The sequence below is a fragment of the Mycolicibacterium vinylchloridicum genome, assembly GCF_013404075.1.
GTDB classification, from domain to species: Bacteria; Actinomycetota; Actinomycetes; order Mycobacteriales; family Mycobacteriaceae; genus Mycobacterium; species Mycobacterium vinylchloridicum.
On sequence record NZ_JACBJQ010000023.1, the window covers coordinates 1 to 57671 of the forward strand.

Annotated in this window: 58 protein-coding genes (1 of these 58 running past the window's edge); 20 read left to right on the forward strand and 38 right to left on the reverse strand. The window is 66.3% G+C overall.

All coding sequences use genetic code 11. The features are described from left to right. Positions 1-399 precede the first annotated feature (399 nt). A complete protein-coding gene (locus HPC46_RS35770) occupies positions 400-1488 on the forward strand; it encodes a DUF2510 domain-containing protein (RefSeq protein ID WP_218894400.1) in 1089 nt (362 codons plus the stop codon). A 101-nt stretch (positions 1489-1589) separates the two neighbouring features. Next, positions 1590-2174 (forward strand): hypothetical protein, encoded by a 585-nt coding sequence (locus tag HPC46_RS19440; protein WP_179472858.1) that lies wholly within the window; start codon positions 1590-1592, stop codon positions 2172-2174. Between the two features lie 257 nt (positions 2175-2431). Here HPC46_RS19440 and HPC46_RS19445 read toward each other — a convergent pair whose 3' ends face one another. Both HPC46_RS19445 and HPC46_RS19450 read right to left on the reverse strand, forming a co-directional pair. After that, positions 2432-2647, reverse strand: a complete 216-nt coding sequence (locus HPC46_RS19445) for a DUF4926 domain-containing protein (protein WP_179472860.1) — start codon at positions 2645-2647, stop codon at positions 2432-2434. A 241-nt stretch (positions 2648-2888) separates the two neighbouring features. Further along, positions 2889-3086 (reverse strand): WXG100 family type VII secretion target, encoded by a 198-nt coding sequence (locus HPC46_RS19450; protein ID WP_179472862.1) that lies wholly within the window; start codon positions 3084-3086, stop codon positions 2889-2891. 53 nt (positions 3087-3139) lie between these two features. Here HPC46_RS19450 and HPC46_RS35565 point away from each other — a divergent pair, with 53 nt between their 5' ends. Together HPC46_RS35565 and HPC46_RS19455 are read left to right on the forward strand one after the other, a co-directional pair. Continuing rightward, entirely contained in the window at positions 3140-3274 is a 135-nt protein-coding gene (locus HPC46_RS35565) for a hypothetical protein (protein WP_267909918.1), read from the forward strand. Between the two features lie 55 nt (positions 3275-3329). Then, positions 3330-4247, forward strand: coding sequence for a hypothetical protein (locus tag HPC46_RS19455; protein WP_179472864.1), 918 nt, complete (start codon positions 3330-3332; stop codon positions 4245-4247). Between the two features lie 54 nt (positions 4248-4301). On the opposite strand, the gene HPC46_RS19460 is transcribed toward HPC46_RS19455, so the two are convergent. Both HPC46_RS19460 and HPC46_RS19465 read right to left on the reverse strand, forming a co-directional pair. Continuing rightward, positions 4302-5174, reverse strand: coding sequence for a beta-ketoacyl-[acyl-carrier-protein] synthase family protein (locus HPC46_RS19460; protein ID WP_179472866.1), 873 nt, complete (start codon positions 5172-5174; stop codon positions 4302-4304). After that, the gene (locus HPC46_RS19465; RefSeq protein WP_233716511.1) at positions 5158-6300 is read right to left on the reverse strand and encodes a 3-oxoacyl-ACP synthase III family protein; all 1143 of its coding nucleotides are present in this window, start codon (positions 6298-6300) and stop codon (positions 5158-5160) included. Before HPC46_RS19465 ends, HPC46_RS19460 begins: the two co-directional genes overlap by 17 nt. Positions 6301-6488: 188 nt before the next feature. On the opposite strand from HPC46_RS19465, the gene HPC46_RS19470 reads away from it, so the two are divergent. The 4 genes from HPC46_RS19470 to HPC46_RS19485 all read left to right on the forward strand — a co-directional run bounded on the left by HPC46_RS19470 (position 6489) and on the right by HPC46_RS19485 (position 7848). Continuing rightward, positions 6489-6686, forward strand: a complete 198-nt coding sequence (locus HPC46_RS19470; protein WP_179472868.1) for an antitoxin Phd — start codon at positions 6489-6491, stop codon at positions 6684-6686. Then, positions 6683-7066 (forward strand): type II toxin-antitoxin system death-on-curing family toxin, encoded by a 384-nt coding sequence (locus tag HPC46_RS19475; RefSeq protein WP_179472870.1) that lies wholly within the window; start codon positions 6683-6685, stop codon positions 7064-7066. Before HPC46_RS19470 ends, HPC46_RS19475 begins: the two co-directional genes overlap by 4 nt. A gap of 123 nt (positions 7067-7189) precedes the next feature. Beyond that, complete coding sequence (locus tag HPC46_RS19480; RefSeq protein ID WP_179472873.1) at positions 7190-7453, forward strand: type II toxin-antitoxin system VapB family antitoxin; 264 nt, start codon at positions 7190-7192, stop codon at positions 7451-7453. A 20-nt stretch (positions 7454-7473) separates the two neighbouring features. Then, positions 7474-7848 (forward strand): type II toxin-antitoxin system VapC family toxin, encoded by a 375-nt coding sequence (locus HPC46_RS19485; protein ID WP_325096713.1) that lies wholly within the window; start codon positions 7474-7476, stop codon positions 7846-7848. A 25-nt stretch (positions 7849-7873) separates the two neighbouring features. Here HPC46_RS19485 and HPC46_RS19490 read toward each other — a convergent pair whose 3' ends face one another. Further along, positions 7874-8362, reverse strand: coding sequence for a hypothetical protein (locus HPC46_RS19490; RefSeq protein WP_179472878.1), 489 nt, complete (start codon positions 8360-8362; stop codon positions 7874-7876). 100 nt (positions 8363-8462) lie between these two features. On the opposite strand from HPC46_RS19490, the gene HPC46_RS19495 reads away from it, so the two are divergent. Then, positions 8463-9272 (forward strand): glycoside hydrolase family 16 protein, encoded by an 810-nt coding sequence (locus HPC46_RS19495; protein WP_233716512.1) that lies wholly within the window; start codon positions 8463-8465, stop codon positions 9270-9272. Positions 9273-9516: 244 nt separating this feature from the next. Here HPC46_RS19495 and HPC46_RS19500 read toward each other — a convergent pair whose 3' ends face one another. Together HPC46_RS19500 and HPC46_RS19505 are read right to left on the reverse strand one after the other, a co-directional pair. Further along, positions 9517-11061: a hypothetical protein gene (locus HPC46_RS19500; RefSeq protein ID WP_179472880.1), complete on the reverse strand. Its 1545-nt coding sequence runs from the start codon at positions 11059-11061 to the stop codon at positions 9517-9519. A 144-nt stretch (positions 11062-11205) separates the two neighbouring features. Further along, positions 11206-12417 (reverse strand): TetR/AcrR family transcriptional regulator, encoded by a 1212-nt coding sequence (locus tag HPC46_RS19505; RefSeq protein WP_325096705.1) that lies wholly within the window; start codon positions 12415-12417, stop codon positions 11206-11208. A 162-nt stretch (positions 12418-12579) separates the two neighbouring features. Between HPC46_RS19505 and HPC46_RS19510 the strand changes: the two genes are divergently transcribed. After that, positions 12580-13458, forward strand: a complete 879-nt coding sequence (locus HPC46_RS19510; protein ID WP_179472884.1) for an oxygenase MpaB family protein — start codon at positions 12580-12582, stop codon at positions 13456-13458. 2 nt (positions 13459-13460) lie between these two features. On the opposite strand, the gene HPC46_RS19515 is transcribed toward HPC46_RS19510, so the two are convergent. From HPC46_RS19515 to HPC46_RS19565, 11 genes are all read right to left on the reverse strand, one after another. Then, the gene (locus tag HPC46_RS19515; protein WP_233716513.1) at positions 13461-14240 is read right to left on the reverse strand and encodes a mannan-binding protein; all 780 of its coding nucleotides are present in this window, start codon (positions 14238-14240) and stop codon (positions 13461-13463) included. Positions 14241-14245: 5 nt separating this feature from the next. Then, complete coding sequence (locus tag HPC46_RS19520) at positions 14246-14860, reverse strand: Rv1363c family protein (protein ID WP_179472888.1); 615 nt, start codon at positions 14858-14860, stop codon at positions 14246-14248. Next, entirely contained in the window at positions 14823-16073 is a 1251-nt protein-coding gene (locus HPC46_RS19525; RefSeq protein WP_179472891.1) for an MlaD family protein, read from the reverse strand. The genes HPC46_RS19520 and HPC46_RS19525 overlap by 38 nt, the downstream gene beginning before the upstream one ends. Beyond that, positions 16070-17275, reverse strand: coding sequence for an MlaD family protein (locus HPC46_RS19530; protein ID WP_179472893.1), 1206 nt, complete (start codon positions 17273-17275; stop codon positions 16070-16072). The genes HPC46_RS19525 and HPC46_RS19530 overlap by 4 nt, the downstream gene beginning before the upstream one ends. Further along, positions 17272-18387 (reverse strand): MCE family protein, encoded by a 1116-nt coding sequence (locus tag HPC46_RS19535; RefSeq protein ID WP_407665529.1) that lies wholly within the window; start codon positions 18385-18387, stop codon positions 17272-17274. Before HPC46_RS19535 ends, HPC46_RS19530 begins: the two co-directional genes overlap by 4 nt. Then, on the reverse strand, positions 18384-19403 hold the full coding sequence (locus tag HPC46_RS19540) for an MCE family protein (protein WP_179472895.1): 1020 nt from the start codon (positions 19401-19403) through the stop codon (positions 18384-18386). The genes HPC46_RS19535 and HPC46_RS19540 overlap by 4 nt, the downstream gene beginning before the upstream one ends. Beyond that, positions 19396-20451: an MCE family protein gene (locus tag HPC46_RS19545; RefSeq protein ID WP_179472897.1), complete on the reverse strand. Its 1056-nt coding sequence runs from the start codon at positions 20449-20451 to the stop codon at positions 19396-19398. The genes HPC46_RS19540 and HPC46_RS19545 overlap by 8 nt, the downstream gene beginning before the upstream one ends. Next, positions 20451-21830, reverse strand: a complete 1380-nt coding sequence (locus HPC46_RS19550; RefSeq protein WP_179472899.1) for an MlaD family protein — start codon at positions 21828-21830, stop codon at positions 20451-20453. Before HPC46_RS19550 ends, HPC46_RS19545 begins: the two co-directional genes overlap by 1 nt. Next, complete coding sequence (locus HPC46_RS19555) at positions 21831-22685, reverse strand: MlaE family ABC transporter permease (RefSeq protein WP_179472901.1); 855 nt, start codon at positions 22683-22685, stop codon at positions 21831-21833. It lies immediately after the preceding gene. A gap of 1 nt (position 22686) precedes the next feature. Then, positions 22687-23529 (reverse strand): MlaE family ABC transporter permease, encoded by an 843-nt coding sequence (locus HPC46_RS19560; protein ID WP_179473036.1) that lies wholly within the window; start codon positions 23527-23529, stop codon positions 22687-22689. Positions 23530-23805: 276 nt separating this feature from the next. Beyond that, the gene (locus HPC46_RS19565) at positions 23806-24939 is read right to left on the reverse strand and encodes a fatty acid desaturase family protein (protein WP_325096714.1); all 1134 of its coding nucleotides are present in this window, start codon (positions 24937-24939) and stop codon (positions 23806-23808) included. 280 nt (positions 24940-25219) lie between these two features. On the opposite strand from HPC46_RS19565, the gene HPC46_RS19570 reads away from it, so the two are divergent. Then, positions 25220-25930 (forward strand): GAF and ANTAR domain-containing protein, encoded by a 711-nt coding sequence (locus tag HPC46_RS19570; RefSeq protein WP_179472905.1) that lies wholly within the window; start codon positions 25220-25222, stop codon positions 25928-25930. 46 nt (positions 25931-25976) lie between these two features. Further along, positions 25977-26738, forward strand: coding sequence for a GAF and ANTAR domain-containing protein (locus HPC46_RS19575; protein WP_179473038.1), 762 nt, complete (start codon positions 25977-25979; stop codon positions 26736-26738). Positions 26739-26748: 10 nt separating this feature from the next. On the opposite strand, the gene HPC46_RS19580 is transcribed toward HPC46_RS19575, so the two are convergent. Continuing rightward, entirely contained in the window at positions 26749-27561 is an 813-nt protein-coding gene (locus HPC46_RS19580; protein WP_179472907.1) for a GAF and ANTAR domain-containing protein, read from the reverse strand. A gap of 38 nt (positions 27562-27599) precedes the next feature. After that, positions 27600-29234, reverse strand: coding sequence for a fatty acyl-AMP ligase (locus HPC46_RS19585; RefSeq protein WP_179472909.1), 1635 nt, complete (start codon positions 29232-29234; stop codon positions 27600-27602). A 361-nt stretch (positions 29235-29595) separates the two neighbouring features. Here HPC46_RS19585 and stpK7 point away from each other — a divergent pair, with 361 nt between their 5' ends. Further along, positions 29596-31398, forward strand: coding sequence for a serine/threonine protein kinase StpK7 (gene stpK7 / locus HPC46_RS19590; protein WP_179472911.1), 1803 nt, complete (start codon positions 29596-29598; stop codon positions 31396-31398). Positions 31399-31403: 5 nt separating this feature from the next. On the opposite strand, the gene HPC46_RS19595 is transcribed toward stpK7, so the two are convergent. Together HPC46_RS19595 and HPC46_RS34720 are read right to left on the reverse strand one after the other, a co-directional pair. Further along, positions 31404-32603, reverse strand: coding sequence for an ROK family transcriptional regulator (locus HPC46_RS19595; RefSeq protein WP_325096707.1), 1200 nt, complete (start codon positions 32601-32603; stop codon positions 31404-31406). Positions 32604-32820: 217 nt separating this feature from the next. Then, positions 32821-33126, reverse strand: a complete 306-nt coding sequence (locus HPC46_RS34720; protein ID WP_218894403.1) for a hypothetical protein — start codon at positions 33124-33126, stop codon at positions 32821-32823. Between the two features lie 22 nt (positions 33127-33148). Between HPC46_RS34720 and HPC46_RS19600 the strand changes: the two genes are divergently transcribed. After that, positions 33149-35155 (forward strand): cadherin-like domain-containing protein, encoded by a 2007-nt coding sequence (locus HPC46_RS19600; RefSeq protein WP_325096708.1) that lies wholly within the window; start codon positions 33149-33151, stop codon positions 35153-35155. Between the two features lie 17 nt (positions 35156-35172). Here the strand turns inward: HPC46_RS19600 and HPC46_RS19605 are convergent, their stop codons facing one another. The 10 genes from HPC46_RS19605 to HPC46_RS19650 are packed head-to-tail and all read right to left on the reverse strand — an operon-like array spanning position 35173 to position 45049. Next, positions 35173-35619, reverse strand: a complete 447-nt coding sequence (locus HPC46_RS19605; protein WP_179472916.1) for a DUF5709 domain-containing protein — start codon at positions 35617-35619, stop codon at positions 35173-35175. A 39-nt stretch (positions 35620-35658) separates the two neighbouring features. Beyond that, positions 35659-36621, reverse strand: coding sequence for a 2-hydroxyacid dehydrogenase (locus tag HPC46_RS19610; RefSeq protein ID WP_179472918.1), 963 nt, complete (start codon positions 36619-36621; stop codon positions 35659-35661). Between the two features lies 1 nt (position 36622). Further along, positions 36623-37966: an enolase C-terminal domain-like protein gene (locus HPC46_RS19615; RefSeq protein ID WP_179472921.1), complete on the reverse strand. Its 1344-nt coding sequence runs from the start codon at positions 37964-37966 to the stop codon at positions 36623-36625. Between the two features lie 12 nt (positions 37967-37978). Then, positions 37979-38788, reverse strand: coding sequence for an IclR family transcriptional regulator (locus HPC46_RS19620; protein ID WP_179472924.1), 810 nt, complete (start codon positions 38786-38788; stop codon positions 37979-37981). Between the two features lies 1 nt (position 38789). Further along, positions 38790-39518 carry a sulfite exporter TauE/SafE family protein gene (locus tag HPC46_RS19625; RefSeq protein WP_179472926.1) on the reverse strand — a complete coding sequence of 243 codons (729 nt, stop codon included), beginning with the start codon at positions 39516-39518 and terminating at the stop codon, positions 38790-38792. Then, complete coding sequence (locus HPC46_RS19630) at positions 39515-40519, reverse strand: ABC transporter ATP-binding protein (protein ID WP_179472928.1); 1005 nt, start codon at positions 40517-40519, stop codon at positions 39515-39517. The genes HPC46_RS19625 and HPC46_RS19630 overlap by 4 nt, the downstream gene beginning before the upstream one ends. Further along, positions 40512-41534 carry an ABC transporter ATP-binding protein gene (locus HPC46_RS19635; protein WP_179472930.1) on the reverse strand — a complete coding sequence of 341 codons (1023 nt, stop codon included), beginning with the start codon at positions 41532-41534 and terminating at the stop codon, positions 40512-40514. The genes HPC46_RS19630 and HPC46_RS19635 overlap by 8 nt, the downstream gene beginning before the upstream one ends. Then, complete coding sequence (locus HPC46_RS19640; RefSeq protein WP_179472932.1) at positions 41531-42514, reverse strand: ABC transporter permease; 984 nt, start codon at positions 42512-42514, stop codon at positions 41531-41533. The genes HPC46_RS19635 and HPC46_RS19640 overlap by 4 nt, the downstream gene beginning before the upstream one ends. Positions 42515-42526: 12 nt before the next feature. Continuing rightward, a complete protein-coding gene (locus tag HPC46_RS19645) occupies positions 42527-43456 on the reverse strand; it encodes an ABC transporter permease (protein ID WP_179472934.1) in 930 nt (309 codons plus the stop codon). Between the two features lie 18 nt (positions 43457-43474). Then, a complete protein-coding gene (locus tag HPC46_RS19650) occupies positions 43475-45049 on the reverse strand; it encodes an ABC transporter substrate-binding protein (protein WP_179472936.1) in 1575 nt (524 codons plus the stop codon). A gap of 303 nt (positions 45050-45352) precedes the next feature. Here HPC46_RS19650 and HPC46_RS19655 point away from each other — a divergent pair, with 303 nt between their 5' ends. After that, positions 45353-46339 (forward strand): 2-hydroxyacid dehydrogenase, encoded by a 987-nt coding sequence (locus HPC46_RS19655; RefSeq protein ID WP_179472938.1) that lies wholly within the window; start codon positions 45353-45355, stop codon positions 46337-46339. Here HPC46_RS19655 and HPC46_RS19660 read toward each other — a convergent pair whose 3' ends face one another. The 6 genes from HPC46_RS19660 to HPC46_RS35575 all read right to left on the reverse strand — a co-directional run bounded on the left by HPC46_RS19660 (position 46340) and on the right by HPC46_RS35575 (position 52877). Then, a complete protein-coding gene (locus HPC46_RS19660; RefSeq protein ID WP_179472940.1) occupies positions 46340-47275 on the reverse strand; it encodes a LysR family transcriptional regulator in 936 nt (311 codons plus the stop codon). Between the two features lie 60 nt (positions 47276-47335). Continuing rightward, positions 47336-48601 (reverse strand): glucarate dehydratase family protein, encoded by a 1266-nt coding sequence (locus HPC46_RS19665; RefSeq protein WP_179472942.1) that lies wholly within the window; start codon positions 48599-48601, stop codon positions 47336-47338. Between the two features lie 3 nt (positions 48602-48604). After that, positions 48605-49543: a 5-dehydro-4-deoxyglucarate dehydratase gene (locus tag HPC46_RS19670; protein ID WP_179472944.1), complete on the reverse strand. Its 939-nt coding sequence runs from the start codon at positions 49541-49543 to the stop codon at positions 48605-48607. Positions 49544-49573: 30 nt separating this feature from the next. Next, positions 49574-51172, reverse strand: coding sequence for an aldehyde dehydrogenase (NADP(+)) (locus HPC46_RS19675; protein ID WP_179472946.1), 1599 nt, complete (start codon positions 51170-51172; stop codon positions 49574-49576). Between the two features lie 71 nt (positions 51173-51243). Continuing rightward, entirely contained in the window at positions 51244-52575 is a 1332-nt protein-coding gene (locus HPC46_RS19680; protein WP_179472948.1) for an MFS transporter, read from the reverse strand. A gap of 170 nt (positions 52576-52745) precedes the next feature. Then, positions 52746-52877: a hypothetical protein gene (locus HPC46_RS35575; RefSeq protein WP_267909921.1), complete on the reverse strand. Its 132-nt coding sequence runs from the start codon at positions 52875-52877 to the stop codon at positions 52746-52748. 114 nt (positions 52878-52991) lie between these two features. On the opposite strand from HPC46_RS35575, the gene HPC46_RS19685 reads away from it, so the two are divergent. The 5 genes from HPC46_RS19685 to HPC46_RS19705 form a co-directional block, all read left to right on the forward strand. Then, positions 52992-53759, forward strand: coding sequence for a GAF and ANTAR domain-containing protein (locus HPC46_RS19685; protein ID WP_179472950.1), 768 nt, complete (start codon positions 52992-52994; stop codon positions 53757-53759). Positions 53760-53869: 110 nt separating this feature from the next. Then, complete coding sequence (locus HPC46_RS19690; RefSeq protein WP_407665530.1) at positions 53870-55051, forward strand: glycosyltransferase; 1182 nt, start codon at positions 53870-53872, stop codon at positions 55049-55051. Then, positions 55048-56070 carry a glycosyltransferase gene (locus tag HPC46_RS19695; RefSeq protein WP_179472952.1) on the forward strand — a complete coding sequence of 341 codons (1023 nt, stop codon included), beginning with the start codon at positions 55048-55050 and terminating at the stop codon, positions 56068-56070. The genes HPC46_RS19690 and HPC46_RS19695 overlap by 4 nt, the downstream gene beginning before the upstream one ends. Continuing rightward, positions 56067-57545, forward strand: a complete 1479-nt coding sequence (locus HPC46_RS19700) for a glycoside hydrolase family 130 protein (protein ID WP_179472954.1) — start codon at positions 56067-56069, stop codon at positions 57543-57545. Before HPC46_RS19695 ends, HPC46_RS19700 begins: the two co-directional genes overlap by 4 nt. After that, positions 57542-57671 carry the beginning of a transglutaminase-like domain-containing protein gene (locus tag HPC46_RS19705; protein ID WP_325096709.1) on the forward strand. Its footprint extends 674 nt past the window's final position, so only the first 130 of its 804 coding nucleotides appear in the window; it begins with the start codon at positions 57542-57544; its stop codon lies beyond the right edge, outside the window. Before HPC46_RS19700 ends, HPC46_RS19705 begins: the two co-directional genes overlap by 4 nt.

Here is a 57671-nt window from a genome sequence, read left to right on the forward strand (position 1 = left end):
CCTTCCCAACCAGCGCGTCAACGCCGGTCTTGATCAGAGAACCTTGGACTTCAGATCATCCCCGGGAAGGTGCGCCCACTTTCATGCCGCCCCACCGAGGGTCATCCACAGGTTCTGATCATTGCTCCCCCGCAGTTTTTCCGCCGCCAAGATTCCTTGCGGATAGCCGGATCCGTGGTTACATAATGAGGCCTTTTCAACCCGTGGAGCCGTTCCATCGACGGGGTCAGCGGCTTAGTGATTGGAACGCGATGATGGTCGCGGCTGAGCAGTCAGGAGGTGCCGTGAGGGCCGACCTCGAGCGCCAAGCGATGGCATTGTTTGGAGCTGATTCGATGGGGTCGGCGTGACAGCGCGCGTCGATGCGGCATCGGAACATACTGTGGCGGTGGGGAAGCTGTGGGTATTGCCGTCGGTGGCTTGGGCATGATGGTTACAACGCGAGAGCACTACATGCTGTGGAATGAGCAGCGGGGCGACTGGTGCAACTATGACATCGTCGGCGAGAAGTCGTATGGCACGACAATTCGGGCTCTGCTTCCTATGGGCTGGTCACGCGATGGATTCGAGCTCCGACGAACTTTCGAGTTAATTCCCGAGCCAGACAATTCACACGACCCATGGGCGATCTCAGTGCGGGCCGATGGCCGCACGGTGGGCTACCTACCGCGCGAGGACTGTAAGTCATGGGCGAATGCGGTTCGTCGGGTCGTTGCTTCTGGTTGCGTTCCCGTCGTGCCTGGACGCATTTATGCCTACGACGCTGTCCACTGGGAAGACTGGGATGGTAGGAACGATCCGCCAAGAGAGTTCGCAGCGACTGTGCAATTGAAGCTCGGCGATCCCCAGTCGGCGCTACCAATCAATAACCAGCCAGCGGTGCCGTACACGATCATCCCGCGGTCGGCTATCGTGCAGGTCACCAAGGAGGATGAGCACTCAGAATCCCTCCTGAAGTTCGTCCCGGAGACCGGATACGGGATGCTGTTCGTGTCGCTTCACGAATGCGCTCCGGCTCGTTCTGCCTCCGCGAAATCTGTCGTGGAGGTCCGCATAAGTGGTGAGCGGATCGGCCAGCTAACTCCCCAGATGAGCCAGCGCTTTCTGCCGATGATTCGCCACCTAGAATCACGCGGCCTGGTGACGGTTTGTTGGGGTGACGTCAAAGGTTCAGCAGTCGCTGCAGAAGTACGGATCGACGGAATCAAGGCGAACGAGGCAGACGACGCCGTCCTCAATGGCGAACCGGTCACGCTCCCCGTATTGGTTGCGAACGAGGTTGATCCGTTGCTCTACCAATTGCCCGGTCAAGTCGACGGTAGCGTGCATCAGCCGGAGCGCCGCACCTACCAGACTGGAGGCCAAAGTGGAGGTGTGGGGCCACCTCTGCCGCCGGCGTCGTGGTACGACGACCCGGGAAATCCTCGGATGCTTCGCTACTGGGACGGAACCCAGTGGACTGAGCATGTCGCTCCGAAAGCCGAATGACGTACGCTCCGCCGTCCTGATCGGCACCCCACCGCCGGCATGACCGACGTTAGGTCGCATGAACCTCTAGACGACGTCAGTGTCACACGGGAAACTTGGCCATGCCCAAGGGAGTCCGACTTATAGCCGCGCTCTTTCCGGCGGCCGCATTGTCAGCAGCGCCAACCGCCCACGCCGACCTCCCGACACCATCCCTCCCCCAGTTCGTCCCGCACGACTCCGACTGGCAGCCCAACACCGTCGTCTATCCCTACAACCTCTGGCAGAACCGCGTCACCCCCGAGCAAGTCACCGCCATGCCCGAATCCTGCCAATGGTTCAACGCCCAATACGACTCACTCATGAGCCAGGTCTTCGGCTTCCAGCACTTCCTCGACGCCCACCACGACGTCTGGACCGCCCCCGGCGTCCACCAAGCCGCGATCACCATCGAGGCCAACCTCGACCAGTCCGCGGCCTTCCTCGACCCCCGCGCCCACACCCTGTTCGTCGTGAACTACCCCGACCAGAGCGAGTATTCGCCTGTCTACGAAGGGGACTCGATATTTTTCCTCTGGTATCAGCTCACCCAGATCAGCGACAACATGAAGCATCAGCTGCCCTCCGATCAACTCAACGCCCACGTCGCCACCGCCAACGTCTACGGCGCCACCATCCGCGACTCCGGAGTCTGCGCGGGAGACTAAGCGCTAGTGGACCGAATCGCCGCCAGCTTGTTCACCGCGCGATCGCCACGGAGAGCTCCTCCAGCGCCGAGCCAATCGCAACTACCTGCACTCTTTGAGTTGATCGATATGCAAGAGTTAGCCCACAGGAGACATCGTGATCGTCGCCCCAGGCAAACGCAGTTGATCAGTGGGTATCAAATCTCACCGACATCGCCCAATGTCGCTTCCCGTTACGCGAATTGGTTGATGGCCAAAGGCTCTGAACTCAGGGCTCCTCAAGTGTCGGCGCGCCACGTGATCTCGACGTCGTCATCTTTGAGGGTGACCAACGCCAGCGTGACGCCGTCGTCGTCGGCGAACTCCACCTCATACGTCGGCGGGAGACTCGGATCGCGGTAGACCATCACGACCGTGCCCTGAGCGCCGACAGGAAGGTCGTATTGCGGCAGCGGCCGCAGCAGTCGCACGCCGTCGTATTCCTGTGGTCTCATGTCCCGCACCCTCTCATCGCTTCGTCGATCGACAGGCCTGGCGATCTCCTCGGCACGCCGATTGAAATCGGCAAGACGGTCGGCGAATGCCGAAAGTCCATCGAGGTTCACCGGATAGCGACTCATGTCGGTCCACCGCCGCCACGTACGCCGCCAAGAGCGCTAGAGGCGTTATTCTCGTGCTCGTCGAGGAGCGCCGCTGGCTGAACCAACAGGCTCGAATGTTCTTGCAGGACAGCCACTACCCCTGTAGCGTCTCGTGCCACTCATCCCAGGGCACCTGATAGGCCGAACCCGTTTTGCCGGTCCACGTTGCAGTCAGGTCACTCCAATTGCGGGCGATGTCCGCGAGCTCTTTGCCCAGATCATCGGCCCGGTTCGCGAGCGTTTGAGCAGCTATGACGGTCTCCTGGATTTGCATCCGCAATACGCCAGCCATAGCTCACCCCCAGTGATCGAATAGGCGCGTCCATTTTCTAGTCAAAGTCATGGATGGTGGTTGTACAACTCACCCCAACCAGGAAACCGCAGTCCGCATCACCGTCGGGTCAGCTCAACGCCTACATCGCTACCGCCAACGTCTACGGCACCACCATCCGCGACTCCGGAGTCTGCGCAGGCGCCTAACGCCAGTCCGTCAGCGTCGGCACCAGCCAAGCCGCAATCCCCGTAACCTCGACCAATGATGATCGGTGTCGTGGCGGCGCTCTTGGCGTGCGTCGGCTACGGGGTCTCGTCGGTCCTGCAGGCCTACGGGGCACGCCGATCAGCAGCCGCGGCCCGCTACCGCGGCGCCACCGGACACGTCACCGCCACCGGCGGCCCGACCCTGCGCTCGACCATGCACGCCGCGATCACCGTCGCCTTCATCATCGGGATCGTCCTGGACGTCGTCGGCTTCGTCGGCAGTGCAGTGTCAGCCCGGCTGATTCCACTGTTCCTGTCCCAGACGATCATCAGCGCCAACCTGATCGTCACCGCAGTGCTCGGTATCGCCGTCCTCGGGATCGGTCTGCGCACCCGCGATTGGATCGCCATCGCCACGGTCATCGTCTCGCTGTTCGTGCTCGGCCTCGGCTCCGGTACGCGCGGCCCGGTGAACCACGACCGGCCCATTCACTGGATCGTGCTGGCGGTCTCGGTGCTGATCCTGGTGGGCGGGATCGTCCTGACCCGCATCCTCGGGTCGCGCGGTGCGGTCGTGGGCGGACTGATCGCCGGCGTCCTGTTCGGCATGCTTGCCATCGGCGTCCGGGTGCTCGACGGTCTCGAGCCCTTCGTGCCGTCCGTTCTGCTGATCGACCCGGCGGCCTGGACCGTCGCCATCGCCGGCGTCGGCGGCTTCTATCTCCATACCGTGGCGCTGCAACTCGGCTCGGTCAACGGCGCCACCGCGGCCCTCGTCGTCGGCGAGACCGTCGTCCCCGGCATCATCGGCGTCGTCTTCCTCGGCGACAGCTCCCGGCCCGGGCTTGGCTGGGTGGTGGCCCTCGGCTTCGTCGGCGCGGTCGCCGGCGCCGTGGCCGTCGCCGTCTTGGGTGCGATCGGCCATACGACGCAGGACACCGAGCCCACCAGCGAAGTCCCAGACACGGTGTGACACCACGGCCGAAAGGCCAAACCTCTTGCGGCTGTTCATCACCGGAGTCGGCGCCTACCCGGCGGGCGGTTCCCGATAAATCACCGCACCGGCGGTGACCCCGGCACCCGCGGCGACGATCAGCGCCCGGGTGCCCGGAGGAAGCCCATCCCCAAACGCAGCCACCAGCGCCGCGGTGTGTAGCCGGTCGTCGCCGGCCACGATGACCCGCTCCACCGGAACCCCCAGCAACCCCGCCAGTGCCGCACGGAAACCCGGCCGCGCGGGCGCTGCGACGATCACGTCGACGTCGGCGAGCGACAGGCCAGCGTCGTGCAGGCACCCCTCCGCAGCTTCGGCGGCGGCCTGGGCGAACTGCTGGTCCATCGACTCCGACTGCTGGAATCGCAGAACATTGTGGGCGTCTCGCAATCCCACTGTGGCGCTAAATGATTCACCACCGTCGCGGTGACTGGTCCAGTGAAACCGGCCGAGCCCGCAGTCGTCGTCGCTCCACCGGCACAACATCGCGCCCCCGGCTGCGGTGAACGGGAAATGCTCACTCATCCCGTGCCCGGGATCGGCGTCGCTGGCCACCACCAGCGCGCGCTCGATGGTGCGTGACCGCAGGAACCCATCCACGATCTGCAGCCCGGTCAGTACCCCGCATGTTCCGTTGGCGACATCGAAGGAGAAGGTGCCGTGCGCGCCGGCGTGCGGGTCCTCGCTGTTGGCGCCGATGTCCTCCTGAATCAACGCCGCCAGCGCCGGTTCGCCCAGATTCCGGTCCCGGTAGATGCCCGCGTTAACCAGCAGGTCCAGCTCGTCGGGATCGCAGTCCGCCTCGTGCAGGCACTTCTTGGCCGCCGATACTGCAAGGCGCAGCCCGCTGTGCCGGGCACGCCAGCCGCCGTGCACCACCTCGAGCCGATCAATGATCGTGCCCATAGGTCCCCACCAGTTCCTCGTCCAGCGTCAGCAGCACGACGCCGATCTCCAGACCCGACGCCAGCGCGATCAGCGCGACCGTTTCCCCCGGACGAATCCGGCCGGCCTCCAGCTCCTCGATGAGCGCCACCGTGTGGGTGGTCGACGCGGTGTTGCCGTACCGGTCGACGGTGATGACGGCGTCGTGGCGCGGTCCCTCGCCGAACTCGGCGACCATCTTCTTCATGCCCTTGCGGATCGCGCGGGCCGACGTCTGATGGGTGATCACGTGATCGATGTCGTGCAGCGCGATGCCCGCCGCGTCCAGCACTTCGTGCAGCAGCAGGGGAGTGTCGGCCATCGCCACCTGGTGAATGGCCCTGGCGTCGGTGAACATTCGCGCCGCGGGCGCATCCCCCTTCGGATAGGCCAGACACAGCCGGCTGTGGTCGGCGACGGTGGTGAACCCGGCCAAGGTGATGCCTGCCGACCCGACCGGCGCCCGCTCCAGCAGCAGCGCCGCCCCGGCGTCACCGAGGGTCAGCGACGCCAGCTCGTTGCTCATGATGGTCCGGATGTGTTGTGCCGCATTGCGGCTGAGCTGCGAGATGTACTCGCCGCTGACGACCAGGGCCCGCTCGATGCTGCCGTGGCGGATCCAGTTGTTGGCGATCGTGACACCGGTCAGCATCCCCGCACAGGCGTTGGAGACATCGAATGTCATTGCCTTCTCGGCCCCAATTGCCTCGGCGACCGCACCGCTCATGGTCGGTTCGAGCCACTGGGTCAGTCCGTTGTGAAACTTGGTGATGCTGCAGCTGATCACGGCGTCGACCGACTGCGCCGACCGATTCGCATGGGCCAGACAGTCCCGCGCGGCTGAGATCGCCAGCGTGTAGGAGTCTTCGTCGCCAACCGACACCCGCCGTTCGTAAATCCCCGTCAACTTCTCCAGATCGATGTGGGTGCGGTGCCGGGTGGTCGCCATGAGCTCGTCGGTGCTCAGGTGCGTCGGCGGCAGGTGCCGGCCCGCACCGGCGATCCGCGTGGTGAACGGCGCCCGGGTGGTGTCACCGTCCATCACCAACCAGTGCTTGACCGTCCCCGTCGACGCCATCACCCACGATGGATCGTCTGCGACGGACATCGCTAGAGCCCTTGTGCCCTTGGCGAGGGGACGTGTCGCTGCGGGGCTGGTCTGTGGGCCCGTTCTTCGATTCGCGAGCTGCTGTGGGTGACCGGATTGTTCGTGGTCAAGGCGGGCCAAGGCTGGGTGAGCAGGCGACAGAACAGCGTGGTACCCGATTAAGTACCGAATACGGTACTTTCGGCTGCATGCCGGCCTTGAACGTGAACTTCAGTGACGCAGAGATGGAACAGTTGCGCACTGCGGCAGCCGCGGACGAGCTGTCGCTGCGCGCATTTGTGCACCGCGCTGCCCTCGATGCCGCGAGCGACCACAAGCGTCGTGTTCGAGAAGGTGCGTGGCTCGTCGCCGAGCGCAGCGCAGAGCTCAACCGCCGGCTGGCGTGACCGAGTACCTGGACCGCGACGATCTCCTGGTCGCCGGTGCTGCGGCCGTGGGGGTCGAGCTCAGGGTCGCCGACTACGGCCTGCTCGACGCGGCGGTGGCGCGGCCGCAGGCTACCGCCTTCGGCGTGGACGCCTATCCCGATCTCTTCACCAAAGCGGCGGCGCTGCTGCATTTGTTGGTGCGCAACCACGCGCTGGTCGACGGCAACGAGCGCACTGCATGGGCCGCCGCGTGGACGTTCCTGTACATCAACGGAGTCGAGTTGAACCCCGAATTCGATGTCGACGACGCAGAGGACTTCATGAATACTGTTGCCGTCCAAGGTGATCTGGAGCTGGCCGAACTCGCGGAGAAGCTACAAGCATTTGCAGACGGCTGACTAGGCCCTTGTCCCGAGCCTGTGTTTGTCGGGGCTATTTGATCGATAGCTACAGCCTCGGCGAAGTCGCGGGCGAGTCGGCGGTGACTGTAGGAATCTACCATTAGCAGGTAGACTTCTACCATGAGTCTGAACATCAAGAACGAGCAGACCGTTGCGCTCGTGCGGGAACTCGCCCAACGCACGGGGCTCAGTCAGACCAGTGCTGTCGAAGAGGCGGTACGCGCCAAGCTCGCGGAACTCTCTGGTCGCGAAGGCCCAGATGCCCGGCGCGCCAAGGTGATTGAATTGCTCTCCCAACTGGATCAGTCGATCACCGCGCGTCAGCGCAAACGGATCCGCGCAGATGAAGCCGAGTTGTACGACGAGAGCGGGTTGCCCGCGTGATAGTGGATACTTCGGCGATCGTGGCGATAGCGCTCAATGAGTCGGGTCGCGATCGATTGGTCGACGCACTGCTGGGGGCGCCCGCGCCAAAGATTTCCGCGGCCACGCTAGTCGAGGTGGCGGCAGTGCTTACGAGGCGACTGGCTCCCGAAGACCTGCGACGCGTCGAGCGCCTCATCGATCAGCTGGGCATCATGACTGTGTCGTTCGATGCTGAGCAGGCTGCGAATGCCACCCGCGCCTACCGCGAGTTCGGACGTGGTAGCGGCCATCGCGCCGGTCTGAATCTCGGTGACTGTTACTCCTATGCCCTTGCCGCCGTCACCGGTGAACCATTGCTGTACGTCGGCGACGACTTCAGCCATACCGACATCACGTCTGCCGCGCTCGATTGATCGGGCGGCCGCGACTCGTAACTGGCTAGCCCTGGACCGGCGTGAACCGAATCGCCGCCAGCTTGTTCACCTCGATCGCCTCGCGAAACTCGTCCAGCGTCGGGACCCGATCATCGCGGAACTGCAGCCCCATCATCCGCTGCGCGCGCTTCACCCCATAGGACATTGCGCACCGATGAAACAGATCCGCCGTCAGCGCCCGGTCCTCGACCAACTCGCCGCGCATCGCCGTCTCGCGCCCCTCGTACAACACCGACGCCGGCCCACCACCGCGGAAGTTCACCTTCCACACACTGCCGATCAACGCATACAGATCGCCGTCGATGTGATGCGCACTCACCGGAATGTTGAAGTCCCGTCCGGTCTTGCGACCCTTGAAACTCAACACCATGAATTGCTTACGCAGGCCGCCCGCGAGCGGGGTGCGCAACAGATACCGCATGAGCGGGTTGACGGCCCGCATGATCGCATCCGGCGGAGGCGCCGGCGTGATCGCCGCTGTCTGATCTGCCACGGCACCACGGTACGACCGCAACCCGCATAACCGCAGCTCAATACGCACACAGCCGACCACAAGGTTGCGCCCCGCCGAAAGCACCGGCTTGTATGGGTCCATGGATCGACGCCAGATGCTCATGACCACCGGCCTCGGCCTGCTGGTCGCCGCCACCAGGATCCCGCAGGCCAACGCCGCACCGACCACACCCGTCCCCGAGGCGCCGGCCCCGCAGACCTACCTCTTCCACGACGAGTTCGACGGCCCCGCCGGCTCGGCCCCCGACCCTTCGAAGTGGACCACCGCCCTGGCCCGCGAATCGATGGAAGACCCCACCTTCTGGGAGCTGCCCGAGAACGTCGGCCAATACCGCGACGACCGCCGCAATGTCTACCTCGACGGCAACTCCAACCTCGTCTTCCACGCCGCCAAGGACGGCCCCACCTACTACAGCGGCAAGATCTTCGGGAAGTGGCAGGGCGGCATCGGCCACACCTGGGAGTCCCGGATGAAGATGGACTGCCTCACCCCGGGCTGCTGGCCCGCCTGGTACCTGTCCAACGAAAGCCCGGTCAACGGCGGCGAAGTCGACGTCATGGAGTGGTACGGCAACGGCAAATGGGCACCCGGCACCGCCGTGCACGCCAAACTCAACGGCGGCGAACACGTCAGTCAGACCATCTCCGTCGACAGCGCCTGGCACACCTGGCGTGTCGTATGGGACGACGCGGGCATGAGCTTCTCCAAGGACGGCGCGGCGCCCTACTTCACCGTCCCGGCCCGCTCACTGCCGGACTGGCAGTTCAATGATCCTGGCTACCAGATGTTTCCGGTGTTCGACCTCGCGGTCGCAGGCTCCGGCGGCGGCGATCCCACCGGCGGCAAGTATCCGGCCAACATGCTGATCGACTACATCCGCGTCTGGTAGCGCCGAACGCACCGACACCGCTGACCAAGCACGCAACGAAGTTGACGCCCGTCAATCGTTTGCCGCAAGCCTGGCGCAGTGTTGTCCACCACTCAAGTCTCGATGTGCCCGCCGCAGACTCGAGTCCCCAAAGCGGCACTGGGACATTGCTTTCTCGGGATCGCGATATCGCCCGTGATATCGCGTTTCAGAAAATCGTCATGTGTAGCGGAAGGCTCGGCCCTAACCGCGTCCGTCGTCGGAGTTACGGCGCAATCAGCTGCCCGGCGTCCGAAGCCGCCTGCAGCAGTTGGGGAATGGTCAGCTCGCCGTAACCCGTCTCCACGGGACCCATCGGCAACCCCAGCCACGGCACCACCGTCGGGTCCGGGTCGACGTCGAGGTTGTAGGCCTGCATGCCCGGCAGATGATGCTCGAAGAAATTACCCAGCGTGTCGATCATGAAGATCAGATCGCCGATCGGGCCGTAGCCATACAGCGCCGACGCATTGAACAGCGGCGCAACCGCATTCGGGTCGCCGATCATCACGATCGCGCCGTAGTGCGGCTTGCTTCCGCCGGCAGGCACATAGGTCGGCATGAACGGCTGCAGACCCGGGAGATCGGTGGCGAAGTACGCCGCCGGGTCACCGTAGGTCTCGATGTTGACGAACCCGGAGTCTGCACCGTTGCCCGCGACGATGGTGTTGAGACCGGGACTCTCGAAGCCGATGCCGTCCAAACCCATCTGCTGCGCAACGTATTCGGCCTCCCAGCCGCCCAGCGAGTGGCCGGTGACGAAGATGTCCGACGTGCTGTAACCCTGCAGGGCGGCGTCGGCCTGTACCCGTTGCGCGAAGGCCAGCGCGTCGTCGAATGCCTGCGGAGTGCTGTGGGTGTAGAGGACCTGCAGGTCGGTGATGATCTGCGAGATCGCGATCAGCGGGTTGAACAACAGGTTCGTCCCGCCGGTGGTGCCCTGATAGGCGATGATGATCTGATTCTGCGGGGTCACCCACACCTGCGCTCGCTCGCCCGACAGGATGTTGGTGGACGTGACCGGTACCCCGTTGACGGTGAACGGCCGTAACCCGCCCGGGACACCGCCCAGCACGTATTCCGCGGCAGCGGCGTTCAGGAATTGGGCGACGGTCGGCGTCAGTCCGGTCGTCGGGCCGGTGTAGGTCATGGTGGGCGGAATCGGTTGCGTGGTCGGGGTCGCGTCCAGCCCCACCGCATGCTCGATTCTCCGGAACACCGCGAAAATCAGGTTGTCGAACGGCGCGAAGTCCAGCGGGCTTTGCGGCCCGCTGACGGCGGCGGTCATGTCGAGCGCCTGCAGCACGGTGTTGACGATGTGGCCGGGCAGTGCGATCAGCTTGGCGATCGGGGACAGCGGTGCCGGGGGAGTTGGGGTCGTCGGCGAGGTGACCGGCACCGCGAGCGCAGTGCTCGTCGTGGTCTTCCTCGCCGTGGTCGCCACGACACGGGTGGGTGCGATTGGAATCGTGACCGCCGACGCACTCGCTGACCTCGTCGAGTTGTGCTGCGATGCAACCGAATCCGGCCGGATCGTCGAGCGGCGGGTCACCGCCAGGCCGCGGCCGTGGGCCGCCTTCTTGGGATTGCTCGCCTGCGACTGACTTGACGACGTTGACGACGACCCAGCGTGGCCGGTATCGGCCCAGGCCGCAGCCTGTCCGCCGAGGGTTCCGATGCCCAACCCGATGCCCACCGCGAGCGTGGCCAGGCCGCAACGCGACGCGGTCCGCTTCCGTTGGCCGGCGCGGCGCTGCGTTTGTACCGTCATTTATCCCCGTATTCCGTCACGGTGTCTCTGCGTTTGCTGACGACCCTATGACAACACGCGATGTCGGTCTCGATTTTCGCTGCAGAACGTGGGGGCTGTCGTCGACGGATCGGCCGTCGACCACACGCTCGGCGCGGAACCCTGCTAGCCGACCGTCGGCCGGCCCAGCAGCGTGACCTCCATCAGCCGCCGGATCGTCGCCACCGACTCCGGGCCGGACTCCCGCGCGAACAGCCGCCGGAAGTCCACTGTCAACGCCAACGCCGCGCCCACCGCGTACCGCGCGGCACCGATCTTCATCTCCGGTCGCGCCGCCGTCACCAGCCGCGCCCACGCATCCGTCGTCGACGACTCGATGGTCTCCAGGACCCGCAGGTCTGCGGGCGGAACATTGTGCCGCTCGGTGAAATACACGTACGGCAGGTCCGGCCACTCCATCACCCGGCCCAGGTATTCGTCGATCACCTCGTCCAGTGCCGCTTCCGGATCGGCGGTGCGCGACAGCGCAGCGGCGGTGTCACTGGAATGTTGGTCGGCCGCACGCCGATACGCCAGCGCCAGGATGTCCGCCTTACCCGGGAACGACCGATACAGCCCCGACGCCTGGATGCCGACCGCCGAGGCGATGTCCTCCATGCCCGTGTTGCGATACCCGTTCTCGTAGAACAACCGCACCGATTCGAACAGCACATGCTCGTACATGCCGGCCTCGGCGCCGACGACGATCGGCTCGGGCCGAGGCGCGGCCCGGCGCCGTCCCGCTGGCAACTCGGCAGCCATCACGTCAGCCGCCATCGCGCACAGAGCCGTCCGGATATCGCCTGCGGCAAGCTGATTGGAGTGATCGGTGATGCTGCCGATGACGGTCAACGCCGCTGACGACAACGTCCACGCCTGGCTCGAACTCAACTTCGGCCGCAGCGTCAGCAGCGGACGCTGCATGCGCTGGTTCACCACCTTGAGCTGATGGACCAGGGTGACGCGATCGTCGTCCTTGAGATAGCGTGCTTCCCACCGGTACAGCCCACCCGCGGCCCGGTTGGCGATCGTGGCGTCCACCAATGCAGTAGTCAACGCCCGCAACGTCATTGCGGGGTCGGCGTCGTCGCTGTTATCGGCGAACGCGGTGACGTCGACCAGCATCTGACCCAGCCCGAGCACCGCGTCGCGGAACAAGTCGTACTTGCTGGGGGAGTGCCGATACAGCGCAGCCGGCGTGATCCCGACCCGTGCGGCGATGTCCTCCATGCTGACCGCGTGATAGCCCTGCGACCCGAACGCATCGGCCGACGCGCGCGCAATCTGCGCCTTGCGGTCCTTCGGCCGGCGCCGAACGGCCGGTTCGCCATCTGACACGGACTCCACGCTAATCGCCCCTCATTGAGAATAAACTTTCACTTAACCGCCATCGATCTGGACTGATCGCCCGATTAGTCCAGAATAGCGACTTACTTAACCTTGCCGAGCCCCCCAGTCCGGGACTACCCTCGAGGGAGTTCGACAAGGGGAGATGAGCGCATGCCGTCGTCATCGCTGACCACCGACGCGACTCGCATCACGATTGACAAACGCACCGCCCGCTGGGACGACGAACCCGTCACCGCCGCCGACGCCCTGGACTTCTGGTCCTTCGCCGGCGGTGCCGCCAACGTCGTCATGCAGCTGGCCCGGCCCGGTGTCGGCTACGGCGTCGTCGAGTCCAAGGTCGACTCCGGCAACCTGCTCAAGCACCCGTGGAAGCGGGCCCGCACCACGTTCACCTACATCGCCGTCGCGGTGGTGGGCACCGAGCAGGACAAGCTGCTCTACCGCGAGGCCGTCAACACCTCGCATCGCCACGTCAAATCGACCGCCGAAAGTCCGGTGCGCTACAACGCCTTCGACCGCGACCTGCAGATGTGGGTAGCCGCCTGCCTGTTCGTCGGGCTGGAGGACACCTACCAACTGCTGCGCGGCCAGATGACCCCGGAGCAGGCCGAGGGTTTCTACCGCTCGGCCTGGCCACTGGGCACCACCCTGCAGGTCACCGAGGACCAATGGCCGCCCACCCGCGCCGCGTTCGACGACTACTGGAACACTGCCTGCCAGAACATCCACATCGACGACACCGTGCGTGCCTACCTGCTCGACCTGATCAACCTGAAGATGATCAACCCGTTGCTGCGCTTGCCCTTTCGCCGGCTGCTGACGTTCCTCACCGCAGGCTTCCTCGCGCCGGTCTTCCGTGACGCACTCGGCCTGTCGTGGAGCGACAGAAAGCAGCGCCGCTTCGAGTGGCTGTTCCGCTTCGTCGCCCTGGTGAACCGCTTTCTGCCGGCGTTCATCCGCAAGCCCAGCCCCTACCTGCTGCTGGCCGACCTGCGCTGGCGCGCTCGCCGCGGCAAGGCACTGGTCTGACATCACGATCCGCCGAACTGCGGGCGCAGCACCGAACTCAACGCGGCCAACGGAATATGCGCCTGCACGGCGCCGCCGTCCATCGACCACTGCATGAGGCCGGGCGTGTAATCCAGCGGAGTGTCATGCGCCACCGGGTAATCCGGCATGTACAGGATCAGCTCGTCACCGTTGATCGCCCAGGCCTTGTACCCACCGGAGTACACCTTGTCCGGTCCCCACCGATCCACCACGAACGGATAGGTCCCCGGCTGGTGCGGCGGCGGAGCCTGATCCAGCGCATCGGCGATGAACGGCTGACCCAGCGCGGCGATGGCGCCGAAGTCCACGCCGGGCTTGAGCACATCGGCCAGGCCGAGCCGGACCCCGCGCCCCATGTCCCAGGTGAACGTGCGAAAAGCGTTGTTGGGCTTGGGGCCATCGGCGTGATAGTCCTCGTGGAACACCACACTCAGCAGTTCGCCGCGGGTGAAGACTTCGAAGTTCTCCTCGCCGAAGCTGTCGGCCACCATGTGCACGCCGGCGTTGCGCCAGTTGTTCACCAACGTCGTCAGGTAGTCCCGGATGGTCGGGCCGGTCACCGGATTGTCGACCAGATCGCCCGGTATGGCCACCTTGATGTCGCGGACCGCCTTGCGTTCCGAGAGCATCGAGGTGTGGCAGTACGCACCGTCCCACTGCGCGCCGAGGCCCGAGCAGAAGTCCGGCGCTGACGCGTCAGCCATCGGTGCTGCGGCTAGCGACGCCACTGCCAACACCCCGACCACTCCACGGATTCGCATGCGCGTCAGGGAATCTGGACTTTGCTGGCCCGCCATGCCCCGTCGACCTTCTCCAGGGTCATCTTGATCCGGCTGCGGTCGATGCGAGGATCCGGGGTGGCCGTGTTGGACACCGTCTGGTCGACGAACAGCAGCACCACGACTTTGTCCGTGGATGCCGACTGCACCGCGGAGTCGATCACCACACCGTGTGCGGTCGCCTTGTTGTCCACCAGCAGCTGGCGCAGCTGCGCACTGGACTGCGAGTACATGTCCTTGAATTCGCCTGTCGCACCGTTGAGCACCTCGGCGAAATTCTGGTCGACGTTGTTGGAGTCGATGCTGGTCAGCACCTGCGCATACCGCACGGCGGCCTGCTGGGCATCGCGGGAAGCCGCGTCGAGCTGGCGCTGCTCCCACACCTGCCAGCCCAGAAAGCCGCACACCCCGACGAGCCCGACGATCAACGCCCACAACAGGGCACGGCGCACCAGCCGCGGCCACCGCCGCGGCGACGGCTCGTCGACGACCGCCTCTTCGACAGCTTCAACCTCGGCCTCGACATCAGGTTCATCGACATCGGTAACAGTCACCGCAATCTCCTTAACTCGGCGGTTCGATCGGCAGCACCGGGCCGCCATAGGGGGTCGGAATGGTGTAGCGGCCCTTGGGTGTTGGGTCCGTGGTGGCACCCAAGTCGGCGCCCGGCGGGGGACCGGCGGTGTCGTCGCCGGCCGGCCGCGGCGCGTTCTTGGCCCCGCGGATCAGCACCGCGGGATCGTCGTCGCGGCAGTACGTGTACAAGTACGGCTCGGGGTAGTCGGCCGACGACGCCGGGCGCCGTGGCGTGCCGTAGTCACACGCATAGCGCGGGTAGATGTCGGCGGTCGCCCACAGGCCGTGGTCGTGCATCACGGTGCCCCAGGCGTCGAGCAGTGACCCACGGTAGTCCGGGAACAGCGCGTTGAGCGCGGGCACCCGCACGTACAGCAGCTGCGATGCGGTGGCCATACTGGTCAACAGGCCCACCATCGTGTCGGAGTTGTCGGTGAACAGATTGTCGGTGGCCGACAGCGTCTGAGGCGTCTGGTCGACCAGCCGGCGATACCCGTCGAGCATCTTGTTCACCCCGGTGAACGTGCGGTCGAGGTTGCCGGTGGCCACCGTGATGCCTGCACTCTTGTCGGCTGCGGTCGTCAATACGATTCGGCTGGTCCGCAGGATGCTGGTGGTCTGCGGCAGAACCGAATCCAGCGTCGACAGCAGGAACGTGCCGCCGTCGATGATGTCGGCCAGTTTCTGCGGACCCTGATTGGTGAGGCTGAGCTCCTTCTTGATCAGCTCGAGCTTGGCCGGATCGACCTGTTTCAGCATCCCGTCGGCATTGGCGAGCAGCTCAGCCAAGCTGACCGGCACCGACGTCTTGTCCTGCGCGATCACACTGCCGTCGTGCAGGTACGGGCCGGCATCGGAATCCGGTGCGAATTCGATGTACTGCTCACCGGCCGGTGACAGTCCCGACACCCGCACCGGACTCGACGACGGGATCCGCGCATCGGAGCGCACAGTGGCCACCGCATTGACCCCGTCGGGTGTCACCGCCAGCGACTGCACCCGACCGATCGCCACCCCGCGCAGCGTGACGTCCTGATTGGGCAGCAGGCCACCGGATTCCGGCAACTGAATGGTCACCCGGTACGCCGAGTCGAACGGTGACACCCGCAGCGCCCCGACCATCACGTAGGCCGCGCCGACTACGAGCGTCATCACCAAACCCGCTGTCGACAGCCACAATCGGTGCCGATGCCCGAAGCCGACCACCCGCACCAGCAGACCGGCCGCCTTGTCGATCATGGCGGTGGCTCCGAGGATCCGGGCCCCGGCGGCGGGCCCGGCGGCGGAGCGACGACGACCTGGCCGGGATCGGTGGGGCTGGGCAGCACCGGCACCTGCGGAACGCCGGGACCGGATCCGACCACCCGCTGCTGCAACCGCCACAGCGTGTACTTGAATGTGCCGACCATCTGGGCCCAGTCGTAACGCTTGGGGCCGTGCAATCCAGGGTCGCCGAGGAAGCCGGCATCGGGCATCGACCCGAGTACCAGCCGGTCGATGCTGGCCCGCACCGAAAACGAGTTGCTGGCGGTCGCTTTGATGAGCGGCGGCATCAGCCGGTTCAGTGACCGCAGGTCGGCGTCGGGGGCCAGCACCAGATCGTTCCACGAGCGGGCGATGGTGTTGGCGTCGGCGATCACGCTGCGACCGCTGGTGTCGGTGCCCGCGATCGACGGGAACTTCTCCAGCTGCGTGCTGGTGTCACCGGCCTGTTGGACGACGTCGGCGACCGCGTCGGCGTTGGCGGCCAGCGTGTCGGTGGCCGGGCCCGCCGCGACCATCACCTCCGAGAGCGCCTGGTTCTTGGCGTCGAGTTCCTCGGCCAATCGCGAGGTTTCGGTCAACGCGTCGGAGATCTGGCCGGAGCGCGCCGTCAGCTTCGACAGGGTGCTGTTGGTCTTGGCGATGATGTCTCCGAAGGCCTGGCCCTGGTCTCCGGTCGCCTTGCCCATACCGTTGATGATGTTGGTGAAGTTGCGTACCGCGCCGCCGTTGACCATCACCGCCGCCGAGCTGAGCACCGACTCCACGGTGGCCGCCGCCGTGGTGTTGTCCAGGCCGATGGTGTCGCCGTCCTTCAACAACGGTGTCGCCGGCGATGCGTCCGGCGGCGGCTTGAGCGCGATGAACACATCGCCCAAGGGTGTGGCGGAACGCAATTCGGCTGTGCTGCCCTGCGGCAGCCGCACCCCGTCCATCACCCGGATCGTCGTGACCGCGGTGTAGTTGCGCGCCACCATGGTTTCCATCTGGCCTACATCGGCGCCGGCGAGCTTCACCTTCGCGTGGGCGGGCAGGTTCAACGCGTTGGAGAACACCGCGGTGAGCCGGTACCCGCCGCTGCCGACGGTCGGCGCGGGCAATGGCAGGCTGGACAACCCGTTGGACGAGCACGCCGTGGCCCCGACCGCGACGCACAGAACAGCCACCAAGCGTTTCATTTCTGCCCCATCGCAGCCATACCGTCGAGCACGTAGGTCAGCCCGAAGTCCGGTCCAAAGTCCTGCAATGTGCCTGTGCTACATCCGAGTTGGCGCAAGCCCATCAGGTTGCAGATCTCCTTGGTGTACTGACTGTCGAACAACACCCGGTCGGTGAGCACCCGGGCCCGGGCCGCGCCGTTGTTCTGGTCGACGACGTTGTACATGTTGTCCAGCGTCAGCGGCGCGACGTCGATGAACTCCTTGAGATCACGCTGACGTTCGACGAGCGTGTTGGCCGTCGTGTGGGCGTTGTTCACCACGGCTTTGATGTTGTCGCGGTTCTTCTCCAGGAAATCGCCGACCTGCGCGAGCAGGGTGTTCATCGTCTTGCCGGTGGTGCCGCTGCCGAAGTCCTCGTCGTAGACGATCTGGCTCAGCTGGCGCACCGTGGTACCGAAATCGCGCAGTGTCGCGTCGTTGTCGGCGGCGGCCTGCAACAGCGAGCTCAGGTTACGCACGATCGTGGTCAGCTGATCGCGGGTCTGTGCGCCCCCGTCGGCGGACAGCCGCAACGCATTCGACAGCTGGCCCAGCGCGTCCTTGATCTTCTGCCCGTTGCCGTCGGCGATCGCCGCACCCGAATTGACGACGTCGGCCACCGGGCCGTTGCCGGTGCCGTCACCCTTCAACGACACCGAGATCTTGTCCAGCACCCCGAGCACCCGGGCGAACTCGACGGGCGTCTTGGTCCGCGGCAGGCCGATGGTGTCGTGATCCTTCAGCGTCGGGCCGCCGCGGTAGGGCGGGGTGAGCTCGATCTGCCGGTCGGTCAGAATCGACGTCGAGATCGTCACCGCCTGCGCATCGGCCGGAATCAACACGTCGCGGTCGACGGTGAATTGGACTTCGACGTAGCCGCTCTTCGGCGTGATCGTGGTGACCTTGCCGACCGGCATCCCCAGCACCGCCACCGTGTTGTCGACATAAAGCCCGGCAGCACTGTCGAATTGGGCGGTCAGGGTGATGTGGTCGGTCGTCGACTTGAAGTACACCCACGCCACGGTGACCACTGACGCCACCACCACCGCGATGACGGTCAGGGCAGCCAGCAGCCTGGCCCGCGCGCTCACTTGCAGTCCTTGTAGTACGAGATCATGCCGAACTGCTTGGCCCGCCCGCTGATCGCGCACATCCACGAGTCGACGACGATACCGTTGGGCGTGTTGAAGTCGACGGCGTTGCCGGTACCGCTGGCGTTGGCGAAACCGCGCAGGGCCACCGGGCCGGCCTGCAGGGTGCTGCGCAGCAGATCGTCGTGCTGGGCCAGCAGATCGGAGAGCCGACGCAGATTGGTGATCGTCTGGTCCAGCTCGCCACGGTTGGCCACCACGGTGGTGCTCATCGTGTTGACCAGATTGGTGAGCGCCGCGATCATCGCGTGGAAGGTGGCGCTGCGCTCGACGAACCTGCCGATCAGCTCCTGGCCCTGATTGATCATCGCGGCGATGTTGGCGTGCTGACGCTCCAGGGTGCTGCTGATCATGTCGGTGCTTTTCAACAAGGCGCCCAGCTGGTCTCGCCGATCAGCGATGACCGTGGACAGGGTCTGGATGTTCTGCATGGCCTGCGGCACCACCGCGGGCAGGCCCTGCATCTGAGTGCCGAGGATGCCCAGCGACTTCGCGAACGCGTCGGTGTCCACCTGCTCGTAGGTGGTCGTCACGTCGGCCAGCGCGGCCTGCAGGTCGTAGGGCACCTCGGTGTGCGACAGATCGAAGGTGTTGTCGGGCAGGCTCCCACCGTCTTCGGGCTCCAACGCGAGATAGCGGGAGCCCAGGATGGTGGCGACCTTGATCACCGCCCGCGAGTCCTTGCCGAGCGAGACGTCGTTGCGCACTTCGAGGCCGGCTTCCACGTGGTCGCCGGCCAGCTTCATGCTGGTGACCTTGCCCACCTGGATGCCGCCGATGGTGACCGGGTTGCCCGCCTGCAGGGCCGCGGCCTGAAGGAACAACGCCGTGTAGTGCCGGTGACCGACGTTGGCGGCGTTGGCAATCAGCATCGCCCCGACGATGACGCTGACCACGGCCACGGCGATCAGACCCAGCCAGGTCTTGTTGTAACTCTCCAGCCGCCGCCTAGCCATTGGCCATGTTCCTGCATCGCGGGGTGTACATCGCTTTGTTCCCCGGTGTCGCGTGGTCGACGATGATCGGTGTCACGTCGTTCAATCCGGGGAAGAAACCGGTGCCGTTCAGACCGCACGCGTACGCGTTGGCGAAGGCGCCTTCGTTGGTGATCCGGGCCAGTCCCTTGAGCAGCAGCGGCAGGTTGGCGCCGGTGAACGCCAGCTGCGGTTCGATATCGACGAGATGTCCGGTGAAACCGGGCTGGCGAGTGACCATGTCGTTCAACTGCGGGTTCACCGAGTCGGAGATCGTCGACAGCTGGCGGATCACCCGGGCCAGCGAGCCCGTCGCATCGACCAGCTCGGGACGCCGCGCATTGAAGTCCGACACCACCTTGCTGGTCTGCGACAGCACCTGGTCGAGACTCTTGTTCTGCGCCGAGAGGCTGCCCGTCACGGTGTTCAGCTGCGTGATGACGTCGCCCAGCACCTGATCGCGGCCCGCGAATGTGTCGGTGAGGGTGGAGGTTTGGCTGACCAGCCGCAGGATCGACGCGTCGTCACCCTGCAATGACTGGATGACGCCCTTGGTGAGGTTGTCGGCGTCGCGGGGATTGAGCACGCTGAACAGCGGTTCGTAGCCGTTGAGCAGCGTGCCGACGTCGAACGACGGGTCCGTGCGGTCGACCGGAATCGTGGTGTGCGGCGCGAGCGGAGCCGGGTCGCCGGTCTTGCCCAGGCTCAGTCCGAGGTAGCGCTGGCCGACGATGTTCTGGTAGGTCACCGAGGCCACGGTGTTGCCGAACAGGCGCTGATCGTTCTGGACCACGAACGACACCTTCGCCAATTTGCCTGCCAGTTCGATCTTTTCGACCCGGCCAACCCGCACCCCGGCCATCCGGACGTCGTCACCCTCGCGCAGTCCGTAGACGTCGGTGAACATCGCGGCATAGGGGGTGGTGGGCCCGGCCACGTCGCGGCGCAGCGTGACATAGACCAGCCAGGTCAGCGTCACGGCCACGACCATGAACAGGGATAGCCCGATCAGCGGGGCACGAAATCTCATCAGGATCCTCCGGGCGCGGCCTCGGCGGGCAGCGGTGGCGGGAGTGCCGGCGGGGCCGGCGGCGGCGCGGCATCATCGGGATTGGCGGCAAGCGGCACCGGCGGAAAGGGCGGTGCCCACCACGGCGTCGGCGGATTCGGGTCCGTCAGGTTCGGGTTCGGGTTCACCAGCGGCGGTCCCACGGCGACCAGGTTGCCGTCGGGACCCACGACGGTGCCCGGTGTCGGGGCAAGATCCTTGGGTGGCTGGTAGTTCTGCGGCAGCAGCATCTCGGGAAGGTCGGGCCGCACCACGATTTCCGGTGCGGTGTAGCAGCTGTTACCCAAAAGCTGGCCGTAGCGGGGGCAGTCGGCCCGGGTGTAGTCGTAGCTCGGTGTCAGCGACAGATTGACCCGCATGTTGCCGGTGTCCAATTCGGGCATCCACACCTCGTCGAAGAACTTGCGGGACAACACGTTCAGTTTCGTGAACGCCGGAACGAACTTGCCCGCATTCATCGCGAGGCTGCCCAGCACCGGCGTCAGGTCGTGGGTGATCCCGGTCAACTGGTCGATGTGATTGCCGACGGCAGTATGCGTGGTGCCCAGCGTGTGCGCGCCACCGGTGACCAAAGTGGTCAGCGCCGAACGCTTTTCGGCGAGCACCTGCATCGGCTGCACCGCCTGGTGCAGCGCGTCGACCAGATCTGGTGCGGTGGCGGCCAATCCGTGGGTGGCGTCGATCAGCGCGGATACCGTCGACGGCCCGTCGTCGGTGCTGACGATCGAGTTCAGCTGGTCGAGCAGCCGGTTGAGCTGGGCACCGCCGGTGAGCAGCTTGCCGCGGCGGTTCTCGGTGGCGGCGTTGACCGCGGCCAGGATTCCCACGCTGCGGTCTTCGCGGCCGCGCCCGGTGGCGGCCAGCACGTCGCGCAGCTTGCTGATCGTGGTCTGGAACAACACCGTCGGCAGCGCGGTGTCCTCGGGGATGTGGTCGCCCGCGCGGATCGGCGGGCCCGCGCCGTCGGAGACCAGTTGCACCGAGGACACCGCGAACACGTTGGAGGGCACCACCCGTGCGGTGACCGACGCCGGGATGGAGCCGGCGTATTCGGGGTGCAAGTCGATGTGGACGTAGTTGGGATGGCCGTTGGCGGCGGGGATCACGTCGTCGACCGAACCGACCAGCACGCCGTGATACTTCACGTCGGACTTCTGCGGCAGCCCGTCGCCGACGTTGAGCAGGTCGGCGACCACCCGGACGTAGTTGGTGAGCCTGCCGTTGGACTTGAGCAACAGCAGCGTGGTGACCAGCGCGGCCACCAGCAGCACCGCCAGCCCGCAGAACAGCAGCTGGCGCTCGGTGGGGCCGCGCCCGTCGGTGTCAAAGGGATTCGCCATCTACCCGCCGAACCTCGCGCCCGCGTCGACACTCCACAGCGCCATCGTCATCAGCATGTTCACGACGATCGTCACCGTGATGGCCGCGCGCATGGCGTGCCCGGCGGCGATGCCGACACCCTCGGGACCGCCGCTGGCGTAGAAGCCGTAGTAGCACTGGATCGTCGAGGCGATCCACACGAAGATGACCGCCTTCAGCAGCGAGTACAGCACGTCGGTGCCCGACAGCATCAGCGTGAAGTAGTGCAGGTACGCACCGTTCGATCCGCCGCTGATGACCTCGACCACGAGCTGGGTGGTCAGGTAGCTCACCGCCAAACACAGGACGTAGAGCGGGATCACGGCGACGACCGAGGCCATCAGCCGGGTGGTGACCAGGTACGGGATGGGCCGGATCGCCAGCGAGTCGAGCGCGTCGATCTCCTCGGCGATCCGCATGGAGCCCAGTTGCGCGGTGAACCGGCAGCCGCCCTGCGTCGCGAACGCCAGCGATGCCGCGATCGGCGCGAGCTCGCGGGTGTTCACCAACGAGGAGATGATGCCGGTGGCCGGCCCCAGACCGAGCAGGTTCAAGAAGTTGTAGCCCTCGATGCCGACGATCGCGCCGACGGTGATGCCCAGGACCAGGGCGACACCCGCGGTGCCGCCGCCGACCACCAGCGAGCCATTGCCCCAGGCGATGTCGGAGAGCAGCCGGGCGAATTCAGTGCGGTAGTGGCGCAACACAATCGGCACCGCGGCCACCGCGCGGATGAAGAACACCAGCATGTGGCCGAGCCGGACGACCGGCATGATCAGCCGCCGCGAGAGCCGGGCCCACGGGATACGGAACGGGCTGTACGTCGACGCGGTCACGTCACAGCCCCACTCGCGGGAACAGCATGTTGTACAGCTGGCTGATGGCGACGTTGACGATCATCAGAATCAGGATCGATTCGACGACAGCGGCGTTCACCGAGTTGGCCACACCGGTCGGGCCGCCCTGGGTGGACAGGCCTTTCTGTGCCGACACGATCGCGACGATCGCGCCGAACACCACGGCCTTCAGCAGGGCCAGCACCATGTCGCCCGGGGTGGTGAACGAGGCGAAGGTGGCGACGAAGCTGCCGGGGGCGCCGTTCTGGAAGTACACGTTGAACAGGTAGCTGGCGAGGAAGCCGACGAAGCACACCACTCCGGTCAGCGCGACGCCGATCATGATCGCCGCGGCGAACCGGGGGACGACGAGGCGACGGATCACCGAGACCCCCATGACCTCCATGGCATCGATCTCTTCGCGCATGGTGCGCGAACCCAGGTCGGCGGTGATGGCCGAGCCGACGGCCGCGGCCATCAGGATCGCCGCGACCAGGGAGGCGGCCTGCCTGATCACGGCCAGGCCGCTGGCCGCACCGGCCAGCGAGGTGGCACCGACTTGGCCCGCGAGCAGGGCGAACTGTATCGACAGCGTCACGCCGACCGGCAGCGCCACCAGCACTGTCGGCACCACCGCGGTGCCGGCCATGAAGGCGCCCTGACGGACGAATTCCTGCAGCGGGAAGCGGCCGGTGACGAGGTCCAGGAACAAGTACTGCAGAGTTCTCACACCGAGAACGAACTGGTCGCCGACGGTTGCCAGCGACGCCAGTGGGTGTCGCTTCACATAACCGACAGTCCAGTTCTCGATGACTTCCGCACCGCCGGGCGAGTCGGCAGCCACCGGAGACGGTTCGCGGTCAGCGATCGTCACGGTTGCGCTCTGTCATCTGTGTCCCGCGCTGTCATCTTTGATCCAAATAGGCTGAACCCTATGTACTTTGGCGAGCAGCAGAGACGACGCTGGCGATGGAGCTTGCGCTAGCCCACCGTCGCGTTGAGTCCGAAGCTCGCGATGCCGACGTCCCCCTACCTGTCGTCACCGTAGGGCTCGTTTGCTCGCAGCGTCAAGAAATTGAAGAATATTCATTAACATAATCGCGCCTATGGTGCGCAGATGTTAACGAAGGATCCGGCCGTGACCCCTCGCATTGGCGTCATGAGCCGCCTCGGACGCCGGGCTCGCCACGCCATCGGGGAACGCCAGCCGCACGATCGTCCGCTGGGTCTGGAGGAACTGGCTCAGCAGCGGTCCCGTGGTGTACGGCAGCCCGTAGGTCTCGCACAGCGCTCGCACCCGCGGGGCGATGTCTGCGTAGCGGTTGCTCGGAAGATCGGGGAACAGGTGATGCTCGATCTGGTAGCACAGGTTTCCGCTCAGAAACGCCAGCACGCGCCCGGCCCGGAAATTGGCGCTGCCAAGCATCTGGCGCAGATACCACTCGCCCTTGCTTTCTCCCTTGACGGCATCGAGCGTGAAGGTCGCGACGCCGTCGGGAAAATGCCCACAGAAGATCACCATGTAAGCCCAGAGGTTGCGCACAACGTTGGCCGCGACATTCGCCGTCAACGCCCGCCGCCAGCGAGATCCGTTGAGGGCCGGGATGAGAACGTAGTCCTTGAGGACCTGGCGTTTGATCTTGGCCTTCAGTGCCCGCGTTTGGCCGTCGCGTTCCTCGGTGTCGGTCGCGCGTTCATGGTCGGAATGCAAACCGTGCAGGGCGATGCCCCACTCGAAGATGACGGCCAGCAGTGCGTTGCGGAACGGCTGCGCCAGGTTGCGGGGTCGCCACGGGACGTCGCGGGTGACCCGCATGATGCCGAAGCCGAGGTCGTCGTCGAGGTCCACAACGTTGGCGAACATATGATGTCGGTAGTTGTGCGAGTACCGCCATTGGGACGTGAGCCCGGCCATGTCCCATTCCCAACTCGACGAGTGGATCTCCGGATCGTTCATCCAATCCCATTGGCCGTGAACGACATTGTGGCTGATTTCCATGTTCTCGATGCTCTTGGCCACCGCCAGCGCCCCCACGCCCAGCGCCCAGGCGCCCCGCGACCGGCTGCCGAAGATCAGCAGGCGGGCGCCGGCATCCAAGGCCCGCTGGAACTTGATGGTTCGGCGAATGTAGGCGGCGTCGCGCGCACCACGGGAATTCTCGACCTCGGTGCGGATTGCATCGAGCGCGGCAGCGAGTGCGTCGACGTCGTGCTGGCTCAGATGCGCATAGTCGGCGACGTCTGTGATGGCGATGGGGAGTCCTCGAGGAAGCGACCGTTGCGCGGTTGAGCGACAACGGCGTTGGGAGGATGTGCCCGACCGTGAGCGGGTGCTCGCGGAGCCGCTGAACACCGACGCCGCTTCGGGCCGGCTGCAGGTGCCAGCAAGTCGAGCCTACCCGTCTGCCGCAGGTGCGGCAGTGCCAGCGGGCTTGGGCAAACCCGAGCACGACTGGTCCAACTAGGGAAGGGTGGAGGGATGGCTGCGGAACTGTTGCGCGCCGCACCAGCCTTGCACCCCTGGTCCGGTTAGTGTGACGATCCAGGACGAGCTCATTGCGGCCGTCGACGGCCAGCGTGGAGTGAAGGCCGCCGACCGGCTTTGTGAAGCCTGTGTGCTGCTGCTCGACATCGATGCAGCGGCGATCTCGCTTGTGTTCGACGGTGCGAACGCGGGAACGCTGGGCTCCAGCGGCGCTTCGGCTCGCACGTATGACGAATTGCAGTTCACCTACGGCGAAGGACCGTGCCTGGACGCGGTCACCCTGCGGGCCCCGGTGGTCGTGGTCGATCTCGCCCACCCCGGGGAAGCGCGCTGGCCCAGTTACGGACGGGCCATGCTGGAGCACCGGATCCGGGGCGTCTTCGCCATGCCGGTACTGGCCGCCGGCGAGTACATCGGCGCACTGGACCTGTTCCGGGCCGAGCCCGGTGATCTGGTGGGCGACCAGCTCGCGGGTGCGGCCGCCGCCGCCGAGCTGGCCGGTGTACCGGTGCTGGACTTGCTCGTCGGCGATCTGCAGGCGGCCGTCGACGACCCCACCAGCAATGCCTGGGCGGAGCTGGTGACGTTGAGCCGCGCCGAGGTCAGCCAGGCAACCGGAATGCTGGTCGCGCAATTGGACGTCGATCCGACCGAGGCGCTGGTGCGGCTGCGTGCCCATGCCTATGCCACCGGTCGCACCGCCACCGACGTCGCCCGCGACATCATCGACCGGCGGCTGAGGCTGGAGCCGGACCGATGAACGACGACAGATGCGCATGCACATCCAGGCCGGGAGGTAAGCCATGGTGAGCGACGACCTTCGCGAAACCCGCGTACTGAGCGCGGTGGTGTCACTGGTCGACAGCCTGCTCGACGACTTCGACGTCGTGGACCTGCTGACGGAACTGACCGAACGCTGTGCCGAACTGCTCGACATCGCGTCGGCCGGATTCCTGCTCGCCGATCCGCTGCACCGACTTCATCTGGTGGCGGCCACCTCGGAGCAGACGCGTGATATCGAGCTGTTCCAACTCCAGGCCGAGCAGGGTCCCTGCATCGAGTGCTACCGGACTGGCGAGCCGGTGGTGGTGGCCGACATCAGCACGCAGATCGACCGGTGGCCTCGGTTTGCCCCGGCCGCGACGGAAGCCGGCTTCGCGTCAGTGCACGCCGTGCCGATGCGGGCGGCGGGCGTCGTCCTCGGGGCGCTCAATCTGTTCGATACCCGGCCCGGTGGACTCGGCGAGGCGGATCGACTGGTCGCTCAGACCCTCGCCCACATCGCGTGTGTGGCGGTCTTGCAGGAACACCCGCCCACCCGCGCGACAGTGGTGTCGCCGCTGCGGTCGGCCCTCGTCGGTCGCGTCATCGTCGAGCAGGCCAAGGGGTTTGTCAGCGAGGTGCTCGGTGTGTCGATGGATGAGGCGTTCCGCTTGATCCGTGTTCACAGCAGGATGCGCGGCGAGCACCTGACCGATGTCGCGCGGCGGTTGATGAGGGACCGGTATACCCGGCCGGAGTTGGTCAGGGCACTGACGGAACTCGTCCACGGGCAGGGCCAGCAGTGAGTACGTCTCGTCACTGACGTGCCCGGGCCCGCCGGACCGCTTCGTCGACGAGCTGCTCGGCCACGTCAGCCAATTTGGTGTGCTCCCGCTGGCTGATGCGGGTGAGACGGTCGAAGGCCTCCTGTGCGGTGCCGCCCGAGCGGCTGCGGATGATGCCGATCGCCTGGTCGATCACCGCCCGGCTGCGCAACGCCTGCTGCAGTTGCGTCGTGCGCAGTCGGGTACTGGCCAACAGCTGAGCGTTGTACACCGATACCGCTGCGGGGCCGGCGAATTGGCTGCCGAGTTGGACGGCGTGCTCGGTGAACGCGTCTCGGTCGTGGGCATAGGAGTTGATCGCGCCGATGACGCGGCCACCGACGGTCAGCGGCAAGGCCAATACGGAGTGCACGCCCATGCGGGCCACCGACCCACCGAAATGCGGCCAGCGGCGGTCGCTGCCCAGTGAACCGCTGATTGCGGGCCGACCGGACCGAATACAGCTGATGCACGGCCCCTCGGCGACCTTCTCGTACTGCAGGGTGTCGATGGCTGCAATGAACTCTGCGGTCACCGACCGCGCCTGGATGCGTAGTTCGTCACCGGAGTCCGGGTGGTGGGGATGGATCAGGGTAACGCCGGCGCCGTCGGCGCCCGGTATCGCCTGAACCGCGAATTGTGCTACCTGGCCGAGCATTTCGTCGACGCTGGTGGCGTCCGCGATGATCCCTGCCAGGCCGCTGAGCCCGGCGTGCAGGTCCAGTTCGTCGGCCTGGAGTTGAGCCGCGGAGAGCTCTGGTTCCGGGGGCGGCTTGCGGTCGGGTTGCGCGTCGTAGTCGTCCATCACCTCGTCTCCTGCGCGATAAATCTACTCGCCATCGATCAGGTGACGAGTGCCAACGCGTGCGCGCGCCGCAGCTTGCCCGACGGGGTCTTCGGGATGATTCCCGGCGCGAGGACCACCACGTTGCGGGGCCTGGCGTTGACTTCCACCACGACCTCGTGGACCACTTCATGTTGGATGCGCCGCACCTCGTCGCGATCGTCGAAAGCCTTGGACTCCACGGCAACTGCGAAGGACTCGCGGGAATGCCCGGCGTCGAGTCGGACGGCGACCGCGCAGCCCGGCCGCACTCCGTCGACGCGGGTGGCGGCGCGTTCGATGTCGGTCGGATAGATGTTGCGCCCGGCCATGATGATGACGTCCTTGAGCCGGCCGCAGACGACGATCTCGTGCTTCTCGGTGAGGTAGCCCAAGTCGCCGGTGTCATACCAGCCCTGGTCGTCCTGTGCCGAGATGAACCCGGCGGCCGTGGTGTATCCGGGCGTGACGGGTTCGCCGCGGAGTTGGATCACGCCGACGCCGCGGGCGGGGAGCACGGCGCCGAATTCGTCGATGATGCGCGCTTCCAGCCCATCGAGCAGGCGACCGAGCGTCACCAGGCGTCGGACATTGCCTCGCGTCGCCGGGATGGCGCGCTGCAGGACGGCCAGCAGGTCGGCGTCGATCTCGTCGACGGTCATGCCCGCGCCGCAGGTGGAAAAGGATGCCGCAACGGTGGTCTCGGCCATCCCGTAGGCCGGCAGGATCGCCCCCGGTCGCAACCCGTGGGCGGCGCCGGCCGCACACAGATCCTCGACGTCGGCGGGATCGACCTGTTCGGCACCCGACAGTGCCCAGCGCAGCGACGACAGGTCGAAGTCGCCGGGCGATGCCAGGCTGCGCAGCCGTTTCGCCAAGAGGTTGTAGGCGAAGTTGGGCGCCGCCGTCATCGTCGCCTTGTACTTGTCAATCAGCTTGACCCACAACAAGTTATCGCGGAGGAAGTCCATGGGAGTGACCTTGACCAGCTCGACGCCGAAGTACATGGGTACGGTCAGGAACCCGGTCATGCCCATGTCGTGGAAGCAGGGCAACCAGCTGACGATCACGTCGGTCTCCACGTCGACCTTGGCGCCGATGAACATCGCCTCCGCATTGGCCACCACGTTGGCGTGGGTGATGTGGACCGCCTTGGGTGAGCCGGTCGACCCCGAGGTCAGTTGCATGAGGGCGAGGTCATCGCCGCAGGTGTCGACGGGGCGTACCGGTTTGGCCTGCAACAGTTCGCCTGCGATCACCACCGGCATCCCCCGCTCGGCGAGAAGTGGCGCCGCCGGCAGGAACGGCTCGCCGACGACGACGGCCTTGGCGTCGATCGTGTCGAGGACCGCGGCGGTCTCCTCCGCCCAACGCTGCAGGTCGGTGCGCGGCGTGGGCTGGTGCAGCATGGTGACACTCGCACCGCGAATCCAGATGCCCTGTGCGGTCGGTGCGATGTCCACGGGAAGTCCGGCGAGAACGGCAACCGCGTCACCGTGGCCGACGCCGGCCGCCGCCAGGCCACCGGCAATCCGGCAGGCGCGCGCGTGCACCTCGGCCCAGGTATGCCGCACCGGAGCGCCGGGCTCACCGGTGGTCATACCGTTCATGCTCCACCGGGCGTTTCGGAACATCGTCTCGGTGAATTGGCTCACGGAGCTCTTCCTTCTGCAGGCCGCGTGAGGGCATGACCTGCGATGTTGTGGCCGCAGGCGGGTTGCCGCGGGTGCCGTCGGACAGAAGCGCTTGTCGGCCACGCGCCCAGGATGGGCGCCGAGAATGCAGGTCGGCTTACGTCGGGCCGGGTGGCCATGCAGCGGGGAGTTCAGATCGCCGCCGTGACGTTTCCGAGAAGCTGGTGGGTCAGCCGCATTGACCGTACCGCGCCGCGGTGCGTGAGGTTGAAGGCACGCAGGCCATAACCCGACCAGTGTTTTCCTGCCGCTGACGGCGGTGCTTCTGGCAAAGGTGATGTAGCTTCAATCGACGGTCAGCCGCCTTGCCGAGGAGTGGATGGTGGATGCGACACCATTTGGGCACTATCAGCTGCAGGAGCTGATAGGTCGCGGTGGCATGGGTGAGGTCTACCGGGCCTACGACACCAAGACAGATCGCGTGGTCGCGCTCAAGGTTCTCCCGCACCGGTTGGCCGAGGACAACGTCTTCCAGCAACGTTTCAGGCGGGAAGCGCAAGCGGTCGCCGCCCTCAACGAGCCGCACGTCGTCCCGATCCACGGTTTCGGTGAGATCGACGGCCGGTTGTACCTGGATATGCGCCTGATCGACGGCCGCACCCTGGACGCGATCCTCAACGAGAGCCGCAAGCCCCTGCTGCCGCCGCGCGCCGTCGACATCGTCGAGCAGGTCGCCGCCGCGCTGGACGCCGCCCACGCGGCCGGCCTGATCCACCGCGACGTCAAGCCGTCCAACATCCTGATCACCGCCCGCGACTTCGCCTACCTGATCGACTTCGGCCTGGCCCGCACCGCGAGCGAGGCGGGGTTGACGACGGCCGGCAGCACGCTGGGGACACTGGCCTATATGGCCCCGGAGCGGTTCAGCGGCGGCCAGGCCGACCTGCGCTCGGACGTGTATGCGCTGACGTGCGTGCTCTACGAATGCCTCACCGGGTCCCGGCCTTACCCCAACGACAGCCTGGAACAGCAGATCGCCGGGCACATGACCACGCCGGCTCCGCGCCCGTCGGACAAGGATCCGCGGCTGGCCGCGTTCGACGACGTCATCGCCAGGGGCATGGCCAAGAAACCGGCCGACCGCTACCGCAGCGCCGGCGACCTGGCTGCCGCGGCTCGCGCGGCGCTGACCACCCGGGTGCGCAAGGTCGGGAGTTCCGGGCGCCACGCGCTGGCCGCAACCCCGACGTCACACCGGCGGCGCACCGTGCTCGCCGTGGGTGCCGCGGTCCTGCTGGTGGCCGGCGCGGGCATCGGGGTGTGGCAGTGGCGGGAATCGGACACCCGCTCCAGCGGTGCGACCAGTTTGGCGGGCACCGCGTCCAGCTCGAACCCCACACCCCAGGCGCTGGGTGCCGTGCCGGAGATCGCGGCGACCGTGCCGGAGAAGATCCGCGACTCCGGCCGGCTGATCGTCGGCGTCAACATCCCTTATGCGCCAAACGAATTCATCGACGCTGACGGCAAGATCGTCGGTTTCGACGTGGACCTGATGAATGCGGTGGCCCGCACCCTCGGCCTGACGCCGGACTACCGGCAGACCGCGTTCGAGGCGATCATCCCGTCGGTGCGCGCGGGCGACTTCCATGTCGGCATGTCGTCGTTCACCGACACCAAAGAGCGCGAACAGGCGGCCGACTTCGTCACCTACTTCCAGGCCGGCACGTTGTGGGCGCAGCGTCCCGGCGTGGCGGTGGACCCCGACGACGCCTGCGGGTTGAGAGTCGGTGTGGCATACCCGTCGTTGCAGGAGTCCGAGGAATTGCCCGCCAAGAGCGACGCCTGCATGGCAGCCGGTAAGCCGGCGATCAAGAAGGTGATCTACACCCGCCAGGACGATCTCAACACCGCGCTGATCGCGGGTGAGGTCGATGCGATGGCGGCCGACTCGCCCGTCACCGGGTTCGCGATCAAGACCAGCGGCGGGCAGCTCGAGGCCGCGGGCGCGGTGTCCGACCCCGCGCCGTACGGCTGGCCGGTGGCCAAGGATTCCGGCCTGGCGCGGTCGCTGCAGCTGGCACTGGAGCATCTGATGCAGACAGGGGAGTACCGCACCATCGCCACGATATGGGGTGTGGAGAAGGGCATGATCGACAAGCCTGCGATCAACGGGGCTGTGCGCTAAGGGATTCAGCCTTCTGCCGAATGCAGCATCCCCGCGATATCGGGGTCCAGTTGTTGCAGCGCGACGATCACCGAGATCGGCGCATCGCGGCCGATTTTCGACACGACGGTCGTGGTGCGGCCTTGGCGCTCCGGCGGGCGGAGTTCGTCGATGCGCGCCTGCAGGGCAGTGGCCAGCTCGTCGAACTCGACGATCAGCCCGGCGATGATGACCAACTCCGGATCGAGCAATGCCTCGATCATCATGGCGGTGTGCGCGACGCGGTCGATGACGTCGCGAATGATGTCTTGCGCCTGTTGATTTCGGGCAGTGTCCTGCCTCAGGGCGTCGATGTCGACGTCGTCGTAGGTCATCCCGACGGTCTGCGGTGCCGCGGCCTGCATTGCGTACATGGACATGTCGGCTTCCGCACAGCCGATTCGGCCGCAGCGGCACGAAGCGGTGCTGCCGTAGACGGGTACATGCCCGATGGCGCCGGCGACGCCCGTCGAGCCGGCGTACGGCCGTCCGTCGATGATCAGTCCGACACCCAGCCGGCCGCCGTGATCGAGGACTATTGCCGAGCGCGCCTCGCGCGCCTCACCCGCGATCGTCTCGGCCAGTGTGATCGCCTTGGTGGTGTCCTGTACTGCCACGGGCATCCCGAGATCGCGCGAAATGAGCTTGCCCAGTTCGACATTCGCCCATCCGAGCTCGTGGGTCTCGATGACCAGTCCGGTGGTGTCATCGACAAGTCCGGGGATGCAGATGCCGACCACAGAAGCGGGCTTACCGCCGGAGTCGGCCATCAACTTCTTGGCGAGTTTTGTGATCGAACGGATCACCGCCGTGGGGTCCCGGTCGCCCGTCGGTGTCTGGCCCTCGTGCGAGATGTTGCCGGTGGCGTCGGCGAGCACGACCCGGGCGCGGATTCCGTCGATCTGGATTCCGAGGACTCGGCGTGCCTGCGGGTTGCAGTCCAGGAGGATGCGCGGCCGGCCCCGTGCGCCGACGCCCTCGATGCGGGACTCCAGCTCGACCAGGGTGCCGTCCTCGATGAGGTCGGCCACGATCGTCGTGATCTGGGGCCGGGGCAGTCCGAGCCAGTCGGCCAGATCAGCCCTGGCCAGCGGGCCGGCGGTCCGCAGCAGGTGAACGACGCGCTGACGCAGCAGGAGGCGCGCGACCTGCCTGCTCTGCCTCGTCGAATCTGACGGTTTCAGCACAACCTCCTTGACGCCGACCGCGGCGCCCTGCTATTAAATTCGTCATACCAACTAAATCGTATTAAGTACGTCACATCAATTAAATCGGGAGACCTCCAATGAGTGCTGAACATCGAGCCGCCAAACCGCTGCCAAGCCCCCTGCGGGGCGCGGCCAAGGTCGGCGCATACGGAGGTATCGCGGTGGCCGCCTGGCTGGCCGGCTCGGTAGCCGCCGGTCACGGGGTCGCGTCAGCCGACGCGAGTGGCAGCTCGTCGGGTTCATCGGCTTCCTCCGCTGGTGGATCCGCGTCCGGCGGATCGTCGACGGCCCATGCCGGGCCGCGGTCCACCGGTACCGCCAAGGCTAGAGGCACCCGCGCGGCCAAGCCCGCTGCCACGGCGAAGTCGAACGGCTCAACGAGTTCGGCGGCCGCCACCGGCAGCGCCACGAACGCTGCTCCCACTGCTGCGAGCGCGGCGGCGTCGACGACCACGACGACTCCGGCCGGGCGGGGCGGCGGCCTGCGCGCCGCACTCGCCACTCCGCAATCGAGCGTGTCCGTGGTGCCGGCAGGCGTCACCGCCCAGGCAACGCCCAATCCGGTCGGGCTGCTCAATGCCGTCGTCACCTCGCTGCTCAACCCGTTCCTGAAGCCGCCGCCCCCCACCCCCGGACCCGTCGTGCCGCTGATCTGGTCGGCACTGGGTGCGGTGCGGCGGGACGTGTTCAACCAAGCGCCGACGATCGGCACACCCACCACGACGGTGCAGACGGGCCAGACGGTCACCGGGAACATCGGCGCGACCGACGCTGAAGGCGATGCGCTGAAGTACACCGTCACCGAGGGGCCCAAATACGGCACGGTGAGAATCGATCAGGCGACCGGCAATTTCACCTATACTCCCGACGACATCGATTACTCTGCGGCACAGGAAGATTCGTTCACGATCTCGGTCACCGACGGCAAGTTCAACGTGCTGATGCCGTTCAGCTCCCGGACCGCGACGGCCAGCAGCAGCCTGACGGTGCTCAGTCCCGAAGCGACACGGGTGATCCTCAATTTGCCGGACACGATCACCCATCCGGCGATTCCACGGTTCACCCCCGACGGCAAGACCCTCATGTTCTCGGCGACACCGGTCGCCGGTGGGCGAAGCGAGATCTACTCGATCAGCGCCGACGACACCGACGGGTCGACTGTCCAATGCATCACCTGCGGGGTGTCGACCAGCATCACCAACAATCTGAACAAGCCGGTCCCCACTGCCGACGGGTCAGGCCGCTTCGTCATGCAATCCGTCAACCCGGCGACCGGGTCTTACACCAACGTGGTGTACCAGCCCGGCACCGACACCGCGCCGGCCTCGCTGATCCCCATCATCACGCCACCGTCGGGATCCACCGCGATCGACAAGCAGCGTGAGATGCGGATCTCGCCCGACGGCAAGTATGTGTTGTTCAGTCAGATCCAGCTGGGGACAGGCAATCTCATCACCGCCATCCCGGTCGTCGGCAAGTTGGTTCTCGCGACCAATGCGACGACCGGAGCGCCGGAGTACCACATCGACGATGCCCGGGTGGTCTACCCGGTGGGCGAGGGCAAGCAGTGGACTCCCGACGGCAAGGGCGTGATCATCCTCGGCGGCCGCTACGAGTCGGGGAATGTCGACGACGTCGTCGTGGACCTGGCCACCGGCAATGTCACGCGACTGACCGGCAACCTCGACTACGACGAGGACGTCGACATGTCGCCCAATCAGCAGTGGATCGCGATCTGCAGCACCCGCGGGCTCGATGCCCTGACCCCGATGACCCGGATCGACCGGCCCGCGTTGTTGCCTGCCGATATCCAGGGTGCGGTGTACACGGCGTACGCGGGTGGACTCGCGACGGCCGACTACCCGAGCGGCACCGGAATCAACGTGTCCAACCAGGAGTGGCTGGTCGCGATCGATGATGATCTCAAGGGCGAGAACGGCATTCCGTTGTTCGTCACCGGTGACGGCTACGCCGCGCGCAGCATGCCGAGCTGGAACGCCGACGGAACCTCGGTCGCGTTCTGGGAGAGCAACATCAGCGACCCGTCGGACACCAGAATGGTCATCACCAACCTGAAGTACACGACCAGCGTCGGGACCGTGCAGGGTGACCTGGTCACGCCGAACGCCGACTGGGCGCCGGCTCTGAGCACCTACAAGTCGGGGGCGGCGCCGCTGCCTGCGGTCGGCGCGTACACCAGCCAGTACGGCGGCACCGCGTACGTCTCCGAAGCGCCCGATCCCACCACCGCGGGCAATACGGTGCGCACCGTGACGTACACCAACTACGTCAACAAGGAGGGCATGATCCTCAACGGCACCGAGTCGACCAGCGCGGGGGCCAGCCAGGCCTCGATCGTCTACAAGGCCAACATCATCGTCACCGGCGAGCACACCGGCTCGCTCACGGCCGACGCGACGATCAACAAGCTGACCCGGTCGATCACCGGCACGATCTCGTCCACGCTCGATGGCAACACCCAGGTCCTGCTCGACCCGACCAAGGTCATCAATGACCAGTTGAGCGCCTAGGCGAGCGGCGCCGGTGCTCAGTCCTCGTCGTCGATGACGTGCATGGCGGCCTCCTCCGCGGAGGCCGCCCCGCCGTCGATGCCGACGTCTTCGGCGAAGAGCTCGGGGTCGTCGTCTTCGCCGAAGCCCGCATCCGGTGCCACCAGCCGTCCCGACCGGGCCCGGCCGACCTCGTCGTCCTCGGGGTATTCCGAGTCGCCGTCGTCGGCGGCGCCGTTGAGCTCGTCGAGTACGTTGCCCAGCCGGGACACCGGGTCGGGCTCTTCCTCGGCCAGCAGCTCATCGAGGGTTTCCGGGCCAGGATGGTCCAGGTTCGTGCGGGCATACGGTCGTTCCGGCGGGGAGATTCCCTCGTCGAGGATGTCGTCGACGCCGCGGTCGATCAGGGTGTCCTCGGGCTGGAGCTGGTTGTCATCCTCGACGCTGTACTCGCCGGTGTCGCTGCTGTCGTCCCAGGTGCTCACGAAACCAGGATGTCACGATGTCGCGGCAACGCCACCCCGTTAGCGGGTGACCACGTTGTGCAGCGGCGCGCCCATCTGCAGCCGGGTGATGTTCGCGGTGATGTCCTCGATGCGGCCGATGAATGTATCGCGAGTGACACCCGACGAATGCGGCGTCATCAACAGGTTCGGCAGGTCCGCGAAGGGCAGATCTCCCGGGGCCGCCACCCCGTCGCCCGACGGATAGCGATACCAGACATCGATCGCCGCCGCGCGGATCACGCCACCGGCGAGTGCGTCAAAAAGCGCTTGCTGCTGCACCAGTGGACCGCGCCCGACGTTGACCAGCACTCCGTCGGGTCCCAGCGCCCGCAGTTGTGCGGCGCCGATCATGCCCTGGGTGCGCGAACTCAGCGGCGCCGAGACCACCGCAACGTCGCACTCGGTCAAGAGCCGAGTCAGCGAGTCGGTGCCGCCCGCCCAGGCCAGCCCGCAGTCCGGCACGCGACCCGAGTTCGTCACCGCCGCGCCGCTGCATCCAAAGGCGCGGAACAACTGCCAGGCGCTCTGGCCGATATGTCCGAACCCGACGAACCCGATCCGGGCCTCCCCGAGCGTGGGTGCCTGCGGAATCTTCCGGTCATACACCGATGTCGCCCACCGGTTATCGCGCAGCGCGCGATCCTGAACGAGGAAGCCCCGCCGCAGCATCACCGCGGCGGCGACGATGTATTCAGCCATGGACCGCTCGTGATGAAAAGTGTTGGCGACCAGCACCTCCGGTGGCAGCGCTTCGAAAGCCACCTTGTCGGTGCCGGCGCCGGCGACGTGAACCAGTTGCAGGCTTTCGGCGGCCCGTGCCATCGGCGCGGTGAACCGCCCGCCGACGAACACCTGCGCATCTCGCAAGTCCTCCGGGGCTACCTCCCCGACCCGCCACCGTACCTCGGTGCCGTCGGGCACCTGTGCTTCGAACCGGGATCGGTGCGGAATCAGGTTGGCGTCGTTGACCAGAACGTCCATGTCAGCCCCGCTGCAGTGCCGGGCGCTTGCTGTCGAAGGCCCAGTCGGGAATCAGATATTGCATGGCCACCGCGTCGTCGCGGCCGCCGAGTCCCTCGCGCTGGTAGAGCTCATGAGCGGCGGCGAGCGCGTCGTGATCGAGTTCGACGCCGAGGCCCGGCTTGTCCGGCACGGCGAGGTATCCGTCGACGATATCGAAGGGCTGCTTGGTGATTCGCTGTCCGTCCTGCCAGATCCAGTGCGTGTCGATCGCGGTGATGTCACCGGGTGCGGCGGCCGCGACATGGGTGAACATCGCCAGCGACACATCGAAGTGGTTGTTGGAGTGCGAGCCCCACGTCAGTCCCCAGGCATCGCAGAGCTGCGCGACCCGCACCGAACCCGCCATCGTCCAGAAGTGCGGATCGGCCAGGGGAATGTCGACGGCGCCGGCTTTGATGGCGTGCCCGAGTTCGCGCCAATCGGTGGCGATCATGTTCGTTGCCGTCGGCAGGCCCGTCGCCCGCTTGAACTCCGCCATCACCTCGCGACCCGAGAAGCCGCCTTCCGGGCCGACCGGGTCCTCAGCGTAGGCCAGCACATCCGTGAGCTCGCGGCATGTCTTTATCGCGTCGGCGAGAAGCCAACCCCCGTTGGGGTCCAATGTGATTCGCGCGTTCGGGAAGCGGTCGCCCAGGGCGATGACGGCCTTGGCCTCGTCGGCGGCGGGCAGGACGCCACCCTTGAGCTTGAAGTCCTGGAATCCGTAGCGGGCCTGTGCAGCTTCGGCGAGCCGGACGATGGCCTCGGGTGAGAGGGCCTCTTCGTGGCGCACGCGAAGCCAGTCGTCGGCGTCGGCGGCTTCGTCATCCGGTGACCGGTAGGCCAGATCCGTCTTGGCCCGCTCACCCACGAAGAACAGATACCCTAACGCCTGCACTCGATCTCGCTGCTGCCCCTCGCCCAGGAGCGCGGCGACGGGCACCCCGAGATGCTGGCCGAGCAGGTCCAGCATCGCCGATTCGACCGCGGTGACGGCGTGCACTGCCACCCGCAGGTCGAATGTCTGGGCACCGCGGCCGTCCGCGTCCCGGTCGGCAAAGGCCCGGCGCATGGCGGTCAGCACCGCATGATGGCCGCCGATGCTGCGACCGGTGACGATCTCGCGGGCATCGCACAGCGTGCGCCGGATCGGTTCGCCACCGGGAACCTCACCGACGCCGGTATTGCCCTCGGAATCGGTGAGAATCACGATATTTCGGGTGAAGTACGGGCCGTGGGCACCGCTGAGGTTCAGCAGCATGCTGTCATGGCCGGCGACGGGTACCACCGTCATGTCCCGCACGACGGGTACTGAAGGGGTCATGTCATCACTTCCTCATGAGGCGAACCACTTGTCGCCGTTGGCCAATGGGCGCACCACGCGGGAAACCTTGTCTCCCATGGTGCAGAGGGCATCGATGATCTCCCGCTCGCGGTCGGGGGTCAGCCGAGACACCGGAATCGAGGCGCTGATGGCGTCCTGCGGCGGTGTGCCGTAGCGCAGGGCGACCGCGAAGCACCGCACACCGAGTGTGTTCTCCTCGTCGTCGGTGGCGTATCCGCGGACCCGGACGGTGTCGAGGTCGGCGTCGAGCGCGGCGCGGTCGACGATCGTTTTGGCGGTCAGCGGCGCCAAGCCGGCGGAGACGTGCTGGTCGCGATCGACGCCGAACCTCTCGGCGAGCAGCGACTTGCCCAGAGCGGTGGCATACGCCGGCAGCCGCCGCCCCACCCGGCTGGCGGTGCGGGTGTACTGCTTGGATTCCCGGGTCGCGAGGTAGACCACATCGGTGCCGTCGAGGCGACCGAGGTGGAAGGTCTCGTCGAGGTCCTGTCGTAGATCGTCGAGGAACGGTGTGATCAACGGCAGATAGGGATCGCTGTCGAGGTAGCTGGTGCCGACCAGCAGGGCTCGAATCCCGATCGCGTACAGGGTGCCGGTCGGGTCCGAGCGCACCCATCCCTGAGCCACCAGCGTCCGCAGCAGGGCATGCGCGCTGCTGCGGGGCATCTCGAGTGCGTCGCTGATCTCGCGCAGCCGCGCCGGATCGTCGTGGCGCGCGGCCAGGTACTCCAACAGCTCGACGGTGCGCACCGCCGACTTCACCTTGCGCACTGCGAGATCGGGCGCCGATTCGTCGGACACCTCAGCCTCCCATCGTCAGAAGTTCACGGCCGATCAGCACCATGGCACCCAGGGCCGAGGCGCTGATTGCCAACCACCGCAACCGTTTCGGATCGAGGAGTCGGTTGAGGCCACGAGATAGCCCATAGCCGATCACCGCCGCCGGAATCAGGACGGCGAACGCCACCAGAGTGTGGCCGGTGATGGCGCCCGTCGCGGCCAGCACCGCCAGCGACATCAATGAACCCACCAGAAAGAAACCGCCCATGGTCCCGCGTAACCGTGCGCCCGCGTTGCGCTGCCACACCAGCGCCATCGGCGGGCCGCCGATGGCCGTCGCCGTCCCCAGCACGCCGGAGGCCGCGCCCGCCAGCACCACATTGCGTCTGCGCGGCAACGGAATCCAACCGAAGCTGGTCATCACGACACCGATCAACACGGCGGCGGCGAGCATGATCGCCAAGCCCCGCTCGGGCAGGCTCGCCAGCAGCAACGCGCCCGCGATGGTGCCGGGCACTCGGCCGGCCAGCGCCCATCCGGTGCCGTGCAGGTCGATCTCCTGACGCTCCTGCACGACGACCATCAGTGTGACCAACGTTGCCACCATGATCAGGGTGCCGGGAATGAGTCCGGGATCGACCAGAGCGACGACGGGAGCGGCGAGCATCCCGATGCCGAAACCGATGGATGCCTGCAGCGCAGACGCCACCACGACGGTCGCGGCGATAGCGGCAAATCCCCACGCGCTCATGCCGGCACAGATGTGAGCGTGGCCCCCTCGGACAGCAGGGGATGGTGGCACTCGGCGCTGTGTCCGGGGATGTGCGGGTCGGCCGCCGCGGGCGGGGCCTTCGTCGCGCAGATGTCGGTGGCCTTCCAGCAGCGGGTGCGGAACCGGCAGCCCGAGGGCGGGTTGAGCGGAGAGGGCACCTCGCCCTTGAGCAGGATGCGCTGATTGCGTTGTGCACCGTCCAGAGTCGGGGCCGCCGACATCAGTGCTGCCGTGTAGGGGTGGTTGGGCCGATCGAAAACCGGTTCGGTGGAGCCGGTTTCGATGATCCTTCCCAAATACATCACCGCAACGCGGTCGGCGACATGACGCACCACCGACAGGTCGTGCGAGATGAAGATGTAGGCGATCCCCAACTGCTGCTGCAGGTCGTTGAGTAGGTTCAGCACCTGCGCTTGCACGGAGAGGTCCAGCGCGGAGACCGGCTCGTCACAGATGATCACGTCGGGGTCCAGCGCCAGGGCACGGGCGATCCCGATGCGCTGGCGCTGCCCACCGGAGAACTCCTGCGGGTATTTGTCGGCCGCACCGGCGCCGAGCCCGACAAGGTCGAGTAGTCCTCGCACCCGGGTCTGGCGCTCTCGCCGATTGCGGTACATGCCCGGATGGCTGCGCCACGGCTCGGCGATGATGTCACCGGCCGACATGCGGGAGTTCAACGACGCGTAGGGATCCTGGAACACCATCTGCACTCGGCGGCGGAACTTCAGTAGGTCCTTGCCGCGCAGGCCGAACGGGTCGACGCCGTCGAATTGCACGCTTCCCGAATCCGGCTTCTCCAGCATCAGCAGGGTGCGGGCCAGAGTGGACTTCCCGCAGCCTGATTCGCCGACCAGGCCGAGTGTCTCGCCGCGTGCGAGATCCAGCGTGATCCCGTCCAGGGCGCACAGCTTCTTCTTGCCACCGCCTGCGACGTGAAACGACTTGCGAAGGTCGCGGACCGCGAGCATGGACTCAGACATTGGGCACCTCTTCGGGGAAGTGGCAGGCGGCGCTGCGGCCGGAGCCGACGGGCTTGAGGCTCGGACGGGTGGTGGCGCAAGTATCACTCGCCAACGGGCAGCGGGCCTGATATACGCAGCCTTCCGGGATGGCATGCAGGTCCGGTGGTGAGCCGCCGATGGACTTCAGTTGGTCACCGCGACGGGCGTTGACCGGAACGGAATTCAGCAGACCTTTGGTATAGGGGTGCCGCGGCTCGGCGAAAACATCTGCCACCCGGCCGGTCTCGACGATGTTGCCGGCGTACATCACCGCGACGCGGTCGGCCTCCTCGGCGACCAGGGCCAGGTCGTGGGTGATCAGCACGACCGCCATCCGGTATTCGGCGCGAAGATCCCGCAGCAGCGCCATGATCTGCGCCTGCACGGTGACGTCCAGCGCGGTGGTCGGCTCGTCGGCGATCAGCACACTCGGGTTGAGTGCGACCGCCATGGCGATCAGCAACCGCTGGCGCATACCGCCGGAGAACTGGTGCGGGTAGGAATTGAGCCGCGTCTCGGGCTGCGGGATACCTACGCGTGCCATCAATTCGATAGCTCTGCGTTTCGCTTCCGCGGCGCTCATGCCCTGGTGGATGCGGAACGGTTCGGCCAGCTGAGTGCCCACCGTATAGAGCGGATTGAGGGCGGTGAGCGCGTCCTGGAACACGATCGCGAGCTCGGTGCCGGCGATCCGGCGCCGGGTCTTGCGGTCGGCACCGAGCACGTCGGTGTCTTTCAGCATCGCGGTGCCGGCGACAATCTCGGCGACCGGCTCCAACAGCCCGACGAGCGCGGTCGCGGTCATCGACTTACCGCACCCGGATTCGCCCAGCAGCGCCAGGGTTTCGCCGCGGTGGGCATCGAACGAGACGGCGTTGACCGCGCGCACGGTGCCGGAGATGGTGCGGATGTCGACGGTCAGCCCATCGACCGACAGCACGGTGTCGGCGTCGTCGGTGTCGGCGGACAGGCGGTGGTCTACGGCTGCGGTCATGACAGGGCCTTCGTGGTCTTGGTGAACGAGGACAGGCGCTTCTGCGGAACGGTGAGTCGCCACCGCTGGGCGGGATCGGTGGCGATGCGGGCCCAGGCGGCCAGGATCGTGGCGGACACGGTGGTGATCACGATGGCGACACCGGGGAAGAACGACAGCCACCACGCACTGTGCAGATAGGTGCGGCCCTGGGCGACCATCAGGCCCCAGCTGACCTCTGGTGGCTGAATGCCGATGCCCAGGAAGCTCAGTGACGATTCGGCGAGCATGACGTAGCAGAAGTCCAGCGTCGCGACCGTCAGCAGGGTCGGCAGCACGACCGGCAGCACGTGGCGGCCGATGATCGAATGCGCGCTGGCGCCGAAGGTGCGGGCGGCGTCCACGAACAGCCGGCTCTGCAGCTCGGCGGATTCCGCCCGTGCGGTGCGCAGGTACACCGGGATGCGGGTGATAGCAAGCACCAGAACGATATTCGCCGCGCTGGGGGAGAACACGTACAGCACGACGACCGCCAACAGCAGCGACGGGAAGCTCATGATCACGTCGGCGATCCGCATGGCGACGGTCTCCCGCCAGCCCCGGTAGTAACCGGCCCACATGCCGATGGCGGATCCGGCGACCGCCGAGATGAGCACCGCGGGGATGGCCACCGACAGGGTGGTGCGGCAGGCGACCACCAGGCGGGCGAGCATGCTGCGGCCCAGCGGATCGGTGCCGAGCACGCCGGCCCACCCGTGTGCCAGCGTGAACGGCGGCTGGTTGGAGTTGTCCAGATTGATGTGGGTGGCCAGGTTGCCGACGAGCATCGGGCCGAACACGGCGGTCAGGACCACCACTCCGAGGACGACGGCCGCGGCGGCGGCCACTCGGTCGTTGACCAGCAGGCGAAGCCACATGGAGCGCTTGCGGTTGTTCTCACCGCCTTCGCCGACGATTGCCGTTGTCGGCTTGACCGGAACCAGATCGATTTGGGTGCTCATGGTTTCGTGCTCCTAGACGGTGACTGGTTCGCGGACGCGCGCGTCGAGCAGCGCATAGCAGGCGTCGATGAGGATGTTGAGGGCGAAGATGCTCAGTGCGGTCAGCAGTACCGCGGCTTGCAGGACTGCGAAGTCGCGCTGCAGGATCGCGTCGATCATCAGCTTGCCGATACCGGGCCAGCCGAAGATCGCCTCGACGACCACCGCGCCGTTGATCAGGCCGACGGCCAGGTCGCCGGCGACGGTCAGCGCGGGTGCGGCCGCGTTGCGCAGTGCGTGGTGGGTGACGACCCGCAGGTCGCTGGCTCCCTTGCTGCGGGCCAGCCGCACATAGGGTGCTGATAGTGCGGAAACCATTGCGCCGCGGACCACCTGGGTGAGTACGCCGAGCGGCCGGATCATCAGGGTCGCGACCGGCAGGATCCAGGACAGGATGCCGCTGTCCACGCCCGAGGTGGGCAGCACACCGAGAATCACGGCGAACAACCAGACGCCGGTGATGGCGAACCAGAAATCGGGGATGCTCGCCGCCGTCATCGACAGCAGGCTGGAGAATCGGTCGGCCAGGGAGTTCGGCCGGTAGGCGGCCCAGCAGCCGATGATCACCGCGAGCAGGATCGACAGCAGCATGGTGGTGAACGCCAACTGCAGAGTGGCCGGGAAAGCGCGGAGCGCCATCGTCGACGCCGATTCACCGGTCCGCAGCGATGTGCCGAAGTCCAGGTGTAGAACACCTTTGAAGTAGTCGCCTAGCTGAGTGAGCACCGGCTGGTCGAACCCGTTCTTGGCCGCGAAGGCGGCGCGTTGGTCGGCGGTGGCCGACTCGGGCAAATACAGGCTGGTGGGATCGCCGGTGAGGCGGGCCAGCAGGAAGACACCGAGCAGCACGATGATCAGCGGTAGTGCGCTGGTGTACATCCGGCGCCGGACGAAAGCGAACATGGGCTGGACCTTCCCTGACTACTGGGTGTTGGTGCGGTCGGCGGGGGCGGCGGCCGGCGTCATCTCGGACAGCCGCATCTCGTCTCCGGTGGCAGAGTTGGGGGTATACGACACCCGTGGCGACTTGCCGAGGATTCCCCGCATGTGGGCGATGTAGGCGAACTGCATGATGTCTTGCGGCTCCTCGGCGAAAAGCTTCGCGAACGCGTCCTGACGCTGCTGGCCGGTGAGGGCCTCCGCGGCACGGATCTTCTTGTCGAATTCAGTTGTGCCATAAGCACTTTGCGGACCATCGCTGAGCATGTACTGATCCATGGTGAACGCGGCGTCACCGGCCTGGTTGCCGTGCATGATCATCAACAGGTAGGGGCCGGGATTCGAGGGGAACGGCCGCAGCTGGAACTGAAGCTGATTCGAGGTGTCCATCATCTCGATCTTGACGTTGAGGCCGATGTCGGCGAACTCGCTCTGCAGCACCTCGATGGTTTCGCTGATATTCGGGAACTGCGCGGTGCGGCCGATCAGCCGGATCTGGCGATCCACCGGGACGCCGTCGGCCCTGGCCTCGTCGATCAGCTGCTTGGCCTTGGCCGGGTCGTGTGGCCACAGCGCGAGAGTGCCGTTGTAGCCGACGACACCGGACGGAATCAGTTGCGACGCAGGCTGACCCAGGCCGCGGAACAGAGCCTTGACGATGCCGTCACGGTTGACGGCGTAGTTGATGGCCTGCCGCACCCGCATGTCGTTGAGCGGTGCCTCGGTGGCCTGCATCCGCAGCGCGGTCGTCTCGTTGTTCTGGAACGGCACCCCGAGGTTGCCGGCTCCGTCCTCGGGGCCGAGTCCGATGGCGATGTCGGCCTCGTCGTTGGTGATCATCGCCGCGCGCACGCTGCCCTCGCTGCGCCACTGGTATTCGGCGCGGGTGAAGGCGGGCTTGGGGCCCCAATAGGTGTCATTGCGCTTGAGCACGAGATTCTGGCCGAAGTTCCAATTCTCGATGGCGTACGGGCCGGTGCCGATGGGCTCGCGGACCTTCTCCTTGGTGCTGGTCGTCCGCGGCACGATCTCGACGAACGAGATACGCAGCGGCAGGATCGGATCCGGCTCCTCGGTGCTCACCTGCAGCGTGTTGGCATCCGGCGCGGACAGCTTCAGCTTCTCGTCGCCGAAGACGTAGCCGTCGACGTTGCACTGCAGATCGGAGTTCACCGCCCGGTCGATCGAGAACGCGGCGTCCTCGGCGGTGAAGGGGGCGCCGTTGGAGAACGTCACACCGTCGCGGATCGTGAAGACCCATTGATCGGGCGAGGCCTGCCGCCACTCGGTCGCCAGCAGCGGCTGCAGGTCACCGGTGTTGGGATCGCGCTCGATCAGCGGCTCGGTGATGTTCGAGCGCACGACGATGCCGGTGGACGTCAACGAGCTCTCGCACGGCTCGAGGGTCGGGGGCTCCTGCTGCAACACGATGCGCAGGGTATTGGCGTCGTACCCGCCGTGATGCGAGTTGGCGACGGTGCAGCCGGAGGCCACGACGGTGATCCCCGCGAGGGCGACGGCCATTGTCTGGCGTTGCCGCATCGTGCGTGGGTGCATGAGTCCTCCCAGGAGGCGTGATGTCCACGTATGTGGATGACATCTGTGATCGCAACCACACCGTAAGGACGGCGCGCGAAAGCCGTCAACCCTGGCGAAATGCCCGAATTGGAGGGCAAATGGGGTCTCCGGAGCACCGAGAACGACGCCGAAAGACGGCTCTGAACTGGCAGTTTCTCCCGTTCGGTGCAGCGGTTATGCCGTGACTCGTGGGGCTGCAGCGCAGAAATGCCGTTTCGGTATAAGTCCATGCAAATTCGGGGTTGGACGGGTATCCGCAGTTCGCCGTACCGTTGAACCACTATGAGCATCGACGAACGCCGGGGCCAGCCGCGAAACGTGTTGCAGGTCGGCCCATTGAAACCGTCACTGGCGCAAGCACTTCAGGACCGCTATATGGCCCTGGTGCTGCCCGACGACGCGGCCGCCCGGGCAGCGTTCCTGGCCGACCACGGAGCGGAGGTCACCGCCGTGGTGACCTCGGGCCGCACCGGGGTGGACCGGACCCTCATGGCAGAGCTGCCGAACCTGGGCGCCGTCGTCAACTTCGGCGTCGGGTATGACACCACCGACATCGACGCGGCCGCCGCCCGTGGAGTGTCGGTGAGCAATACCCCCGATGTCCTGACCGACTGTGTGGCCGACACCGCGGTCGGATTGATGATCGACACGCTGCGCCAGTTCTGTGCCGCCGATCGTTACGTCCGGGCCGGCCGGTGGGTCAGCGAGGGCAACTATCCGCTGACCCGTCAAGTGAGCAACACCAGGGTCGGGATCATCGGGCTGGGTCGCATCGGCAGTGCAATTGCCAAGCGGCTCACTGCGTTCGGCTGCAGGATCAGCTACCACAACCGGCGGCCCGTCGACGGCGTGCCTTATACCTACGCCGCCTCCACGGTCGAATTGGCCCGGGATATAGACGTTTTGGTGGTGGCCGCCGCGGGCGGCGCAGGCACCCGCCATCTGGTGGACCGTGAGGTCATCGCAGCGTTGGGATCGGACGGCTACCTGGTGAACATCGCCAGGGGAAGCGTGGTCGACGAGGTCGCGTTGGTCGAGGCGCTGGCCGAGGGCCGCCTCGCCGGAGCCGGGCTGGACGTCTTCGTCGACGAGCCTGCCGTTCCCGAACAGCTGCTGACGATGGACAACGTCGTATTGCTGCCGCACGTGGCCAGCGGAACGGTACAGACGCGTGCCGCGATGGAAGACCTGACACTGCGTAACCTCGACAGCTTCCTCGCGTCGGGCACCCTGATCACCCCGGTTCCCATGCCGGCACCGGCGCGGTAATCACCCGCTGCGGTCCACCACCTCGTCGACCAGATCGTCTGTAGTCCATTCCCGCTGTGGCAGAACATCTTTGAGGAGGCGAAGCAGAGCTGGATTGGAGCTGTCGCTTCGCCACACCGCGTCGAGCTCGACGGGGCGTTCTCGGAATGAGCCGATGGACCGAAACCTGACTCCCTCTGGATGCAGGGTCGCAGCCGACGCGGGCACCAGGGCAATACCGATGCCGGAACGGACCAGCACCAACATCGTGTGGACCTGCGTCACGAACTGGACGTAGTTCGGGGTCGCGCCGGCGATGGTGAAGGTACTGATCAGCAAGTCGTTGAAATAGCGCGCCTGCACCGGCGAGTACATGATGACGTCTTCGCCGTCCAGATCGTTCAGCGTCAGCTGGCGGCCCAGCGCGGCCAACGGATGCGCTTCGGGCAGAGCGGCAACCAGCTGCTCGTGCAATAGCGGTCGGGACACCAGTCCGGGACGTTTGAGCGGTGGCCGCGCCATCCCCAGGTCGAGCTCGCCGGTCATCAAACCCTCGATCTGCGCGGCGGTGACCATCTCGCGCAGGTCGAGCTTGACGTCGGGCAGCTTGCGTCGGGCCTCGTCGAGCAACCGCGGCAGTACGGCATGCGCGGACGCCGCGGTGAAGCCGACGACGACGGTGCCCAGGTCGCCCGAGGGGATCCGCTTGACCGTCTGAGCCGCGCCTTCGGCGAGCTGCAGGATGCGTCGGGCGTCAGGCAGGAAGGCGACGCCGGCCGGGGTGAGTGTGACGGTGCGGGTGGTGCGGTCGATGAGCTGGACGCCCAGCTCGCTCTCCAGCTGCTGGACCTGCCTGCTCAGTGGAGGCTGGGTCATGTGCAACCGCTCGGCGGCCCGGCCGAAGTGCAATTCCTCGGCGACGGCGACAAAACACGACAACCGGGCCAACGAGAACATCGATGCACTCCTGGAATCATTGGGTGCGCTATGCGCGCCCAGTGTGCATCAGTGTAGGCGCTACCAGCGCGGACTCAGAGCCTTGAATTCAGGATCGACCGTCTGCATATAGCCGGTGTCGTCCCGGTCACGGATACCGCAGCGCACGTACTGCTCATGCAGCGCGGCCAGCGCGTCGTCATCGATCTGGATACCGAGCCCCGGTGTGGTCGGCACGCGGACTGCGCCGTCGACGAACGTCAGAGCTCCGGGCGCAACCACGTCCTCGGTTTTCCACGGCCAATGGGTGTCACACGCATAGCTGAGGTTCGGCACCGCCCCAGCGAGGTGGACCATCGCCGCCAGGCTGATGCCCAGGTGGGAGTTCGAGTGCATCGACACCCCGAGTCCGAAGGTTTCACAGATGCCGGCGAGCAGTCGGGAGCGCTGCAGCCCGCCCCAGTAGTGGTGATCCGAGAGCACGATACCGACCGACTGTTTGGCCACCGCGTCGGCGAGCTGCTCGAACGCTACGACACACATGTTGGTGGCCAACGGCATCGGAGCTTGAGCGGCGACATCGGCCATCCCGTCCAGGCCCTGGGTGGGATCCTCGAGGTACTCCAGAACCCCGGCCAGACCGGTGGCCACCTTGACCGAGGTCTGTGGCGTCCAGGCGGCGTTGGGGTCCAGTCGCAGCGGATGGTCGGGGAACACCGCGTGCAGCGCCTCGATAGCAGCCATCTCCTCCTCGGGAGCGAACACACCACCCTTGAGTTTGATTGCGGTGAAACCATATTCGTCGATGATGCGGCGGGCCTGAGCCACGATCCCGTCCGGGTCCAGCGCCTCGCCGAACTGATCGGGCGCCTCCCCCGGATGGCCTGCCCACTTGTAGAACAGGTAGGCGCTGAACGGAACGGCATCGCGGACCGCGCCGCCCAGCAGATCGCTGACCGGCCTGCCCGCCGCATGGCCCTGGATGTCGAGGCAAGCCACCTCGAAGGGGGACAGCACCTGGTCGACGGCGCTGGCCTTGGTGATCATTCCGGCCGTGCCGATGGCACGCGAGTCGCCGTGCAGGCGCTGCGCGATCACTGCACGAATCTGGTTGAGCGCGAACACATCCAGTCCGGTAATTGCTGCGGCCGCGGCCTCCAGCCGGGCGAGGTGTGTTGCGTCAGCATAGGTTTCGCCCAGTCCGACGAGGCCCGCGTCAGTATCGAGCTGGATGATCGCGCGAAGGGCGTGCGGCTGGTGCACTCCCACGGTGTTCAGCAGCGGCGGGTCGGCGAAGGCCACCGGCGTGATACGGGCCCCGGTGATGCGAATCCGGCTGGGCGCCATGGCCTAGAGTGCCTCGGTGAGTGCCCCGGCCAGCGCGGCGCGCCCCGCGGCGATGATCGTTCGCAGTTCGGCGACATCGTCGGCGCTCGGCATGATCAACGGTGGACGCACCGGACCGGCCGGTATGCCGCCGAGCGCAACGCCGACCTTGACCAGCGACACGGCGTATCCGGGCACGGTGTCGCGCAGCCGGACCAACGGATGGAAGAAGTCCCGCAACAGCGCCTCGACGAGTGCGTCGTTGCCGCTCTCCAGTGCGTCGTAAAAGGCCAGAGCCACATCGGGTGCGAAGGCGAAGGCGGCCGACGAATACAGCGGCACTCCGATCGCCCGGTACGCCTGCTGGGTGGTCTCCGCGGTCGGCAGGCCGTTGAAGAACAGGAAGGGCTTGCCGGTGGGGGTCAGCGAATCGGTCACGGCCCGCACGATGCGCGCGACCCGGTCCAGATCGCCCGTGCCGTCCTTGAAGCCGACCACGTTCGGGATCTGGGCGACGGTCACGGCGGACGCCTCGGTGTACCGGGCGTTGGTGCGGTTGTAGACGATCACCGGCAGGTCAGTGGCCGACGCGACCTCGGCGGTGTAGGCGATCAGCCCCTCCTGCGGCATCTCGACGAGGTACGGCGGCAACAACAGCAGCCCGTCGGCGCCGACCTCCTCCGCCGCCTTGGCGAATAGCTTGGCCTGCGCGACAGAACCGCCTGCACCGGCGTAGACCGGGACGCGACCGGCGACCGCTTCGACGGCGGTGCGGACGATCGCGGCGAACTCCTGCGGTTCGAGGGCATGGAATTCGCCTGTGCCGCAGGCGACGAACACGCCGCCCGCGCCGGCGTCGACGCCGGAGGCGACGTGGCGGGCCAGGGCGGCGAGATCGGCCTCACCGTGTTGGGTGAAGGGTGTGACGGGGAAGAACAGAACTCCACCGAACGTGGGGTGCATGGCGAATGGCTCCTTGGTGAGTGGGATGGGTCAGTTCTGCTGGAGCCGGCCGTCGATACGCCGCCACAGGTGGTCAGGGTTGCCGTCGGCGATTGCACTGGGTAGCAATGATTTCGGTACGTCCTGGTAGCAGACGGGTCGCAGGAATCGTTCGATCGCCCGCGAGCCGACTGACGTGCTGCGCGAATCCGAGGTGGCTGGGTAGGGGCCGCCGTGCACCATCGCGTGGCCGACCTCCACGCCGGTGGGCCACCCGTTGAACAGGATGCGTCCGGCCTTGAGTTCGAGCAGCGGGATCAGGTCGCGCGCGTCGTCGTAGTCGGACGGCTCGGCGTGCACCGTGGCGGTGAGCTGGCCTTCGATGTTCTCCGCGACAGCGCGCATCTCGGCGGCATCCCGGCACCGGATCACGAGGCTGGCCGCCCCGAACACCTCGGCCTGCAGCGTCTCGGACGCGAGTAGGCTGCGGGCATCGGTGGCGAACAGTGCTGCCTGGCAGTTGGTTTGGCTGTCACTACCCTGCCCGGACCCCACGAGTTCCGCTTCACGGGTCAATGCGGCGACCCCGTCGGCATAGCTCCGCGCGATACCAGGGGTGAGCATCGGCGCGGCCGCGCTATCCGCGAGCGCATCACGAGCGGCGGCGAGGAATGCGTCCAGTCCGTTCCCGTCGACGGCGATGACGAGGCCCGGGTTCGTGCACAACTGCCCGGATCCGGTGGTCAGCGATGTGACGAAGGCACGGCCGAGATCCGCCGCGCGCTGTGTCAGCGCTCCGTCGAGCAGGAACACCGGATTGATGGAACTCATTTCGGCATAGACCGGGATCGGTTCGGGCCGCTGGGCCGCGGCCTCGACCAAAGCCATACCACCGGAACGTGATCCGGTGAATCCGACGGCTTTGATGCGGGGGTCGGTGACCAGCGCGATCCCGAGGTCCGGGCCGGACCCGAAGAGCAACGAGAAGGTTCCGGCGGGCAACCCCGCTGCGGCGACCGCCTCGGTGATGGCGCGACCGACGAGCTCCGAGGTGCCCGGATGAGCGTCGTGGGCTTTGACGACGACCGGGCACCCGGCGGCCAGCGCGGAGGCGGTATCGCCGCCGGCGACCGAGAAGGCCAGCGGGAAATTGCTGGCGGCGAACACCGCGACGGGGCCGAGCGGGACGGCGCGCTGCCGAAGATCGGGCCGGGGCAGCGGGTCTCGGTCGGGGAGCGCCGGATCGATGCGGGCGCCGTTCCAACTGCCTTCGCGTAGCAGGTCGGCGAACAGACGGAGCTGACCCGTCGTGCGGGCAACCTCCCCGGTGATGCGGGCCTGGGGGAGTCCGGTCTCGGCCATGGCGCGAGCGATGATGTCATCGCGGATCAGTTCGATGTTGCCGGCGATGGTTTCGAGGAAGGCCGCGCGCTCCGCAGCCGTCGACGCACGGTATGTGGCGAAGGCCGCGAGCGCCGCGGCGCAGGCGGCGTTGACGTGGGAGCGGTCACCGTGGCGGTAGGTGGGCTGCAGCGGTTGTTCGGCGCTCGGGTCGAAGGCGGTGATCTGCTTGCCGGTGCCGTGTACCGGGTTGCCGGCGATCAGCATCTGTCCCGTCAGCGCGACGGTCTGCGGCATGGTTGCTGTCATGGTTTCCTCGGCGATTGTCGGGTGGTCTACAGCAACCGTAGGGAACCGGATCCATGCTTGTCCAAGTCCAATTATGACACTAATGATGCAGTACTTGGATTAATACCGGCCTCGCGCAGTTGTAGGACCATGGCTCGCCCCGCCGTCTCGCTGAGCAGCAACACGCTGACCAGACCCAGCACCGCGACGCCGGCCATCACCGCGGTGATCGCCCAGCTGCCGTAGGTGGACAGCAGCATCGGCGAGAGCACGGGTGGTAACGCCCCGCCGAGGATGCCGCCGATGTTGTACGAGAAGCCTGCGCCACTGTAGCGGTAGCGGGTGGCGAAGATCTCCGGGATGAATGCGGCCATGGGCCCCATCATGATTCCGATGATCCCGTAGGTGCCGATGACCGCGATGCCGTAGCGAACCGGATCGCCGGACTGGACCATCGGGAACAGGATCAGCGTCCACGGCAGGGCCAGCGTCGCACCGAACGCCAGGACGCGGCGGCGTCCGTAGGTGTCGCTCAGCATCGCCGAGGCGGCGACGAACACCAGCGAGCACAGGCCGCCGGCCACACCCACGAGCAGGATCAGGTTCTCGTCGTAATGCAGTTGTGTGGCAGCGTAATTGGGGAAGTAGGTGCCCACTTGGAAGGCGAGCATGAACAAACCCATGACCGTGCCGGCCGCCAGGACCATCTCGCGCCCCTGATGCCGGAACGCCTCGGCGATCGGGACGCCGGCCGGCCCGTCGGCGGTCGACTCGGCGAACACCGGGCTCTCCTCGACGTGTGTCCGGACGTAGATGGCAACGGCCAGCAGGACCGCGCTCAGCAGGAACGGGATGCGCCAACCCCATTGGAAGAAGGCCGATTCCGCGTCACCGAAGGCGCTGTGCACCCCGAGGAAGACCAGGTTTCCCAGCACCAGCGCGGTACCGAGGCCCAGCTGGGTGAACATGCAGAAGTAGCCGCGCCTGCCCTGCGGTGCCTGCTCGGCGCTCATCAGTGCCGCGCCGGCCCATTCGCCGCCGACAGCGAAGCCCTGCAAGAGCCGCATCGCGATCAGCAGCAGCGGTGCGGCCACGCCGATGGTGGCGGTGCTCGGGATGAGGCCGACGCCGATGCTGCACGCGCCCATGATCACCAGCGTGAACACCAGCACATTCTTGCGTCCGATGCGATCGCCGAAGTGGCCGAAGACCGCCGCGCCCAGCGGACGGGACAGGAACGCTGCCGCGAAGGTGCCCAGCGAGGCGATCGTGGCCATCAGCGGACTCATGTGTGGGAAGAACACGACGGGGAACACCAGCGCGGCGGCGGTCCCGTAGATGAAGAAGTCGTAGTACTCGATCGCCGAGCCGACGTAGCTGGCGAGCGCGACGCGGCGGGCGCGGACGCGCTGCAGTGTTTCCATGCCGCAATCGTCGCCACCTGCGGCTGGTGGGGGTATCCGCCAGCCAGTTGATCCTTCTAGTCGACCCGCGCTGTCCACCGATCGGGGGACAGCTGTTGCGCCGAAGCTGTCGTCATTGACACGACTACTCGAGAAACGGTTCTACAACTACAGTTTCGGCGGGAACGGGCTCAGCGATGCTTGGTGTTCAGCAGGTTGTCAGTCGGATTGCTGTCGGATTTGGCCCGCTTCTCCGCGCGTTTCTCTTTCAGCGACTTACCGGCTTTTTTCGTCATTGACTGGCGAGGGGATTTGTCTGCCACGTGAGGCCCTTCGATGGGGGGCCTGTCGACGGTCCCGGTAGCAGCGACTGTACGCGTCAATGCCCGCCGGGAAGTTCGCAGTGGCAAAAGAGAAGTCAAAGTACTGTTGGCAGGGTGTCGGGGTTCGATCAGGTCGGTGCTGATGACTCGAATCTTCGCGCCGCGATCGGTGATCTGGCCGGCCTGGTCGCAGGCAGCCGACCGCTATCCGAATCGCTCGCGGAGGTAGCCGGATTCGCAGCGCGGGCGATCCCGGGAGCAGACGGCGTCGGGGTGGCGCTGTTTCGCGGCGCACCGGACGAGACGGTGGAAGCGTCCTCAGCCAGTGCCGCGTTCGTCGAGGAAATCGAGCAGATCCAGTACGTCACCCTCGGCGAGGGGCCGGCGTTCAGTTCGGTGCGGGAACGCAAGCCAGTGCTGTCCGACTCGGTGGGTGGTGACCAGCGGTGGCCGCGTTTCGGTCCGCGGGTGGGACGACTCGGCGTGCACAGCGTGCTCGCACTGCCACTGGTGGTGACCGATCGAGTCGTCGGCGCAATCAGCTTGTACGCCTACGGCAAACATGCTTTCGGCGAGCATGCCGTGGAGGTGGCAGAGCTGTTCGCCAGGCCGGCCGCGGTGGCCGTACACAACGCGCAGGTTCTTGCGCACGCGCAAGTGCTGACTGCGCGTTTGCAGGCCGCACTTCAGACCCGACCGGCGATCGATCAGGCGGTTGGCCTCATCCGCGGACGTACCGGGCGTAGCGCAGAGGACGCGCTGAGTCATCTGCGGGCGATCAGCCAGGCCGAGCAACGCAAGCTCGTCGATGTGGCTCAAAGCCTGGTTGATGAGGCGGCCCGCCGCGCCCGCGCCCGCGCCGGGTCCCGGGGTGTAACGTAAGGGCTGTTGGAAATCCAGCCAGTCCGGAATAAGTCAGCCGTCCGCCGCTGAACTTGCCGAGCAATCGCTCACGCCGGGCACGTCGGTGACAACCGCAAGTCGGGATCACCTTGAACTTTCTTTCTGTCCTTCCTTCGCTGACGCCTGCCGTTGTTCCCTATCAGGGTCCTTCTCGCGTTCCGCGGATCGGAATTCTCAGCACGTATCCGCCGACACGATGTGGGCTGGCCACCTTCAGCGCTGCCCTGTCCGGAGGATTGCGCGCCAACAAGGCTGCCGTCGATGTGGTTCGGATCGCCGACGGACCGCCCAGCGATGCCGTCGAGGTTGTCGGCGAATTGGCCAACGGGACGCCGGCATCGGTGACGGCTGCCGTCGAACTGCTCAACCGATCTGACGTTGTCATCCTGCAACACGAGTACGGCATCTATGGCGGAACCGACGGAGACGAATTCGTCGACATCGTCCGCGGGTTACGCGTGCCGTCGATAGTTGTCGCTCACACAGTTCTCAAAGACCCTACGCCACACCAGCGTTGGGTGCTGGAGACGATCGCTGCAGAAGTCGATCAGGTTGTGGTGATGACCGCGGCCGCGCATGCGCGGCTGTGGCAGAACTACGACGTCGACCGCCGTAAGATCACCACGATCCCGCACGGGGCCACCGTGCTGGCCAATGTCCAGGTCAAGCGCTCAGGGCGGCCAACACTGTTGACCTGGGGTCTGTTGGGGCCGGGTAAGGGTATCGAGCGAGTCATCGACGTGATGGACTCGCTCCGCGAGCTTCCCGGGCGCCCCCGCTACCTGGTTGCCGGCCGCACGCATCCCAAAGTTCAGGCCGCTGACGGCGACGCCTACCTCGATTCCCTTCGGGAGCGGGCGAAATCCCGTGGCGTCGCGGATTCGGTGAGCTTTGACACCGCCTACCGCGACACCCCGACGCTTGCCGCGATGGTGCAGTCCGCGGCGGCGGTGGTCTTACCGTACGACTCCACCGACCAAGTCACCTCGGGTGTTCTGGTCGACGCGATCGCCAATGGCCGTCCGACGGTGGCCACTGCGTTCCCGCATGCCGTCGAACTGCTCGGTGACGGTACCGGGATTGTTGTGCCGCACGATGATACGGATGCAATGAGGTCCGCACTGCATATGATCCTGACGCAGCCACGGCTGGCTGGATACATGGCCTCCAGGGCCCGCCTCTTGGCGCCCACGATGGCCTGGCCGGTGGTTGGCAGGGAATATCTTCTTCTGGCGCAACGACTTTGCGCGAAGAGATCGGCTTTGGTATGAGCGGCGACATACCGCTTCCGGTCTTCGCTCGGCTCCTGCAGATGACGGACCATCGTGGAACCTTCGAGCACGCGTGCCTGGATCAGCCACGGCCCGAGCACGGCTATTGCACCGACGACATGGCCCGTGTGCTGGTCGTCGCCTGCCGCCAGCCCGATCCGTCCGGTGAGGTCAATCGCCTGGCTGGTGTTGCCCTGCGGTTCCTGGGCGACGCCCAGGCTCTCACCGGCGCCTGCCGGAATCGGATGAACGTCGCGGGCAAATGGCTGGACGAACCGAGCGTGGACGACTGTTGGGGCAGATGCATCTGGGGACTCGGCACCGCGGTTGGGCGCAGTGAAGTTGTCTGGGTGCGCAAATCAGCACTCGTGCAGTTCGAACGCGCCGCGCAGGTGCGTTCGCCGTCGCCGCGCGCGATGGCGTACGCGGCATTGGGTGCCGCGGAAGTTCTTGCGGCCCATCCTGATCATCGCGCTGCCCGCAGATTGATCACCGACTACGCGATCTCGGTGCCCCAGCCCAATGGCAATCCTGATTGGCCGTGGCCCGAGCCGCGGCTGACCTACGCCAATGCGGTGCTCGCCGAAGCGATCATCGCCGCAGGTGCTGCGTTGGAGGCCTCGAATCTCTGGCAGCGGGGGCTGGACCTGCTTGGTTGGCTTCTGGACCTGGAAACCTCCGGTGATCACTTGTCGCCGACTCCCGTCGGAGGCAGGGGCCCGGGAGAGGTCGGCCCTGCGTTCGATCAGCAGCCGATCGAGGTGTCGAGTCTGGCCGACGCGTGCGCTCGCGCTGCTGCCGTCGACCCCGCCTCGAGATGGAACGACGGAGTGCGCGCCGCGGCGTCCTGGTTCACCGGCGCCAACGACACCGGCCAGGTCATGTGGGACCCCGAGACCGGCGGCGGATTCGACGGATTGCAGGCCGACGGCGTGAACCTCAATCAGGGTACGGAGTCGACACTGGCCGTCATCTCGACGTTTCAGCACGCCCAGCGAATATCGTTGCTGCAGAGGTGAGATCGATCAGAACCGGCCTCGCCACGCGCGCTCCAGTGCGGTTGGCGGCCGATCCGTCTCGGGTCATCATCCGGCTCTTCGTGCCCGGGCAGGAAGGCTTCGAGCAACAGGACTCACGTGCGGGACCGGTGCTGACACGCATTCTTGCACTGACCGAAGCCGAGGTCTTGGCGTCGTTGGACGATGTCATCTCCCGATTCGACAGCCGACATCGCAACCTCGGCGACACATTTCGCCGGCACGCGCGGGAGCTCGCCGACCGACTGCGCCCCGGTGCGCGCGTGTCCGATGCCCGAATGGCGCTACTTGGTGCGGCGTTCACGAGCGAGTACGCGATCGAGGCGGCCGCGCTGTGCAATCCGAGCATCGTGGCGCACCCGGACCAGACGGGGGCAGCTGCGGGCAGCGTGCGATTCGTGATGAGCGTGCGGGGCATCGGCGAAGGCCACCGGTCGTCGATCGGATTTCGGACCGGCGTGATCGATGAGTGGGGAGACCCCAAGATCGACCCGCCAGTGGCGCTCGCGACAGTCGGATCGTCGACGCCGAGTCTCCTGGATGCGGCGATCTTCCGTGAGGAGCTGAACCGGCTCGACGATGCGGGGGAGACGGCCAACTACGTCTTCGATGCACTCGGCGAGCAGTTCACTCACGCCGACCTGGAGCATCGACTGACTGTACTCGCGGCCCACCTGAGCACGCGCGGACGTGCGCTGGAGACCATCTCCGAGATTCGGACCATCGCCGAGAGGAGCTACTCGGTCGAATTCCCGCCCCGCATACCACTTTCCGAACGGATACTATGGCCAGCCGTCGAGGCCGAGTCGGTAGGCATGGAAGACGCCCGCTTCGTTCGCTTCGTCGACGACGACGGCTCGACGACGTTCTATGCCACATACACCGCCTATAACGGGTCCCACATCAGCCAGCAGCTGCTGAAGACCGACGATTTCCGCTCATTCACGTCGAACCCGATGGTCGGCCGCGCCGCGGCGAACAAGGGTTTGGCGCTGTTTCCGCGCCGCATCAAAGGCCGCTATGCTGCCCTGTCCAGGGCTGACCGCGAGTCGAATTCCATCACCTACTCGGATCGCCCGTTTGTGTGGACGGAGGCTCAACCATTCCAGCGTCCGGTTGCCCCCTGGGAAGTGCTGCAACTGGGCAACTGTGGCTCACCGATCGAAACCGAAGCAGGATGGCTGGTGCTCACCCACGGGGTCGGCCCGATGCGCACCTACCGGATCGGTGCCGTGCTGCTCGATCTCGATGACCCGACGATAGTGCTGGGCCACCTGAAGGACCCGCTGCTCAGTCCTGCCGCCGACGAGCAGAACGGGTACGTTCCCAACGTGGTCTACTCCTGCGGCGCACTCGTTCACGCTGACACCTTGGTGTTGCCCTACGGGATCGGCGACGCGGCAATCGGTTTCGCCACTGTGTCGGTGCGCGAGCTGCTAACGGCGCTGCGCGCGTGAAGCGCGAAGTGAGCGCGGCCCTCGAAGTAGAGATCACCGGCCCGACGACCCTGGAATTCCAGATCGCTGTCGCGCCGCATCCGGGCGCGTCGGTTTCTGAAGCGTTGTCGTTCGTGTTGAACGGCG

Bases quoted from the DNA above. Each gene is read 5' to 3' on its own strand.
- HPC46_RS19650 (WP_179472936.1), bottom strand. From the start codon at position 45,049: ATGCACCCACGCACGATGCGGCAACGCCAGACAATGGCCGTCGCCCTC.
- HPC46_RS19630 (WP_179472928.1), bottom strand. From the start codon at position 40,519: ATGTCTGAGTCCATGCTCGCGGTCCGCGACCTTCGCAAGTCGTTTCAC.
- HPC46_RS19665 (WP_179472942.1), bottom strand. From the start codon at position 48,601: ATGGCGCCCAGCCGGATTCGCATCACCGGGGCCCGTATCACGCCGGTG.
- HPC46_RS19500 (WP_179472880.1), bottom strand. From the start codon at position 11,061: ATGACGGTACAAACGCAGCGCCGCGCCGGCCAACGGAAGCGGACCGCG.
- HPC46_RS19645 (WP_179472934.1), bottom strand. From the start codon at position 43,456: ATGTTCGCTTTCGTCCGGCGCCGGATGTACACCAGCGCACTACCGCTG.
- HPC46_RS19450 (WP_179472862.1), bottom strand. From the start codon at position 3,086: ATGGCTGGCGTATTGCGGATGCAAATCCAGGAGACCGTCATAGCTGCT.
- HPC46_RS19455 (WP_179472864.1), top strand. From the start codon at position 3,330: ATGATGATCGGTGTCGTGGCGGCGCTCTTGGCGTGCGTCGGCTACGGG.
- HPC46_RS19635 (WP_179472930.1), bottom strand. From the start codon at position 41,534: ATGACCGCAGCCGTAGACCACCGCCTGTCCGCCGACACCGACGACGCC.
- HPC46_RS19520 (WP_179472888.1), bottom strand. From the start codon at position 14,860: ATGGCGGCCCGGTGCTGCCGATCGAACCGCCGAGTTAAGGAGATTGCG.
- HPC46_RS19545 (WP_179472897.1), bottom strand. From the start codon at position 20,451: ATGAGATTTCGTGCCCCGCTGATCGGGCTATCCCTGTTCATGGTCGTG.
- HPC46_RS19495 (WP_233716512.1), top strand. From the start codon at position 8,463: ATGGATCGACGCCAGATGCTCATGACCACCGGCCTCGGCCTGCTGGTC.
- HPC46_RS19440 (WP_179472858.1), top strand. From the start codon at position 1,590: ATGCCCAAGGGAGTCCGACTTATAGCCGCGCTCTTTCCGGCGGCCGCA.
- HPC46_RS19680 (WP_179472948.1), bottom strand. From the start codon at position 52,575: ATGGAAACACTGCAGCGCGTCCGCGCCCGCCGCGTCGCGCTCGCCAGC.
- HPC46_RS19580 (WP_179472907.1), bottom strand. From the start codon at position 27,561: ATGGACGACTACGACGCGCAACCCGACCGCAAGCCGCCCCCGGAACCA.
- HPC46_RS19470 (WP_179472868.1), top strand. From the start codon at position 6,489: ATGCCGGCCTTGAACGTGAACTTCAGTGACGCAGAGATGGAACAGTTG.
- HPC46_RS19655 (WP_179472938.1), top strand. From the start codon at position 45,353: ATGAGCATCGACGAACGCCGGGGCCAGCCGCGAAACGTGTTGCAGGTC.
- HPC46_RS19540 (WP_179472895.1), bottom strand. From the start codon at position 19,403: ATGGCTAGGCGGCGGCTGGAGAGTTACAACAAGACCTGGCTGGGTCTG.
- HPC46_RS19510 (WP_179472884.1), top strand. From the start codon at position 12,580: ATGCCGTCGTCATCGCTGACCACCGACGCGACTCGCATCACGATTGAC.
- HPC46_RS19670 (WP_179472944.1), bottom strand. From the start codon at position 49,543: ATGCACCCCACGTTCGGTGGAGTTCTGTTCTTCCCCGTCACACCCTTC.
- HPC46_RS19550 (WP_179472899.1), bottom strand. From the start codon at position 21,830: ATGGCGAATCCCTTTGACACCGACGGGCGCGGCCCCACCGAGCGCCAG.
- HPC46_RS19625 (WP_179472926.1), bottom strand. From the start codon at position 39,518: ATGAGCGCGTGGGGATTTGCCGCTATCGCCGCGACCGTCGTGGTGGCG.
- HPC46_RS19525 (WP_179472891.1), bottom strand. From the start codon at position 16,073: ATGATCGACAAGGCGGCCGGTCTGCTGGTGCGGGTGGTCGGCTTCGGG.
- HPC46_RS19615 (WP_179472921.1), bottom strand. From the start codon at position 37,966: ATGACCCCTTCAGTACCCGTCGTGCGGGACATGACGGTGGTACCCGTC.
- HPC46_RS19640 (WP_179472932.1), bottom strand. From the start codon at position 42,514: ATGAGCACCCAAATCGATCTGGTTCCGGTCAAGCCGACAACGGCAATC.
- HPC46_RS19460 (WP_179472866.1), bottom strand. From the start codon at position 5,174: ATGGGCACGATCATTGATCGGCTCGAGGTGGTGCACGGCGGCTGGCGT.
- HPC46_RS19515 (WP_233716513.1), bottom strand. From the start codon at position 14,240: ATGCGAATCCGTGGAGTGGTCGGGGTGTTGGCAGTGGCGTCGCTAGCC.
- HPC46_RS19695 (WP_179472952.1), top strand. From the start codon at position 55,048: ATGAGCGGCGACATACCGCTTCCGGTCTTCGCTCGGCTCCTGCAGATG.
- HPC46_RS19660 (WP_179472940.1), bottom strand. From the start codon at position 47,275: ATGTTCTCGTTGGCCCGGTTGTCGTGTTTTGTCGCCGTCGCCGAGGAA.
- HPC46_RS19675 (WP_179472946.1), bottom strand. From the start codon at position 51,172: ATGACAGCAACCATGCCGCAGACCGTCGCGCTGACGGGACAGATGCTG.
- HPC46_RS19445 (WP_179472860.1), bottom strand. From the start codon at position 2,647: ATGAGACCACAGGAATACGACGGCGTGCGACTGCTGCGGCCGCTGCCG.
- HPC46_RS19530 (WP_179472893.1), bottom strand. From the start codon at position 17,275: ATGAAACGCTTGGTGGCTGTTCTGTGCGTCGCGGTCGGGGCCACGGCG.
- HPC46_RS19610 (WP_179472918.1), bottom strand. From the start codon at position 36,621: ATGGACGTTCTGGTCAACGACGCCAACCTGATTCCGCACCGATCCCGG.
- HPC46_RS19465 (WP_233716511.1), bottom strand. From the start codon at position 6,300: ATGTCCGTCGCAGACGATCCATCGTGGGTGATGGCGTCGACGGGGACG.
- HPC46_RS35565 (WP_267909918.1), top strand. From the start codon at position 3,140: ATGGTGGTTGTACAACTCACCCCAACCAGGAAACCGCAGTCCGCATCA.
- HPC46_RS19480 (WP_179472873.1), top strand. From the start codon at position 7,190: ATGAGTCTGAACATCAAGAACGAGCAGACCGTTGCGCTCGTGCGGGAA.